Origin of the sequence: Streptomyces griseoflavus, from assembly GCF_014649995.1 — a bacterium.
GTDB classification, from domain to species: domain Bacteria; phylum Actinomycetota; class Actinomycetes; order Streptomycetales; family Streptomycetaceae; genus Streptomyces; species Streptomyces griseoflavus.
In genome coordinates, this window is the sequence record NZ_BMUC01000006.1 from 54,646 (window position 1) to 103,525 (window position 48,880).

Annotated in this window: 41 protein-coding genes, 2 pseudogenes and 1 riboswitch; of the genes and pseudogenes, 23 read left to right on the forward strand and 20 right to left on the reverse strand. The window is 73.1% G+C overall.

What is annotated here, in order from left to right; all coding sequences use genetic code 11:
* A partial coding sequence (locus IE172_RS34525) for an Rrf2 family transcriptional regulator (protein WP_229886067.1) occupies positions 1-288 on the forward strand: 288 nt, incomplete at its 5' end.
* Positions 289-654: 366 nt separating this feature from the next.
* Here the strand turns inward: IE172_RS34525 and IE172_RS14685 are convergent.
* Positions 655-1,467 carry a hypothetical protein gene (locus tag IE172_RS14685; RefSeq protein ID WP_190097666.1) on the reverse strand — a complete coding sequence of 271 codons (813 nt, stop codon included), beginning with the start codon at positions 1,465-1,467 and terminating at the stop codon, positions 655-657.
* Positions 1,468-2,150: 683 nt separating this feature from the next.
* Here IE172_RS14685 and IE172_RS14690 point away from each other — a divergent pair.
* On the forward strand, positions 2,151-2,315 hold the full coding sequence (locus IE172_RS14690) for a helix-turn-helix domain-containing protein (RefSeq protein WP_164367173.1): 165 nt from the start codon (positions 2,151-2,153) through the stop codon (positions 2,313-2,315).
* On the opposite strand, the pseudogene IE172_RS14695 reads toward IE172_RS14690, so the two are convergent.
* The 3 genes and pseudogenes from IE172_RS14695 to IE172_RS14705 all read right to left on the reverse strand — a co-directional run.
* A pseudogene (locus tag IE172_RS14695) lies at positions 2,282-2,419 on the reverse strand (transposase); the annotation flags it as partial. The gene IE172_RS14690 and the pseudogene IE172_RS14695 overlap by 34 nt on opposite strands.
* Before the next feature lie 449 nt (positions 2,420-2,868).
* Positions 2,869-3,144: a transposase gene (locus tag IE172_RS14700; RefSeq protein WP_403375030.1), complete on the reverse strand. Its 276-nt coding sequence runs from the start codon at positions 3,142-3,144 to the stop codon at positions 2,869-2,871.
* Positions 3,123-3,285 (reverse strand): annotated as a pseudogene (locus IE172_RS14705) (IS3-like element ISMyma3 family transposase); the annotation flags it as partial. The gene IE172_RS14700 and the pseudogene IE172_RS14705, both read right to left, overlap by 22 nt.
* Before the next feature lie 499 nt (positions 3,286-3,784).
* Between IE172_RS14705 and IE172_RS14710 the strand changes: the two are divergent.
* Entirely contained in the window at positions 3,785-8,968 is a 5,184-nt protein-coding gene (locus tag IE172_RS14710; RefSeq protein WP_190097667.1) for a DUF6531 domain-containing protein, read from the forward strand.
* Position 8,969: 1 nt separating this feature from the next.
* Positions 8,970-9,251 carry a hypothetical protein gene (locus tag IE172_RS14715; RefSeq protein WP_102637709.1) on the forward strand — a complete coding sequence of 94 codons (282 nt, stop codon included), beginning with the start codon at positions 8,970-8,972 and terminating at the stop codon, positions 9,249-9,251.
* A gap of 84 nt (positions 9,252-9,335) precedes the next feature.
* On the opposite strand, the gene IE172_RS35430 is transcribed toward IE172_RS14715, so the two are convergent.
* Together IE172_RS35430 and IE172_RS14725 are read right to left on the reverse strand one after the other, a co-directional pair.
* Positions 9,336-9,713, reverse strand: a complete 378-nt coding sequence (locus tag IE172_RS35430; protein ID WP_403374577.1) for a transposase — start codon at positions 9,711-9,713, stop codon at positions 9,336-9,338.
* A 923-nt stretch (positions 9,714-10,636) separates the two neighbouring features.
* On the reverse strand, positions 10,637-11,611 hold the full coding sequence (locus tag IE172_RS14725) for a helix-turn-helix transcriptional regulator (protein WP_190097668.1): 975 nt from the start codon (positions 11,609-11,611) through the stop codon (positions 10,637-10,639).
* Positions 11,612-11,772: 161 nt separating this feature from the next.
* On the opposite strand from IE172_RS14725, the gene IE172_RS14730 reads away from it, so the two are divergent.
* The 10 genes from IE172_RS14730 to IE172_RS14775 all read left to right on the forward strand — a co-directional run bounded on the left by IE172_RS14730 (position 11,773) and on the right by IE172_RS14775 (position 24,303).
* Positions 11,773-12,174: a RidA family protein gene (locus IE172_RS14730; protein ID WP_190097669.1), complete on the forward strand. Its 402-nt coding sequence runs from the start codon at positions 11,773-11,775 to the stop codon at positions 12,172-12,174.
* 249 nt (positions 12,175-12,423) lie between these two features.
* Positions 12,424-14,151, forward strand: coding sequence for a VanW family protein (locus IE172_RS14735; protein WP_190097670.1), 1,728 nt, complete (start codon positions 12,424-12,426; stop codon positions 14,149-14,151).
* Between the two features lie 116 nt (positions 14,152-14,267).
* Positions 14,268-15,080 carry a DeoR/GlpR family DNA-binding transcription regulator gene (locus IE172_RS14740; protein WP_190097671.1) on the forward strand — a complete coding sequence of 271 codons (813 nt, stop codon included), beginning with the start codon at positions 14,268-14,270 and terminating at the stop codon, positions 15,078-15,080.
* Positions 15,081-15,380: 300 nt separating this feature from the next.
* A complete protein-coding gene (locus tag IE172_RS14745) occupies positions 15,381-16,277 on the forward strand; it encodes an SDR family oxidoreductase (protein ID WP_190097672.1) in 897 nt (298 codons plus the stop codon).
* 151 nt (positions 16,278-16,428) lie between these two features.
* Positions 16,429-18,003 carry an SDR family oxidoreductase gene (locus IE172_RS14750; RefSeq protein WP_190097673.1) on the forward strand — a complete coding sequence of 525 codons (1,575 nt, stop codon included), beginning with the start codon at positions 16,429-16,431 and terminating at the stop codon, positions 18,001-18,003.
* Positions 18,004-18,041: 38 nt separating this feature from the next.
* Positions 18,042-19,415 (forward strand): cryptochrome/photolyase family protein, encoded by a 1,374-nt coding sequence (locus IE172_RS14755; protein WP_190097674.1) that lies wholly within the window; start codon positions 18,042-18,044, stop codon positions 19,413-19,415.
* Positions 19,416-19,597: 182 nt separating this feature from the next.
* On the forward strand, positions 19,598-20,740 hold the full coding sequence (locus IE172_RS14760; protein WP_190097675.1) for a polyprenyl synthetase family protein: 1,143 nt from the start codon (positions 19,598-19,600) through the stop codon (positions 20,738-20,740).
* Complete coding sequence (gene crtI / locus IE172_RS14765) at positions 20,737-22,314, forward strand: phytoene desaturase family protein (protein WP_190097676.1); 1,578 nt, start codon at positions 20,737-20,739, stop codon at positions 22,312-22,314. Before IE172_RS14760 ends, crtI begins: the two co-directional genes overlap by 4 nt.
* A complete protein-coding gene (locus IE172_RS14770) occupies positions 22,301-23,296 on the forward strand; it encodes a phytoene/squalene synthase family protein (RefSeq protein ID WP_190097677.1) in 996 nt (331 codons plus the stop codon). Before crtI ends, IE172_RS14770 begins: the two co-directional genes overlap by 14 nt.
* The gene (locus IE172_RS14775) at positions 23,293-24,303 is read left to right on the forward strand and encodes a DUF5914 domain-containing protein (RefSeq protein ID WP_190097678.1); all 1,011 of its coding nucleotides are present in this window, start codon (positions 23,293-23,295) and stop codon (positions 24,301-24,303) included. Before IE172_RS14770 ends, IE172_RS14775 begins: the two co-directional genes overlap by 4 nt.
* A gap of 64 nt (positions 24,304-24,367) precedes the next feature.
* On the opposite strand, the gene IE172_RS14780 is transcribed toward IE172_RS14775, so the two are convergent.
* The 4 genes from IE172_RS14780 to IE172_RS14795 form a co-directional block, all read right to left on the reverse strand.
* A complete protein-coding gene (locus IE172_RS14780; protein ID WP_190097679.1) occupies positions 24,368-25,942 on the reverse strand; it encodes an FAD-dependent oxidoreductase in 1,575 nt (524 codons plus the stop codon).
* The gene (locus IE172_RS14785) at positions 25,939-27,123 is read right to left on the reverse strand and encodes a lycopene cyclase family protein (RefSeq protein WP_190097912.1); all 1,185 of its coding nucleotides are present in this window, start codon (positions 27,121-27,123) and stop codon (positions 25,939-25,941) included. The genes IE172_RS14780 and IE172_RS14785 overlap by 4 nt, the downstream gene beginning before the upstream one ends.
* 170 nt (positions 27,124-27,293) lie before the next feature.
* Entirely contained in the window at positions 27,294-28,553 is a 1,260-nt protein-coding gene (locus IE172_RS14790) for an NAD(P)/FAD-dependent oxidoreductase (RefSeq protein WP_190097680.1), read from the reverse strand.
* Between the two features lie 107 nt (positions 28,554-28,660).
* Positions 28,661-29,662 (reverse strand): MerR family transcriptional regulator, encoded by a 1,002-nt coding sequence (locus IE172_RS14795; protein WP_190097681.1) that lies wholly within the window; start codon positions 29,660-29,662, stop codon positions 28,661-28,663.
* A 94-nt stretch (positions 29,663-29,756) separates the two neighbouring features.
* On the opposite strand from IE172_RS14795, the gene IE172_RS14800 reads away from it, so the two are divergent.
* The 4 genes from IE172_RS14800 to IE172_RS14815 all read left to right on the forward strand — a co-directional run bounded on the left by IE172_RS14800 (position 29,757) and on the right by IE172_RS14815 (position 32,439).
* A complete protein-coding gene (locus tag IE172_RS14800; RefSeq protein WP_190097682.1) occupies positions 29,757-30,365 on the forward strand; it encodes an RNA polymerase sigma factor in 609 nt (202 codons plus the stop codon).
* Between the two features lie 107 nt (positions 30,366-30,472).
* Positions 30,473-31,312 carry a DUF4397 domain-containing protein gene (locus IE172_RS14805; RefSeq protein WP_190097683.1) on the forward strand — a complete coding sequence of 280 codons (840 nt, stop codon included), beginning with the start codon at positions 30,473-30,475 and terminating at the stop codon, positions 31,310-31,312.
* Positions 31,305-31,949 (forward strand): class F sortase, encoded by a 645-nt coding sequence (locus IE172_RS14810; RefSeq protein ID WP_229886073.1) that lies wholly within the window; start codon positions 31,305-31,307, stop codon positions 31,947-31,949. Before IE172_RS14805 ends, IE172_RS14810 begins: the two co-directional genes overlap by 8 nt.
* A gap of 70 nt (positions 31,950-32,019) precedes the next feature.
* A complete protein-coding gene (locus tag IE172_RS14815; RefSeq protein WP_190097684.1) occupies positions 32,020-32,439 on the forward strand; it encodes a hypothetical protein in 420 nt (139 codons plus the stop codon).
* Positions 32,440-32,471: 32 nt separating this feature from the next.
* Here IE172_RS14815 and IE172_RS14820 read toward each other — a convergent pair whose 3' ends face one another.
* Genes IE172_RS14820 through IE172_RS14830 form a run of 3 tightly spaced genes read right to left on the reverse strand, consistent with a single transcriptional unit; the run spans position 32,472 to position 35,404 of the window.
* Positions 32,472-33,491 (reverse strand): ABC transporter substrate-binding protein, encoded by a 1,020-nt coding sequence (locus IE172_RS14820; protein WP_190097685.1) that lies wholly within the window; start codon positions 33,489-33,491, stop codon positions 32,472-32,474.
* Positions 33,492-33,530: 39 nt separating this feature from the next.
* A complete protein-coding gene (locus tag IE172_RS14825) occupies positions 33,531-34,304 on the reverse strand; it encodes an ABC transporter ATP-binding protein (RefSeq protein WP_190097686.1) in 774 nt (257 codons plus the stop codon).
* Positions 34,304-35,404 (reverse strand): FecCD family ABC transporter permease, encoded by a 1,101-nt coding sequence (locus IE172_RS14830; protein WP_190097687.1) that lies wholly within the window; start codon positions 35,402-35,404, stop codon positions 34,304-34,306. Before IE172_RS14830 ends, IE172_RS14825 begins: the two co-directional genes overlap by 1 nt.
* Before the next feature lie 371 nt (positions 35,405-35,775).
* A riboswitch (cobalamin riboswitch) is annotated at positions 35,776-35,871 on the reverse strand.
* Positions 35,872-36,052: 181 nt separating this feature from the next.
* Between IE172_RS14830 and IE172_RS14835 the strand changes: the two genes are divergently transcribed.
* Positions 36,053-36,685 carry a precorrin-8X methylmutase gene (locus tag IE172_RS14835; RefSeq protein WP_190097688.1) on the forward strand — a complete coding sequence of 211 codons (633 nt, stop codon included), beginning with the start codon at positions 36,053-36,055 and terminating at the stop codon, positions 36,683-36,685.
* 105 nt (positions 36,686-36,790) lie between these two features.
* On the opposite strand, the gene IE172_RS14840 is transcribed toward IE172_RS14835, so the two are convergent.
* Positions 36,791-37,561: a cobalt-precorrin-6A reductase gene (locus tag IE172_RS14840; protein WP_190097689.1), complete on the reverse strand. Its 771-nt coding sequence runs from the start codon at positions 37,559-37,561 to the stop codon at positions 36,791-36,793.
* A 45-nt stretch (positions 37,562-37,606) separates the two neighbouring features.
* Here IE172_RS14840 and IE172_RS14845 point away from each other — a divergent pair, with 45 nt between their 5' ends.
* On the forward strand, positions 37,607-38,725 hold the full coding sequence (locus tag IE172_RS14845; protein ID WP_190097690.1) for a cobalt-precorrin-5B (C(1))-methyltransferase: 1,119 nt from the start codon (positions 37,607-37,609) through the stop codon (positions 38,723-38,725).
* A gap of 38 nt (positions 38,726-38,763) precedes the next feature.
* Here the strand turns inward: IE172_RS14845 and cbiE are convergent, their stop codons facing one another.
* Together cbiE and IE172_RS14855 are read right to left on the reverse strand one after the other, a co-directional pair.
* Positions 38,764-40,035, reverse strand: coding sequence for a precorrin-6y C5,15-methyltransferase (decarboxylating) subunit CbiE (gene cbiE / locus IE172_RS14850; RefSeq protein WP_190097691.1), 1,272 nt, complete (start codon positions 40,033-40,035; stop codon positions 38,764-38,766).
* A gap of 124 nt (positions 40,036-40,159) precedes the next feature.
* On the reverse strand, positions 40,160-42,037 hold the full coding sequence (locus tag IE172_RS14855) for an ABC transporter ATP-binding protein (protein WP_229886075.1): 1,878 nt from the start codon (positions 42,035-42,037) through the stop codon (positions 40,160-40,162).
* Positions 42,038-42,182: 145 nt separating this feature from the next.
* Between IE172_RS14855 and IE172_RS14860 the strand changes: the two genes are divergently transcribed.
* The gene (locus IE172_RS14860; protein WP_190097692.1) at positions 42,183-42,674 is read left to right on the forward strand and encodes a hypothetical protein; all 492 of its coding nucleotides are present in this window, start codon (positions 42,183-42,185) and stop codon (positions 42,672-42,674) included.
* A gap of 9 nt (positions 42,675-42,683) precedes the next feature.
* Here IE172_RS14860 and IE172_RS14865 read toward each other — a convergent pair whose 3' ends face one another.
* Genes IE172_RS14865 through IE172_RS14875 form a run of 3 tightly spaced genes read right to left on the reverse strand, consistent with a single transcriptional unit; the run spans position 42,684 to position 45,966 of the window.
* Positions 42,684-43,265 (reverse strand): hypothetical protein, encoded by a 582-nt coding sequence (locus IE172_RS14865; RefSeq protein WP_190097693.1) that lies wholly within the window; start codon positions 43,263-43,265, stop codon positions 42,684-42,686.
* 3 nt (positions 43,266-43,268) lie between these two features.
* On the reverse strand, positions 43,269-45,500 hold the full coding sequence (locus tag IE172_RS14870) for a DUF6571 family protein (RefSeq protein ID WP_190097694.1): 2,232 nt from the start codon (positions 45,498-45,500) through the stop codon (positions 43,269-43,271).
* A gap of 13 nt (positions 45,501-45,513) precedes the next feature.
* Positions 45,514-45,966, reverse strand: a complete 453-nt coding sequence (locus IE172_RS14875; protein WP_190097695.1) for a hypothetical protein — start codon at positions 45,964-45,966, stop codon at positions 45,514-45,516.
* Positions 45,967-46,310: 344 nt separating this feature from the next.
* Between IE172_RS14875 and IE172_RS14880 the strand changes: the two genes are divergently transcribed.
* Both IE172_RS14880 and IE172_RS14885 read left to right on the forward strand, forming a co-directional pair.
* Positions 46,311-46,685, forward strand: a complete 375-nt coding sequence (locus IE172_RS14880) for a roadblock/LC7 domain-containing protein (protein ID WP_190097696.1) — start codon at positions 46,311-46,313, stop codon at positions 46,683-46,685.
* Between the two features lie 204 nt (positions 46,686-46,889).
* Entirely contained in the window at positions 46,890-47,255 is a 366-nt protein-coding gene (locus IE172_RS14885) for an ArsR/SmtB family transcription factor (protein WP_190097697.1), read from the forward strand.
* Positions 47,256-47,452: 197 nt separating this feature from the next.
* Here the strand turns inward: IE172_RS14885 and IE172_RS34530 are convergent.
* The coding region (locus IE172_RS34530) for an SWIM zinc finger family protein (RefSeq protein ID WP_229886077.1) at positions 47,453-48,880 on the reverse strand (1,428 nt) is incomplete at its 5' end.

A 48,880-nucleotide genomic window follows, 5' to 3' on the forward strand; every position in this document is an offset into this window, starting at 1 on the left:
AGGGCCGGGCTCGTGGAGTCCCGGCGGGGCGTGGGCGCGGGCTGGTCGCTGGCGCGCGAGCTGGAGTCGATGACCCTGCTCGACGTGTACGAGGCAGTGGAACCCGGCCCGCTGTTCGCGATGCACCGCACCACCCCGGACCAGGGATGCGTGGTGGGTCACGGCATCCAGCCGGCAATGCGGGGCATCTACCAGGACATCGAGGAGACCCTGAGACACGAACTGGCCCGCGTCACGCTCGAGAAGGTACTCAGGGACGTACTCGCGGCACCTCGCCAGCCTCTCTGATCAGATGGGCGACCCCGTGCGAACCGTAGGGTTCGGCGTGGGTTCTGCCCACCGGGGCGGAGTGACGTGAGCGTGGAGACAGAATCCCGCGCCGAACGCGTTGGATCCACCGCCGGAACAGACGGCGGGCGCAGGCCGAGTTCACCGCGGACCAGGCCGTACTCGTCCAGCGGCTCTACGCCGACGAGCGGGAGAAGACCGTCCAGCAGATCCCCGGCAGATCCGGCGTGCCCCGTTTCACGGTGCACGGGCGCCTCGACAAGCCCAGACCGTCCCCCGCCAGGCCCAGAAGGCTGCGACCGCCCACCCAGCCGGACAGCCGCACAGCCGGACAGACCATCAGCTGCCGCAATGATCGGCAGACCCTCAGGCCAGGACGTCGACGCGCCCCGAGCACGCCCGCTGAATGGCCTGCAGGTCCGCCCGCGCAGGGCCGGCTCTTCCGCCGTGGACAGCTGTCCGCACCTTCGCCTCGATCTCAGCCACCACCTCGTCGGTGAGGAACGGCAAGCCGATGCGGCGGTAGCCGGTGTCCACGGGCGTGGACAGGCCGAGCTTGACGGCGTCCCAAGCCCGCAGCGCCGCTTTCTGCTCGTCGGTGTGGCCGCCGCCCGCCTGCCGCCCGCCGCGCAGCCGCCGGATCCAGGGCTTCGCCGTGCTCGTCGTGCTGCGGCTGCGTGCCTGGTCGAGCTCGTCGAGGTCTCTCAGCAGGGTCTGTGTGTCGGCGTGGATCTGCGTGCACAGCTTCCGCGCCCGGGCGAATGTCTTGTGGGTGACCACCGCAGCGGTCACCACGAGCGTCAGGCCAGTGGAAATCAGAGGCACCGGGTGCGTGGCGACGAACCGTGCCCCCAGGAAAGCCACCACGGCGAAGATGCCGGTCACGTTCGCCAGCGCCCGGAAGACAGCCGCTCGCTGGATACGGCTCGCGAGCCGCTCCAGGACGTGGTCCTTCGGCTCGGCGATCCGAGACAGGATCGTCAGCGCGATGTAGATCAGTGCCAGCGAGAGCGCGGCCTGCCGGTAGTTGACCGGCTGCGCCGTGCCGTCGAAGACCTTGACCAGACTGACGATCGGGCCGGGGACCGCGAAGCTCCCGACGATGAACAGGATCGCGAAGATTTTGAGGATGCCCTCACGGAGATGGTTCGCCTTCAGGTAGCGGTTCAGGGCTGGCATCCCGGAAAGTGCCACCACCCATCCGCTGATGAAGAGGAACTTACCCAGCCCCCGCTGGCCGTCCCGGAAGAGCAGGTCGCCGTATGCTCGCGAACCCGAGGGGGAGCAGAGCGAGTTGCCCGTAGGTGCGCACGGTGCGGACCGTTGTCATGGGCCCACTGTGCGAGACCGCACCGGTCGGCCGTGCTGATTTTGAGGTAGGCCAGAGGGTTTCGGCGCCGTACGACGGTTGTTGGTTCGCTTACCTGCCCGCGCCGCGCTCGGATTGCGCCTGCCGTCAGCCGCTGCTCGGAGACATGCCTGCCCCGACCCGCCCGCGCGTGGGCTTTCGCAGGCCAGTGACCGGCTGGTGAGTGATCGGCCGACGATTTACTACCAACCCATTGACTGTTCCGAGCCGAACGGCGTTGATCGAACCTGAGGGATACCGTTGACACCGGTACAGCTCGTCACGACTGCCGATCAGGTAAGGGCTCTTTCCCGGATTGCTGCCCGCTGCACCGCATCGTCTTCACCCGGCTACGTCACGACCCACGCACCCTGGCGTACTACGAAAGCCGCACCCAGGAGGGCAAGACCCGACGTAAGATCATCCGATGCCTCAAGCGGTATGCGGCCCGCGAGGTCTTCAACCTAGTCAGACCAGTGTCCAGCACCCCCGCGTCATAGGGGCGTCCTGGAGCATGCCCACGAAGCAGCGGCCGTCCACCGTGTCGCTAGCCGCACGGCTGGGCACCGACTCCAAGACCGTGTGGAACTGGCTGCATGGAAAGTCGCGGCTGTCGGCGGGCGGCCCCACCAGCTCCTTCGAGAACAAGGCGGCGTTCGCCTGTCGGTCGCCGCCGTAGTTGAGCCGGCGCGTGCGCCGTCGGCCGGAGGAGTACTCGATGGGGCTGACTCCGCAAAGGGCAGCAAAGGATGCCTCGGTGTTCAGCCGCTCGGGACGTCGCCCGTCATGGCTGCGATCGCGAATTCAGCGTCCCTGAGAACAGCGCTGGAAGACAAACTGCATGACGAGCCGAACGCGTCACGCGGGCACGCACAGTCAACTTCACAGTGATGCCCCACCGAAGCGCTCCGGTGGGGCTTCGTCTCATGGCTCCAGGTGGAGGCCCGCCAAGGATGCTCCCCGGCGGGGCCTCGATCTACACCGGCGCTGTCACGCGTCTGTCACCAGCTACGCCGACGCCACCGGACCGCAAAGCCCTGACCTGCTACAACGCGCACACCATGGACTGGCATGGACGCCGATAGACGGTCTCTACAACCTGTGCCATGTGGTGCCCAGTGAGGGACCCAGGATCAGGACCGGGGCGTCTTCTGGCCCGTCGAAGCGGTATTGCAGGGTGTTCGGTGGTGTCTCACTCACGTCCCGCACCCTCTCACGTCTCACGGACGCCCCTAAAACGCAGGGGTGCGGGAAGCCGGTCTGACCAGGTTGAATACCTCGCGGGCTGCGTATCGCTCGAGGCGTCGGATGATCTCGCGTCGGGTCTTGCCCTCCTGGGTGCGACGTTCGTAGTACTTCTTGGTGCGCGGGTCGTGACGCAGGCGGGTGAAGACGATGCGGTGCAGGGCGGCGTTGGCCTGCCGGTCTCCGCCGTGGTTGAGCCGGCGCGTGCTCCGCCGGCCGGAGGAGTACTCGATGGGGCTGGTCCTGCGGACCCAGGTCCTCACCGTCTCCGCTGAACCGATCCCCAGCTTGGCCGCGACCGCCTTCATCGCGGCCCACTCGGTGGGGCAGTCCGGGCGGATCTCCGCAACCATGCGCACCGCGCGCTCGCGAAGCTCGGGAGGGTAAAGGGACGGACGTGCCATGACTCGATCCTCTCAGGGGAATCGAGCCTCCATCAGACGAGTAGTTCAAGCAGCCGGTTCTTTCGTTTTATGCCCGCTACCTTCTCTTATCTCTCCGTCAAAGGTCCGTTTACCCGCCTCACCTCGCACTTTGAATCACTTTCGCGCCATAGCGAGTGGCCAAGCGGAGCCCTTCGGTCACGCAGCCAGCGAACTCATGGCCAAGGCGATTGGGGACCTCGTCGGGTTTCGGCCCCGCTTCCCACGGCACGTTAGTTCGAGGGTTTGCCTGATCATGCATCACCGCGACGTCTCTTCACTCCTGACTCACAGGTGATGCACTGTGCGCACACAAGCGCGAAGACTTGTCACGGTCGCTCTGGCCCTGGCATTGCTGGCAATAGCGGGTGTCGCCCCCTCCTGGGCGTCCCCAGGGGGCCAGCCTCACTCCGCGGGCACCGCGGTCATCGCACAGGCGCAGGCCCGCACAGCTGCGGATCTGCCCAAGCCCCCCAGGCCGATGACGCTGGCCGAGCGCCGCAAGCAGCTCGACGAGGACCGGCACGAACGGTCCCCGATGCGCGACTACATGAACGCGCCGGAGCGGGCACCCAAGGGTAAGCCCCACAGTCGACCGGACACAGACCGCCTCGAACGCGGTCCCGCCGCCGAGTCGAAGGTGGCTGTGCAGCCCTTCGCAGCGGCGGCCGAGAACCCGACCTCAGTGTCGTCCTGGGCCACCGCGTACCCGGGCATGCTGTCGATCGGCGGGCAGGTGAAGCTGCCCAAGCGGGGGGACTCGTACACCGGCATGTGGCTGTACGTCCTGGACGAGGGCGGCTCCCCGGTCGTCCAGCAGGAGATCAAAAAGGCGGCGGACGACCCCAGCGGCGCCACCCCCGACACCGGGGCCTGGTGCTACGACTGGTGGTCGAGCAACTCCTACCCCACCGACCAGTGTTTCTGGTGGGCCGGCAGCGCGCTGGGCGGCATCCTCCAGGACGGTAAGAAGTACTACGCCTGGGTCTTCCTCAACAGCGCCGACGGGACGTCGAGCCCCGGCGGGACCACCTCGCCGCTGGTGGAGGCGTTCTACACTCCGGTGATCCCTGGAGCGCAGGCGGGCATCTGCACCTGCTACGCGCAGGCGCACCGAGCAGACCCGGTCAACACGGCCACCGGCATGTTCTTCGAACAGCTCACCGACGCCTCCCTGGTGAGCCCCGGTGTGCCTCTGGCCCTGGAGCGCACCTACCGCTCCGATGCGAGCGCCGTCGGCCTGCTGGGGCGCGGCTGGGCGACGCCGTTCGACGCGAAGCTGGCACTCGCGACAGGGAAGGTGACTTACCGGGCGGACGACGGGGCGTCGTTCGTCTTCACCCAGAACAGTGACGGCACCTACACCGCCCCGGCGGGTTCTGCGGCCAAGCTGGTCAAGGGCACGAGCACCTACACGATCACCACGTCAGACCACACCAAGCGGACGTTCAACAGCAGCGGCCAGCTCACTTCCGTGGTCGACAGAGTCGGCAAGGGGCTGAGCCTGACGTACGCGTCGGGCACGCTCGCCTCTGTCAGGGACGCCGCCGGGCGCACCACCACCTTCACGCCCCATGCCGACGGACTGCTGTCCAAGGTGGGCCTGCCGGACGGCACGTCCGTGTCGTACGGCTACACCGGCGGTCTGCTGACGTCGGTGACCGACCCGGCCGGCAGGACGTCGTCGTACGCCTACGACGCGAACAAGCGACTGTCCTCCTACACGGACCCGGCGGGCGGCAAGGTCACCAACGTCTACGACACCGCGGGCCGTATCAAGTCCCAGACCGACCAGAACGACAAGACCACCACGTTCACCTGGGACGGCAAGAGCGAGTCGCACACCACGGCGCCCGACGGCGGCGTGTGGACCGACGTGTACGCCGGCAACGTCCTGATGGAAACCATCGACCCGTACGGCAAGAGCATCGCCTACGACTACGACCGCCATCTGCGGCCCGTCGCCATCACCGACCAACGCGGCAACACCACGGAGATGACGTACGACAGCGCCGGGCGGATGCTCACCCGCAGCGCCCCCTCCGCGCTCGGTTACGTGGAGAGCTGGACCTACGACGCCGCGGGCAACATCACCAGTCACACCGACGGCCGCAAGAACAAGACGACGTACACCTACAACACATCGAACCAGCTGACGTCCACCACGGATCCGCTGGGCGGCAAGACCGGCTACACGTACACCCCGCTCGGCTCGCTGGAAACCGTGACGACGCCACGTGGCAAGGTCACCACCTACGGCTACGACACGGCCGGCAACCGGACCTCGGTCACCACGCCGCTGGGTGAGAAGACGACGTTCACCTACGACAAGGCCGGCCGGATCCTCACGAAGACGGACCCGCGCGGCAACGTCACCGGCGCCGACCCGGCCGACTTCACCACGACGTACACCTACGACGGCCGCGGCCTGCTCAGCTCGGCCACCGACCCGCTGGGCCGCACCACGACCTACCAGTACAACGGGGCCGAGCAACTGACGTCGGCCAAGAACCCGGCGGGCGACACCACCACGTTCACCTACGACGACGCCGGACACCTCACCCGGACCACCGACCCAGCCGGCAACTCCGTCACCCGCACCTATGACGCGAGCGGACGCCTGTCCTCCCAGACCGACGCGACCGGAGGCAAGACCACCTATACCTACGACAAAGTGGGACGCCTGCTGAGCAGCGTCTCGCCGCGCGGCAACGCCACCGGCGCCGACCCGGCCGCGCACACCACGAGTTACACCTACGACGCGGCCGGCAACACCATCAAGGTCACCGGCCCGACCGGCGCGTCCACCACCACGACCTACGACGCCATCAACCGGCCCCTCACGGTCACCGACCCGCTGGACCACACCACCAGCTACACCTACGACGCCAACGACAACGTCACCAAGATCACCGACGCCGCAGGCGAGACGGTCACCTCCGTCTACGACAAGAACAACCGGCTGACCAGCAGTACCAATCAGCTGGGCAAAATCACCACCAACGCCTACGACGCCGACGGCAACCTGCTCAGCCGCACCTCCCCGCTCGGCCACAAGTCGAGCTGGACCTACGACGGTGACGGGCGCCAGGCCACCGCGGTCGACCCGCGCGGCAACACCACCGGCGCAGACCCGGCCCAGTACACGACCACCTACGGCTACGACCCGGCCGGCAATCCCACCACGGTCACCGACCCACTCCGCGGCGTGACCACCACCGCCTACGACGCCGTGAACAACGTCGTCAAGCAGACGGACGCCGACAAGCGCGCCACCGCCTACGGCTACGACAAGCTGGACCGGCTGACCGAAGTCACCGCTCCGGACGGTGCAGTCACCACGTACGGATACGACACGGTGGGCAACGTCACCGAGCGTACCGACGCCAACGGGCACGTCACCACGTACGGCTACGACGCGGCCCGCCGCCCCACCTCGGTCACCGACCCGCTGAAGCGGGAGACCACCTACGCCTACGACGCCGCCGGCAACCTCACCAAGAAAATCACGCCCCGCGGATCCACCGGCTACACCTACGACCCGCGCGGCCTGCTCACCAAGGTCGACCACTCCGACTCCACTCCCGACGCGACGTTCGGCTACAACGACGCCGGGCAGCTGACCGCCCGCGCGAATTCGAAGATCTCCGAGGACTTCGTCTACGACGCGGTCGGAAACCTCACTAAGACGCGCGGCTTCGCCTACACCTACGACGCCGCCGGGCAGATGCTCACCCGCAAGTACTCCGACGGCAACACGACCACCTACACCTACGACAACGACGGCCGCACCGCCACGATGCTGGCCGACGGCAAGACCACCACCTACACCTGGGACCCGGCCGGCAACCTCACCAAGTCCGCACTGCCCAACACCGAGACCGAGGACCGCACATACGACCGGACCGGCCGCCTCACCGCCGTCACCTCCACCAAGGCCGGCACCACGGTCACCAAGACCGCGCACACCCTCTCCCCCGCGGGCCTGCCCACCCACGTCGACATCACCCGCGCCAACGTCGGCACGACCGGCTACGACCTCACCTACGACACCGCAGGCCGTCTCACCTCCGGCTGCTTCCCGCAGCCCTGGGTCGCCGGCTGCGCCGCGAGCCGCGCCACGTCCTACACCTACGACAAGGTCGGCAACCGCCTGACCTCCAGCCTCGGCACCACCTCCACCAGCTACGCCTACGACGCGGCCGACCAGCTCATCTCCACCACCACCGGCACCACGACCACCGCCTACGACTACGACGCCGAAGGCAACCAGACCAAGAAGGGCGCCGACACCTACACCTACGACCTGGCCGGACAGATCTCCGCCGCCACCGTCGGCGGCACCGCCTACACCTACGACCACGACGCCAGCGGCAACCAGGTAGCCACCCTCAAGGACGGCGCGGTCACCCATCGCACCCAGTGGGACCCCAACGCACCGCTGCCGATCCTGGCCACCGAGTACGACAGCGCCTGGACCATCAAGCAGTCCTTCCGCTACGACCCCCTCGGCCAGCCCACCTCCGTCAAGACCGGCACAGGTGCGCTCTTCTACTACCACCACGACACCCAGGGCTCCCCGGTCGACGTCACCAACAGCACCGGCACCCTCTACCAGCGCTGGGCCTACGACCCGTTCGGCACCCGCGTCCTGGGCACCACCACCGGCGGCGCCCCCGCCAGCCCGCCCTCCTACACCGGCGCCCGCTACGAAACCACCACAGGCAACCTCGACCTCCACGCCCGCCAGTACAACACCACCACCGGCCGCTTCACCCGACCCGACCCCGCCACCCGCACCCGGACCACGCCGTACATATCGCCCTACGCCTACGCCGACAACGTCCCCACCCTCCTGACCGACCCCAGCGGACTGACCCCCGACGACCCGAACAACGACCGCGTCGACAGCCTCGGCGAAGCAGCGGGCATCTTCGGTGACGCCTTCGTCGACGTCTTCAAGTCGCCCTTCGTCCTCGCCGGGGACCTGCACGACGCATTCACCGGCGAGAACGGCGGCGCCGGCGCCTTCGTCGACAAGTACCTCCCCGTCCGCCCCGCCTACCGCCTCTACCGCGCCGAATACATGCTCCGCCAGCAGGGCTGCGACGCCCTCGCCGATCTGTACGCCGAAACCGCCGAAGAACTGACCCAGCAGATCGCCCTCGTCGGAATCGGCGGACTGACGGGATGGCGCAGAGCCGTGGTCGAGCCGGGCGGGGGACGTTACTACGGGGAACCGAGTTCGACGCGGTTCGGACTCCCCTACTACACGCCGGAAACCCCGTCGTCCATGAGCCGCATCAACCCGGAGGGCGGCCGAAGGAACTGCGGACTGTGTGCGACCGCCGGCGACGACCTCATGGCCGGCCGGAATCCGAATGGGGTGTCCGGAGCAGACCGCCCGCTGACGCGGGCCGAGGTGTCAGCGATGACAGGGCTACCGTTCCGGAAGGTCGGCGGCCTCAACGTCATCGTGAGCGACATGCTGCGCTGGGGACCCGGTGCTCGGGCGATCATAGGAGCATGGCCGAGGAAGGGCGTGGGCCACTACTTCAATGTCGCGAACATCGATGGAAAGGTGGTCTTCCTCGACTTCCAGTCGGGCAAGGCCAATCCAGCGCACAAGAGATACCGCGACTACTACGTGATGAGGACCAACTGACATGCTCGACCCGGAAGAAGCCGAGCGCAGGGCCGCGGAGTTCCTCACGGAGGAAAGCAGAGCATGGGGGCTGTCCTCCAACGTGAGGATCATTCCCGAGTACTGCTTCACGGACAAGGGACGGTTCATCGCTCCCTACGACCATGTCGAGTACCTCGATCACGGACGTCAGGACATGCAACTCGGCGGGAACCTGCCCGTGGCCGTCGACCTGAATACCGGAGCGTGCTCCTTCGTCACCTGGGAGGAAGCGGATGACCTGATGGAGCGTGACCTGCTCTGAGTTCGAGCAAGCGGGTCAGCCCGGTGAAGTAGCGGATTTTCCGTGCCTTCTGGTCTCAACAGCCGAGTGAGCACCGCTGTAGGACTACTGGAAAGGCACGGCAGTCCGCATGCACGCAGTCCGGCCCGGGTGATCGCGACGCTGCCGCGTGCGAGCCCCGGCCGTCGACCATGAGGGAAGCCCTCTTCGATGTCTTGCCCTCCTGGGTGCGGCCTTCGCAGTACGTATGGGTGCGCGGGTCGTGGCGCAGGCGGGTAATGACGATGCGGTGCAGGGCGGCGTTGGCCGCCGGTCGCCGCCGTGGTTGAGCCGGCACGTACTACTTCGGCCGGAGGAGTATTCGATGGGGCCAACTCCGCAAAGGGCGGCAAAGGACGCCTCGGTGTTCAGCTGCTCGGGTCGTCGTCCGTCATGGCTGCGGTCGCACACTTCAGCGTCCCCGAAAACAGCGCTGGAAGACACACTGCATGACGAGCCGAACGCGTCACGCGTGCACGCGCAGTCAACTTCACAGTGATGCCCCCACCGGAGCGCTCCGGTGGGGCTTCATCTCATGGCTCCAGGCAGAGGCCCGCCAAGGATGCTCCCCGGCAGGGCCTCGATCTATCACCGGCCCTGTCACGGGTCTGTCGCCAACTACGCCGACGCCACCGGACCGCAAAGCCCTGACCTGTTACAACGCACACACCATGGACTGGCGTGGACACCCATGGACGGTCTCTACAACCTGTGCCATGTGGTGCCCAGTGAGGGACCCAGGATCAGGACCGGGGCGTCTTCTGGCCCGTCGAAGCGGTATTGCAGGGTGTTCGGTGGTGTCTCACTCACGTCCCGCACCCTCTCACGTCTCACGACGTGACACACGGCCGGGGAAACGGGCCGGCCCCCGCCCTTCGCGGCGCGGCACCTCCGGCGCCGGCGGAACCCCCGGTGATCCTGGTGCGGGTTCTCCGGCGCGTCCGCGCGGCTTCCCGGACACCGTGTTCCCCGGGGCCGCGCGCCCTCCGGATCCCGCGCGGCGGAAAGCCTTCCGGGATCTCCCCGTCCCCCACAGCGGAACTCCACACGGTGGACGAGCCGTGTCCTCTCCTCACCAGGGCTCGGTCTTCCGGAGACCTCGGCGCCTCGCCACGCCCCACGGCCCCGCGCCCTCGGTCGGCGGGACGTCGACGTCTCCGCGGCCGCCATGGTGCCGTGTTCCGCCGGTTCGTTCGAGGGGTAACCGCGTCCGCGAAGGGCGAAGCAGGCGCGTCGACCGCGGCACATGGCACGGAATCGTGGTGGACAAGGACGCAGGCGACCACCCCGGCGGAGGCGCGCCGCGCGACGCCGGCATCGAAGCCGTCTCCGAGACCGTCGGGCCTCGCGCGGGGCGGACGGAGTCCTCAGGGCGTCGTCCCGTAGCGGGTCGCGACCGCCGTCGCCCGGTCGCGCAGGGAGGTGCGCAGCCACCGCGGGGCCAGGACCTCCGCGTACGGGGCGTGCTCCCACAGGGCCCATTCGGCGTGCCGTGCGTCCTGGAACTCGACGTCCATGCGCAGTCGGCCGTCCGTGTCGGTCGTCTCGGCCCGGACGGCCAGGGCGGTGGCGACCAGGTGGTCCCGGCGCCCGGGGTCGACCCGTACCTCCACGGCGGTGGTGTCGCCGCCGGTGCGGAACCGCGTGCCGCGTTCGCGCCAGGCCCGGTCCAGGTCGACCGTGTCGGCGCGCTCGGCGGGTTCGTCGGTCTCCTCGGCCTCCAGGACCCGGCTCAGCCGGTAGGTGCGGTCCTCGGCACCCCGCCTGGCCAGCAGGTAGCCCTGGTCCCTGACGGTGACCAGGCCGATCGGGTCCACCGTGCGCCATGCGGGAGGCCGGTTCACGGCCGCGTAGCGGATGCGCAGTCTGTGCCCGGCGAACACCGCGCGCCGCACCTCGGCCGCGACGGAGTCGGGGACCTCCTCGGGGGCCACGCGGCGCGAGAGCAGATCGGTCTCCGGGTCGACGAGCAGGCGCTGGGCCGCTCCGGCGGCGGTGTCCCGCAGCCCTTCGGGCAGGGTGTCGACCACCTTCAGCACGGCCGAGGCGAGCGCCGATCCGAGACCGAACAGCTGCGCGCCACGCCGTGATCCGGCGACCAGGAGGGCGAGCGCCTCGTCGTGGTTCAGGCCGGTGAGCGCCGTCCGGAAGTCCGGCAGCAGCGCGAAGCCGCCGTGCCGGCCGCGCTCCGCGTAGACCGGGACCCCGGCCGCGGACAGCGCCTCCATGTCGCGCAGCACCGTCCGGGTGGACACCTCCAGCTCACGGGCGAGTGCCGGCGCGGTCATCCGGCCTCGCTGGCGCAGCAGGAGCACCAGGGAAACCAGGCGGTCGGCTCGCACGGGAAGAACCTAGCGGACATACATGACGGAGGTTGTCATGTTTTGTTGCGAGGCTCCCTCACACGACGTCAGACCGGCGTCTGTCACACGGCGTCAGACCGGCGTCCGTCGCGGCGACGGGCGTAGCGGTGTCCGTGAACCGAAGGACCGAAGGAGCAGGTATGGCGAGGGAACGTGGCGCGGTCAACCCGGTGCCGTGGTCGGTGGAGAGGGGCTTCAACCAGGGTGAGCTCGTCTCCGGCCACACGCGCACCCTGTACATCTCGGGCCAGACGGCGATGAGCGGGGACGGCAGGCCCGAGCACGACGGGGACATGGCGGCGCAGCTGGCGCTGAGCGTCGACAACGTCGAGGCGGTGCTCGCCGAGGCGGGCATGTCCCTGGCGAATCTGGTCCGGCTGAACGTCTACACGACCGATGTCGACCTGCTCTTCCGGCACTACGGAGTGCTCGCGGGCCGTCTGGGCGCCGCGGGTGTCGCGCCGGCCACGACCATGCTCGGTGTGACACGGCTGGCGATCCCCGGCCAGATGATCGAGCTCGAGGGCACAGCCGTCGGGTGACGCGTTCCCTCCCCTCCCCGGGGCGGCCCCGGTCCACAGGGCGGAGGCGCCGGTTCCGTGTCCGAACTCACGCCGGCACGGGCCCGCGCCTCGTCAGGGCGTCCGCGGCGCCGAGGTCCTTGATCCTTAAGGCACGGTGTGACCTCTGATGCGACCTTTGGCGTCTGGTGGTGCATTAGCCTGGCGACTGTTCCCGCACACCGTGCCGTGCCCTCGGGGTGCCCGTCACCCGGATCGTTCAGGAGACCCATGCGCCCCCGGATACCCGCCCTTGCCGGCATCGCGTCGCTCCCGCCCGTCGCCCTGGCGGGCGGTGCGCTGGTTGTCGGTGTCGGGGGTCTGTATCTCACCGGGCTGCTGCTCACCGGCGGTGAGATCGAGGCGGGGACGACGGTGCGGGGCGTGGACATCGGGGGCCTGAGCCGCGAGGAGGCCACCGCGAAGCTGGAGCGGCACCTGGCGGCGGCCGGCTCGCGGGAGATGGCCGTGCGGGTCGGCGAACGCCGGGGCGCGGTCGACCCGCGGGAGGCGGGGTACTCCTTCGACATCGAGGGGACCGTGGACCGGGCGACGTCCACCGGCGCCGATCCGATCGGCGTGATCGGAGGGCTGTTCCGCTCGGGCGGTGACATCGAGCCGGTGGTGCGGGTCGACGAGGACAAGGCGCGCGCCGCCCTGGAGAAGCTGGCGGGGACGCTCGACACGAAGGCCCGGGAGGGTGCCGTCTCCTTCTCCGACGGCCGTGTCGCACAGGTCGCCCCGCGCACGGGGCACGCGATGGACGTGGACGCCTCGGTCGACGCCCTGCGCGAACCCTTCCTGCGCCGCGCGGCGGACTCGGTCACGGAGCTGCCCGCCCGGGAGAGCACGCCGAAGGTCACGGCGGACGAGGTGCGGCGGGCGGTGCGCGCGTTCGCGGACCCGGCGATGTCGGCACCGGTCACCCTCACCGCGGGCGGCAAGCGGTTCACGCTCTCCCCGGCCGTGCTGGGCGAACACCTGACCATGCGCCCCGACAAGGCCGGCAGGCTCGCTCCGGAACTCGACAGCGAGGGCCTGCGGGCCGAGCCCGCGGTGACCGACGCGCTGAAGGACCTGCCCCGCACGCCCCGCAACGCCCGGCTGACGGCCCAGGGCGACCGGGCCGTCGTGGCCGCCGACGCACGGACCGGCGTGGAGGTCACCGACAAGGCCCTGGGCAAGGCCGTACTGCCCCTGCTCACCAAGTCGGGCACCGCCCGCACCGGAGAGGTCGACACCCGGGAGATCCAGCCGGAGGTCACCCGCGCGAACGCGGCGCGCCTCGGACTGACCGAGAAGATGTCCTCCTTCACCGTCAATTTCGAACCGGCCGCATACCGCACGACGAACGTCGGCCGGGCCGTGGACCTCATCGACGGCTCCGTCGTCATGCCCGGCGAGACCTGGAGCTTCAACCGGACCGTCGGCGAACGCACCGAGGCCAACGGCTTCGTCGACGGCATCATGATCTACGACGACCAGTACAAGAAGGCGCCCGGCGGCGGTGTCTCCGCCGTGGCCACGACCGTCTTCAACGCCATGTTCTTCGCGGGGGTCGAGCCGGTCGAGTACGGCGCCCACTCCTTCTACATCGAGCGCTACCCGGAGGGCCGCGAGGCGACGGTCGCCTGGGGCAGCCTCGACCTGCGGTTCGCCAACGATTCCGGCAAGGCCCTCTACATCGAGGCCGAGTCCACCGACACGTCGGTGACCGTCACCTTCCTCGGCACGAAGAAGTACGACGAGGTCACCTCGGTCAAGGGGCCGCGCACCGGGGTGCGGCAGCCGTCGCGGAAGGTGAGCACCGCCGAGGAGTGCGTGCCGCAGACCCCGCTCGAAGGGTTCGACGTCACCGTGGAGCGGGTCTTCCGCGACGGCGGCCGGGAAGTGGGCCGGGAGCCGTTCCGCACCCGGTACACCCCGCGCGACGAGGTCGTCTGCGAGAGCGGGAGCTGACCCCGGGGGCACCGCCTCACCTCCCGCTGCCCGGCCCGGCCGCCCCCGGCACCGCGCGCCGGCGCGTCCCTTACCGTGTCCGGAGCGCAGCACCGAGGTCCGAGGGAGTCCGACACATGTCCAAGCACGAGCGGTGGAGCGAGCTGCTGGAGCTGCTGGCCGGAGCGGGCCGGATCGACGTGGACGACGCGGCCACCGCCCTCGGGGTCTCCGCCGCGACCATCCGCCGTGACCTCGACGAGCTGGCCGGACAGCAGATGCTCGTGCGCACCCGGGGCGGAGCCGTCGCGCACGGTGTCTCCTACGAACTGCCCCTGCGCTACAAGTCCTCCCGCCACGCCTCGGAGAAGCAGCGCATCGCGACGGCCGTCGCGGAGATGCTCACCGACGGTGACGTGGTGGGCCTCAACGGCGGAACGACGACGACCGAGGTGGCACGGGCCCTGGCGCTGCGGGCGGGCGGCAGCCGCGACGGACGGGGGCGGCGGGACGCGGCCGAGACCTCGGCGCCCGTGTTCACGGTGGTCACCAACGCCCTCAACATCGCCGGTGAGCTGGCGGTGCGCCCACAGGTGAAGATCGTGGTCACCGGCGGGGTGGCCCGTCCACAGACGTACGAACTCGTCGGACCGCTCACCGCCGGCGTGCTCAACGAGGTCGTGCTCGACGTCGCCGTCCTGGGGGTCGACGGCGTCGATCCGGAGCTGGGGCTGATGACCCACCACGAGGACGAGGCCGGCATCAGCCGGCTGTTCGCCGAGCGGGCGCGCCGGGTGATCGTGGTCACCGACGCGTCGAAGATGGGGCGGCGCGCCTTCGCGCGGATCTGCGGCCTGGACCGCGTCGACGTCCTGGTGACCGACGCCGGGCTGCCGTCCGGCATGACGGCCCGGCTCACCGAGGCGGGGGTCAAGGTCCACACCGTCTGACCGGGCCGGGCCCGTCGCCGGGACCGCTCGGGGGCGTGCCGTGGGGTTTCGGCAGGGTCGGGGCCGGTCGCGGAGGACGGACCGGCGGTCGGTGCCGATGCCGGTCCGGCCCACCCGGACGGTCCCGCGGCGTGGGACCGGGGGGACCGCTCGCGCAGAGGTCCCGTCGGGCGGACGACCCGCATGCGCGGGCGTCCGCGCACGTTCCGGGCGGGGGGCGGAGCAGCCGCTGACATGCCCGCGGGCCCGAGCGCGTCTAGCGTGGGCCGGGGAGTGCGCCACCGCGGAAAGGAGCCGCCCATGCCGGTCGCCCGCAACCCCTTGCACGGCCGCGTCGCCGTGGTGACCGGAGCCGCGCGCGGCCTCGGAGCGGCCATGGCCCGGGTCCTGGTCGAACGGGGCGCGACGGTGGCGCTGCTGGGCCGCGAGGAGAGAACGCTGGCCGCGGTCAGGGACGCGTTGCCGGCCGGACGCTCGGTGTGCTGGGAGGTCGACGTCACCGACGACCGGGGCATGGGCCGGGCCGCGGCCGGCATACGCGCGCGGCTCGGACCCGCCTCGGTGGTGGTCGCCAACGCCGGACTGGCGGAGGGCGGCCCCTTCGCGGAGTCGGACCCGGCGGTCTGGCGGCGCGTGGTCGAGGTGAATCTCATCGGCAGCGCGGTCACCGCGCGGACATTCCTGCCCGACCTGTTCGAGACGCGCGGCTACTTCCTCCAGGTGGCGTCGCTGGCCTCCATCGGCGCGGCGCCGATGATGAGCGCCTACTGCGCGTCGAAGGCGGGGGTCGAGTCGTTCGCCCACGCGCTGCAGGCGGAGGTCGCCCACCGGCACGTGGGGGTGGGCATCGCCTACATCAACTGGACGGACACCGACATGGTGCGCGACGCCGACCGGCACCCCGTGCTGCGGGAGTTGCGCGGGCACATGCCGCCGCCGGCGCGCAGGATGTACCCCGCCTCGTACGTGGCGGGCAGGCTGGTGCACGCCGTCGAGCGACGCCGTCCCGCCGTCTACGTGCCGCGGTGGCTGCGCGCGACCCAGCTCGTGCGGGGCGCGATGCCGCCGGTCGTCACGTCGCTGTCGCGGCGCGAGCTGCCGCGTCTCGGCGCCGAGGAGCCGTTCGCCGCGACCGGGCTGCTCGGCGCCGGCGGCCGGGCCGACCAGGAGGCCGGCACCGACGCCCCGCGCGGCTGAACGGCCGCGCCGCCCGGTGCATCCGCGGCGGGCGCGGAGCGGGAAACGGAGGCGACCGCACCGTGCGGGGTGCCCGCGCCGACGGGCCCCGCCGTCCGAGTGACCGTCGCGCCGCGGCCCGGTGCCGTGGAACGAGCCGGAGGGAAAGACCGTGGGAACGAGCGGAGTGCGGGAGACGGAAGGGACGCTGTGTCTGGTGACCGGTGCGTCCGGGTACATCGGCGGCCGGTTGGTGCCGGAGCTGCTGGAGGCCGGTCACCGGGTGCGTTGTCTCGCCCGCTCCCCCGACCGGCTGCGCGATCACCCCTGGGCGGCGGACGCGGAGACCGTACGGGGTGACGTCACCGACGCGCGCTCGGTCGCCGAGGCCATGCGCGGCGTCGACGTCGCCTACTACCTCGTGCACGCGCTCGGCACCGGCGCCGGCTTCGAGGAGACCGACCGCCGTGCGGCGCGGATCTTCGCCCGGGAGGCGCACGCCGCGGGCGTCCGCAGGATCGTCTACCTGGGCGGTCTCACCCCGCGGGACGTCCCCGAAAGTGCCCTCTCCCCGCACCTGCGCTCCCGCGCCGAGGTCGGCCGCGTCTTCCTGGACTCCCCGGTGCCCGCGACCGTGCTGCGGGCCGCGGTCGTCATCGGTTCGGGATCGGCCTCCTTCGAGATGCTGCGCTACCTGACCGAGCGGCTGCCGGTCATGGTGACACCCAGTTGGGTGCACACCCGCACCCAGCCCATCGGGGTCCGCGACGTGTTGCGCTACCTGGCCGGCTCCGCCACCATGCCGGCCGACGTCGACCGGGCCTTCGACATCGGCGGGCCCGACGTCCTCACCTACGAGGGCATGATGCGCCGCTACGCCGCCGTGGCCGGCCTCAGGCGGCGGATCATCGTGCCGGTGCCGGTGCTCACTCCGCGGCTGTCCAGTCACTGGGTCGGCCTGGTGACCCCGGTGCCGGCCTCCCTCGCCCGCCCCCTGACGGAGTCCCTGCGCCACGAGGTCGTCTGCCACGAGCACGACATCGCCCGGTACGTCCCCGACCCGCCCGGACACCCCCTGCCGTTCGACCGGGCCCTGTCGCTGGCCCTGCGCAAGGTGCGGGACGCGGAGGTCGTCACCCGCTGGTCGTCGGCGTCCGTCCCCGGGGCTCCCAGCGACCCCCTCCCCACCGACCCGGACTGGGCCGGCGGCAGTCTCTACGAGGACGAGCGGGAACTCCCCGTCGACGCGTCCCCGCAGGCGTTGTGGAAGGTGATCGAGGGGATCGGCGGCGACAACGGCTGGTACTCCTTCCCGCTGGCCTGGGCGGTGCGCGGCTGGCTGGACCGCTTCGCGGGCGGTGTCGGCCTGCGCCGCGGACGGCGCGACGCGGAACGCCTGCGCGTGGGCGACTCGCTGGACTTCTGGCGCGTCGAGGAGATCGAACCGCTGCGCCTGCTGCGGCTGCGGGCGGAGATGCGGCTGCCGGGCCTGGCGTGGCTGGAGATGTACGTCGAGACGGACGACCGGGGCCGCACCCGCTACCGGCAGCGCGCCCTGTTCCACCCCCGGGGGCTGCTCGGCCACGCCTACTGGTGGTCCGTCTCCCCCTTCCACGCGGTCGTCTTCGGCGGCATGGCCCGCAACATCACCCGGGCCGCCGCCAGGGGCCTCACGGCGCGCGGGGGTGACCGGCGCGCCGGGCGCGTCCGCGAGGCGAGCGGCCGGCGAAGTGCCTCCCGCCGGTAGGCATCCCGCGCCCGCACCACCGCACCAGGAGTGACGCCATGACCGTCGCGGTCGTCCTGTTCACCTCGGACCTGCGTCTGCACGACCACCCGCCCCTGCGCGCCGCGTTGCGGGCGGCGGACCGGGTGGTGCCGTTGTTCGTGCTGGACCCCGGGATCCGGGCGGCCGGCTTCGACGTCCCCAACCGGCGGGCCTTCCTCGCCGACTGTCTGCGCGATCTCGACGCCTCGCTGCGCCGCCGCGGCGGCCGGCTCGTGGTGCGCTCGGGGCCGGTCGACCGGGAGGCCGCCGCGGTCGCCGCCGAGTGCGGGGCGAGCGAGGTGCACATGGCCGCGGGCGTCACGGCCTACGCACGGCACCGCGAGGAGCGGCTGCGCGGGCGACTCGGCGCCGGTGGCGTGGCCCTGCGGGTGCACGAGGCGGTGATCACCGCCGTCGCCCCCGGCGCGGTGACCCCCGCCGGGTCCGACCACTTCGCGGTGTTCACGCCCTACTTCCGCCGCTGGGACCGGGAGACGCTGCGGGAACCCCTTCCCGCGCCGCGCGCCGTGCCCGTTCCCGAAGGGGTGCGCGGCGGTCCGGTGCCCGCACGCGCCGACGTGTCCGGCACGTCCCCCGGCCTTCCGGACGGCGGGGAGACGGCGGGGCGGAACCGGTTCTCGCGGTGGCTGCGCGCGGGGCTGTCCTCGTACGGCGACCGGCACGACGACCTGGCCGGTGACGGGACCTCGCGGCTGTCGCCGTACCTCCACTTCGGGGCGCTGTCACCGGTGGAACTCGTGCACCGTGCCCGCCGGACGGGCGGGCCCGGCGCGGAGGCGTTCGTGCGCCAGCTGTGCTGGCGGGACTTCCACCACCAGGTGCTGGCGGCGCGGCCCGGGGCGTCCGGTACGGACTACCGCACGCGCCACGACCACTGGCGCGACGAGGAGGACGCCGCCGAGGACATCGCCGCGTGGCGGGAGGGGCGTACGGGGTATCCGATCGTCGACGCGGGCATGCGCCAGCTGCGTCACGAGGGCTGGATGCACAACCGGGCGCGGCTGCTGGTGGCGAGCTTCCTGACCAAGACGCTGTACGTGGACTGGCGGATCGGCGCCCGGCACTTCCTGGACCTGCTCGTGGACGGCGACATCGTCAACAACCAGCTCAACTGGCAGTGGGTCGCCGGCACCGGCACCGACACCCGTCCGCACCGCGTGCTCAATCCCCTCGTCCAGGCGAAGCGGTTCGACCCGGGCGGCGCCTACGTGCGCCGCTGGGTCCCCGAGCTGGGGGACGTGGGCGGCGCGGCGGTGCACGAGCCCTGGCGGCTCCCGGCGGAGCGGCGCGACGCGCTCGGCTACCCCGACCCGCTGATCGACCTCGCCGACGGGCTCGCCCGCTTCAAGCGGGCCCGCGGCCGCGACTGAGGAGCCCGCCACCCACCGGCCGACAGAACAGTGACATACCATCATCAAACGGGCGCCGATGGGCCGCTGAGGTGAGTCCGTCCGGGACGGCCGCCGTACCGGGCAGACATCAGCGCATCCGGAGCAGGGCACTCGGCGGAAGCACTGGTGTGCAGATAACTGACTGTGAGAAGGGGCCGCGCATGCTTGGACTGCCGCCGATCGTCGCCGTACCCGGTGAACCGGCCGACGACCCCCTCACCCCGGCCGACGCCGCCGGCGGTGCCGCCGCCGTCCTCGAACAGGTCCTGGAGACGCGGCTGCGTGACTCCCGTGCCGTCGACGCGGTCTTCGCCCGGGACCTGGCCGACCGCGTGGGCGCGCTGGTCTCGCGGGGCGGGAAGCGGCTGCGCACGGCCTTCGCGGTCTGCGGCTGGCGCGCGGCGGGCGGTACGGGCGACGCCACCGCGGTACTGCGCACCGGGGCGGCCCTCGAACTGCTCCAGGTGTGCGCCCTCGTGCACGACGACGTGATGGACGGGTCGCTGCGGCGCCGGGGAGGCCCGGCGCTCCACGTCGAACTGGCCCGCGGGCACTGGGCCGCGGGCATGCACGGCTCCGCGGAGGCGTTCGGGTCCTCCTCCGCGGTGCTCGCCGGTGACCTGGCCCTCGCGTGGGCGGACGACCTGCTGACGGAGACCGCGCTGGACTCCCCGCACGGCCGGCGTCTGCACGAGGAATGGCGGGCGATGCGCACCGAGATGGTCGCCGGGCAGTACCGGGACCTGCACGCCCAGGCCACCCGTTCGTCGCACGTCGACGAGGCGCTGGACATCGCCACCCTGAAGAGCGCCCTGTACACCGTCGCCCGTCCCCTCGCCCTCGGCGGGACGCTGGCCGGAGCGGACGAGGGGACCCTGGACGCGCTGCGGGCGGCCGGCCGGTGCGCCGGCCTGGCCTTCCAGCTCCGCGACGACCTCCTCGGCACCTTCGGCGACCCGGCGCTGACCGGCAAGCCCGCCGACGACGACCTGCGCTCGCGCAAGCTGACCTACCTCCTGGCCGTCGCCCTCCGGCTCGCCGACGCCGCCGGGGACCACCACGCCGCCGCCACGCTCGCCCCGGACGCGGACCCGGGCTCGCAGCGGGCGGTCGAACGGATGCGGGCGGCGCTGGAGCGCACCGGTGCCAGGGAGGTGGTGGAGGCGAAGATCGTGGAACTGACGGACCTGAGCGCGCGGCACTTCGAGCGCACGGGCGCCCCTCCCGCCGTCCGGCAGGAGTTCGCCGCGCTGGTCGCCCGCGCGTCGGACGTGGCTCCGCGCCGCGCCGAGGGGGTCGCGTGAAGCGGGTGCCGGGACCCACCGACCACGTGGTCGTGGTGGGTGCCGGTCTCTCCGGCCTGGCCTCGGCCCTGCACCTGCTGGGTGCGGGCCGGCGGGTCACGCTCGTGGAACGGGACGACGGTCCGGGCGGCCGGGCCGGCCGGGTGCGGCTGGGCGGCTACCAGGTGGACACCGGACCCACGGTGCTGACCATGCCGCACCTGGCCGACGAGGCGTTCGCGGCGGTCGGCGACAGTCTCTACCGCCGCGTCGAGCTGACGGCGCTGCACCCGGCCTACCGGGCGTCCTTCGCGGACGGCTCCTCCCTCGACGTGCACACCGACGGCGAGGCGATGGAGGCGGAGGTGCGGCGTTTCGCCGGTCCGGCGGAGGCGGCCGGCTACCGCGGTCTGCGGCAGTGGCTGGAGCGTCTGTACCGGGCGCAGATGGGCCGCTTCATCGACACGAACTTCGACTCGCCCTTCCAGCTGCTGCACCCGGACCTGGCCCGCCTGGCGGCGCTGGGCGGGTTCGGGCGGCTGGACGGCCGCATCGGCCGGTTCCTCTCCGACGACCGGCTGCGCCGCGTCTTCACCTTCCAGGCCCTGTACGCCGGGGTGGCCCCGGCCCAGGCGCTCGCGGCGTACGCGGTGATCGCGTACATGGACACCGTGGCCGGTGTCTGGTTCCCCAAGGGCGGCATGTACGCCCTCCCCCGGGCGATGGCCGACGCGGCGGCCGACGCCGGTGCCGACCTGCGCTTCGGCGCCGAGGTGAGCACCCTGGAGCGGTCGGCCGGCCGGGTGCGGGCCGTACGTCTGGCGTCCGGCGAGCGGATCCCGTGCGACGCGGTGGTGCTGACCTGTGAACTGCCCACCGCCTACCGGCTGCTGGGGCGCCGGCCGCGGCGTCCGGCACCGCTGCGCCACTCGCCGTCCGCGGTGATCCTGCACGCCGGTACCGACCGCACCTGGCCCGGGCTGGCGCACCACACGCTGTCCTTCGGCGCCTCCTGGGAGGGCACGTTCGACGAGCTGACCCGCTCGGGCGAGCTGATGAGCGACCCGTCGCTGCTGATCACCCGCCCGACCACGCACGATCCGGGACTGGCGCCGCCCGGCGGCCACCTCCACTACGTGCTCGCTCCCTGCCCGAACACCACGGTCGGACCCGACGCCGCGACGTGGCGGGACCTCGGCCCGCGCTACCGGGACCGTCTGGTCGGCGAACTGGAACGCCGGGGCCTGACCGGGTTCGGGGACAGCGTGCGCGAGGAGCTGCTGGTGACCCCGCTCGACTGGACGGCGCAGGGACACGCGGCCGGCAGTCCCTTCTCCGTAGCCCACACGTTCGCCCAGACCGGCCCCTTCCGGCCGCGCAACCTCGTGCGCGAGGTGGAGAACGTGGTCCTGGCGGGCTGCGGAACCACTCCGGGCGTCGGCGTGCCGACGGTCCTCATCAGCGGCAAGCTCGCCGCCGCCCGCGTCACCGGCGGCGCCGGCCGGCGCCCCGCCCGCGCGCGCACTCCCCTGACGGCCGTGCCCGCGCCCTCCACCACCACCCCTACTCCGGCAGGTGCCGATGACCCGTCGTGAACTGGACGCGGCCGGGATCACCGATCCCGCGCTGCGCGCCGCCTACACCCAGTGCCGGCGGCTCAACGCCCGCCACGGCCGGACCTACTTCCTGGCCACCCGTCTCCTGCCGCTCGAGGACCGCTCGGCCGTGCACGCCCTGTACGGTTTCGCCCGCTGGGCCGACGACATCGTGGACGACCTCGGCCGGCACCGGACGCCCGACGAACGCGACCGGCTGCTGCGCCGACTGGAGTCCGACCTCGCCGACGGGCTGCGCACCGGCGGCGGGGACGAGCCCGTGGTCCGGGCCGTGGCCGACACCGCCCGCCGGTACGGCATCGAGCACGAGCTGTTCGCCGACTTCATGTCCTCCATGCGTGCCGACCTGACCGTCACGGACTACCCCACCTACGCCGACCTGCGGGGCTACGTGCGCGGTTCGGCCGAGGTGATCGGCCTGCAGATGCTGCCGGTCCTGGGGACGGTTGTGCCCCGCGAGGAGGCGGCGCCGCACGCGGCGGCCCTCGGTGTGGCCTTCCAGCTCACCAACTTCCTGCGGGACGTGGGCGAGGACCTCGACCGCGGCCGCGTCTACCTGCCCGGAGACCTGCTCGCCGCGCACGGCGTGGACCGGCCGCTCCTGGAGTGGAGCCGGCGCACCGGGCGCCACGACCCGCGCATCCGCGCGGCCTTCGTCGCGGCGGACGCCATGACGAGGGAGGTGTACCGGGAGGCCGAGCCGGGCATCGCCATGCTCGACCCGCGGGTGCGTCCCTGCATCCGTACCGCGTTCACCCTGTACGGCGGCATCCTCGACGCGATCGCGGCGCAGGACTACACCGTGCTGCACCGCCGCGCGGTGGTCTCCCGCCGGCGGCGCGCGGCGACGGCCGCGGCCGGTGTGCTGCGCGTGGCCGCCGCCCGGTGGGGCGCGGGCGCCCCACGCCGGGCCTCCCCGGCCGGCGTTGCGGTGCTCGACCGGAAGGGGCCGGTGCGATGAGGGGACGGACGGGCGGGCCGCGCTGGACCCCGCCGCTGCGGCGCCGGCGTTCCGGCCCGGACTGGGCGACGCAGACGCCGACCTGGCGTCAGGCACGGCCGGCGCTCATCGCGGACGCCCTCAAGCGCGCCTGCGCCCGCCCTTCGGGCAACTGGTTCGTGGTCGGCGCGTCGCGGACCGTCCGCGCCGCGGGAGGCCCCTACGGCAGGACGGTCGGCGGTACGGAGGTCGTGCTGTGGCGCTCCGACACCGGTGAGCTGCGCGCGGGACCGGGCGTGTGCCCGCATCTCGGTGCTCCCCTGCGGGACAGCCGGGTGGTGTGCGGCACGCTGGTGTGCCACTGGCACGGACTGGCCCTGGACGGCTCGCCGTTCGCCGGGTGGCAGCCGTTCCCGGTGCACGACGACGGGGTGCTGGTCTGGGTGCGTCTGGACGAGGTGGGCGGCGAGGAGCCCACCGAGCGTCCCGTCGTCCCCCCGCGGCCCGCGGCGGGCAGCGGGGTGGACGCCGTGTACACCGGGGTGGGGCGGTGCGAGCCGCAGGACGTGGTGGCCAACCGGCTCGATCCGTGGCACGGCTCGTGGTTCCACCCCTATTCGTTCGTCGACCTGTCGGTGGCGCGCGAACCGGAGGGGGAGGAGGACGACGCCTTCGTCGTCGACGTCTCCTTCCGGGTGGCCGGGCGACTGGTGGTGCCGGTACGGGCCGAGTTCACCGCGCCGGAGCCGCGCACGGTCGTCATGCGCATCACCGACGGCGAGGGAGCGACGTCCGTGGTGGAGACCCACGCGACACCCCTGACCCGGGCGGGCGAGGAGCGGCCCAGGACGGCCGTGGTCGAGGCGGTCGTCGCCGCCTCCGACCGGCGCGGCTTCGCACTGGCCCGGGCCGCGGCACCGGCGCTGCGCCCCCTGATGCGCCGGACCGCCGGACGCCTGTGGCGCGACGACCTGGCCTACGCCGAACGCCGCTGGGCGCTGCGCAGCACCGGACGCTTCCCCGGCTGATCCGCGCGGCCCGGGCCGTGCTGCCCGGCGGCACCCGGTGGGGTGCCGCCGGGCGGCGGGCCGGTCAGCGGGCAGGGTGGTCGTCCGCGAGAGCCCCGAGCGCGCGGAGCACGGGTGAGCGGCCCGCCCGCGGCACGGTCCACAGCACCTGTCCCCGTACGCCCCGGTCACCGAGGAGGGCGTTGGCCGCGAGGAAGCCGGTGGTGGCGGCCCGTTCCATGAGGGCGACCGGCAGGTCGCAGCGGATCGCGTCACCGGCCAGGACCAGCCACGGGTGCGGAGTGCGTACGGAGGGGCGGCGGCGGTGCGAACCGACCGGGAAGAGCGGGCAGTCCGAGCGCCACTCGTGCCGTGCGTCGACCACCCGCGCGTCCCCGGTCTCCGGGTAGATCCGGCGCAGCCGGTCCAGGAGCGTGTCCTGCACCTGTTCGGGTTCCGCCGCGGGGTCCACGGCGTAGGCGTGCAGTTCCACCACCGAACCGCCATTGCGTGCCGCCCAGCGTGCGGCTTCGCCCTCGTAGCGCTCCAGGACGCTGATGTTGTCCAGGCCGTCGTAGCCGCTGGTGCCGAGGAAGCCGGGGCGGTCGGAGCGGACCGGACGGTCGAGCCAGAGCCGGGAGACGAGGAACGGCGGGGCGGTGCGCAGGGCCGCGACGTCCTCCCGCCAGGCGGAGGTGCCCAGACCGGGTGACGACTCGACGATCCGGCGCAGTCCGCCGGTGTCGGTGGCGAGCACCACGGCCTGGTGGCGGTCGGTGCCGGCGTCGGTGCGCACCTGCGCTCCCCCGCCGTCCAGCGGGGAGATCTCGTGGGTCGGCGTCCCGGTGCGGACGTCGGCGCCGAGGCGCTGGAGGTAGTCGCCGAGCGGCTCCCACAGTGCCTGCGGGAACGGCTCGTCCGGCACGTCGAAGAGCAGCCCCTCGGACGAGCCGAGGAAGTAGATGTGGAACATCAGCAGCAGTTCGGCGGCGGACAGTTCCCGCGGGTCGGCGAAGAAGCTGCGGGAGAACACCTCGAAGGCCAGGTGGTGCGCCGCTTCCGGGAAGCGCACGCGCTCCAGGAAGTCGGTGGCGGTGACGTCGTCGAAGCGCTCGTACACCTCCGGCACGCGCACGTCGAGGAGCGGGAGCGCCGCCCGGGCGTCCATGGCGGCCAGGTCGCGCCAGCCGAAGGTGGGGCTCAGGGCGACGAATCCGAGCGCGCTGAGCGGCGGGGTCCGCGGGACGCGGGCGAAGCTGTCGGTCAGACCGCCGCTGTGCCGCAGGGGGTAGTCGGGCAGCGGGGTGAGCCGGGCGAGGGCGGGGTCGGTACGGCGGAGCAGACCGCGCAGGTTGTAGTACTGCCGGAAGAAGGCGTGGAAGCCGCGGCTCATGGTGACCGGTGAACCGTCCGCGAGGCGGGTGGGGTGGCCGGCGAGCCGGCCGCCGAGGGAGTCCTCCCGTTCGTAGAGGGTGACGCGGGCGCCGCGTTCGGCCAGCAGGGTGGCCGCGGCCAGGCCGGCGATGCCGCCGCCGATCACGCCGACGGACGGTTCGTCCCCGCGCCGGAACCGGGGTGCGCCGGGCCGGGGCATCAGGATCTCGGCCTTGCGGTCGCGGCCCCGCCGCGGGGTACCGCCGGAGCGGGTGCGAGGGGTCATCGGTGGTTTTCTCCGTTTCGTGACAGGGGGTGGGTGCGGCGGGGCAGGAAGGGCAGTTCGAGCGCCGTGCGGAGCATGGGCAGCACGGGCGTGCGCAGTCCGATGCCCCATTCCTCCAGCGGTGAGGTGGCTCCGTCGAGGAAGCGCAGCAGGCGCTGCGGCGGGACGTGGCGGAACAGGCCGGTGAAGAAGTCCGGTCCGTCGATCCGTCCGGTGTCCAGGGCGCGCAGCAGTACCGCGTCCATCGCGAGGGCGCGCCACCCGTGGGGGGCGGGCACGGTTCCGTGCCCGTCGCGCAGGGCGGCCGCCACGGCCCTGCTCTGCCGCTGCACCGCGGCGAAGGTGTAGCCGGTGGCCGGACGCGTCGCGCCGCCCGCGGTCCCGATGCGGAAGACGGCCTTCCCCGTCCGGCGCGGGAAGCGGGCGTCGGTCATCGGGATGACGCCCTGCTCCGTCCGCTCCACGGTGAACGCGCCGAGGCCCAGGACGTCACGGCAGTAGTGGCCGAGCGCCGCCTCGTAGGCGTCGGCGGTCAGGGCGGCGCGGGAGAACTCGGTGTACTCCACGAGCGCCCGGTCCGGGGCCAGCGGCAGGACGTAGCCGAAGGCGAGCCCGTGCGCGGGCTGCGGCACCCGGAAGTCCATCAGGTCGGCGACCCGGGGATCGAACCGTTCGGTGTCGGTGCGCACGAACCAGCCGCGGAAGTGCTGGAGCAGCCGGGTGCGGGCCGGCGGCAGGGCGCGCGGCGGCCGCGAGTCGAACACGTGCCGGGCGCGCAGGTGCAGGGGCCGGCCCGTGGGAAGCGTGCACCGGACCACCGCGCCCCCGGGCCCGTCGTGCACCGAGTCCGCCGTCGCCCGCAGGAGCCGTCCGCCCGGGGAACGGTCCAGGAGTCCGTGGACGTGCTGTTCGAACGCGGTGGAGCGCACCATGCGGTAGGTGAACGGGGCCGGGTCGACGGTGACGTCCCGGCCGTCGGCGCCGTGGACGCGCAGCACGGGCCAGGACGCGCAGACGACGTCGTCGAGGTCTCCGCCGCCCCGGTCCCAGTAGCACCAGGTCCGCTCGGCCGGCCGGAGCGGTCCGTCCGGCGGCTCGACCACGGTGACGGTGAGCCCGTCCGTCCCGGTCAGCCGGTGGGCGAGGCTGAGGCCGGCCGCGCCACCACCGAGGACGACCACGTCGGAGGTGTCGGCCGGGGGGCGCGTCCCGGGGGCCGCTGGTCGGTGCTCATGGCCGCTCACTTCCACGCTTCACTCCGGGGACGGGGTCGACGGTTCTCTGGTGCACTTCGGGTCGTTCACTCATTCGGGCCGACGGCCCGTCATGGATGCGGTGGCCGGTGACCGGTTCAGCGGTGTGTCCCCGGCCGTCCCAGGTCGGCGAGGACCTCCCGTGCGGCGCGCGTGCCGGACGCCAGGGCGCCCTGCACCGATCCGGTCGCCCTGTGGTCCCCGCACACGTACCGGCCGGGGCCGAAGCGGGTCGTGCGGCTCAGCGGCCAGGGCGGGAGCATCGCCGGGAGCGCGCCCTCGACGGTGCGGGCGGCGACCTGGCTCCAGCCGCTCGTGCCCGTGCCGTACAGGTCGGCCAGCCGGCGGCGTACCGCGTCCGCGGTGCCGGGCCGGTCCTCGCCCAGGACCGAGGTGGAGACGAGCGCGGTGCCGGGCGGCGCGTAGGTGGGAGCGGCCTCGCTGAGCACGCAGGTGTTGAGGATCGCGCCGGTGCTGTCCGTCATCAGGGTCGGCTCCGCCAGCGGTGTGCGGTCGGTCGCGTGGTAGTAGGTGGTGACGGTGCGTCCGTCCGGGACGGGCAGGCCCGGCAGCAGGCGGGCGGCGGTCACCGCGTCCGTGGCGACCACCACGGTGCCGGCCGCCACCTCGCTGCCGTCCCCCAGGAGCACTCCCGCGTCGGTGACTTCGGCGACGGGCGTCTCCGGCCGCAGGACGCCGTCGGGCAGATCGTCGGCGAGCCGGGCCGGGACCGCCCCGATGCCGGCGGCGGGCAGGCACAGGGTGCCGCGGGCCATGCTCCGCCAGACCAGGTGGAAGAAGCGGGCGGAGGTCTCCAGACGGTCCTCGAGGAACACCCCGGACAGGAACGGCCGCAGCACGTGGGCGATCACCGCGTCCGACAGGAACGCGCGGGACAGGGCCTCGGAGGTCGAGCGGTCCGCGCGGTGTTTCAGCAGGTCCGCGGGGAGCACCGTGTCGCGGGCGGTGAGCGCCGCCAGCGCGGCCAGGTCACGGGCCGTCAGACCGTTGCCCGGCAGCAGCGCGCGTGCCGCGCCCGGGCTCCGGGTCGGGTCGGCGAGGCGCAGCGGTCCGCCCGGGGTGTGGGCGATGACGCCGGCGGTGAACGGCCGCAGCCGCAGGCTCCTGAGGTCCAGGCGTCGTTTCACCTGCGGATAGGAGGTGTTGAAGACCTGGAAGCCGCGGTCCAGCAGGAACCCGTCCTGCCGGTCGGTACGCATGCGGCCCCCCGGCCGGTCGGACCCCTCCAGCAGGGTCACCCGCAGTCCGGCGCGGCACAGGTCCAGCGCGCAGGCCAGGCCGGCCAGGCCCGCGCCGACCACGACGGCGTCCGGTGCCCCGCGGTGTTCGTCGGTCATGCTGCTCCTCCTTCGGCGGCGGACCGCGGCCGCGACCGCCGGCCCAGCGGACCACGTTCCCCGGGCCGATGCCAGGCACCACGACCGAGTGCCCGGACGACGGCGTCTCACCGGGCGACGACCGACTCCAGGGCGGCGACGGCCTCGGCGAGCCCCACCGGACGCGCCACGCCGGGCACCGCCCGCCCCGCCCAGCCCGGCCCGAGGGTGAGGACGGCCGGCTTGCGGCGGGCACCGCGCACCCCCCACTCCATGCCGGCCACGTGCTGGGCCAGCGGCCGGCTGGCGGTGGTGCGGGACTGGGCCCACAGCCCGACGGCGGCCGGCCCGGTCCTGCGCACCGCCGCGACGAGCGACTCGACCGGCAGGGCCCCGCCGAACATGCGCACCGGGATGCCCCGCTCCGTCAGTGCGGCGGACAGCACCTCCAGCGCGAGGGTGTGGCTCTCCCCCGGCACGCAGGCGAGCACCGTGGTGGCGCCCGGGCGGTCGGCGACCGTGTCGGGCGAGGTGCGGCGCAGCGCGCCGGAGACGTGCCAGGAGAGGAAGTGCTCGACCTCCACGTACCTCTCCCCCGACGTCTCCCACTTGCGGCCGACGGCCTGGAGGGTGGGCACGATCACCTCCGTCCAGGCGGCGACCAGTCCGTGTTCGGTGATCGCGGCGAGCAGCAGCCGGTCCAGTGCGGCGGCGTCCAGCCGCAGGGCGGCGCGGGCGATGCCCTTGCACTCCTGGCGCGCGTCACCGAGCCGTAGTCCGCTGCCCGCCCGGCTGCGGGCCGGCGCGCGTCGTGCCGGCGCGGCCCGCGGGCCGGCCGGGGCCGCTTCGGGCGGCTCCTCGCTGCGGGCCAGGCGTGCGGCCTCGGCCGGGGGGAGCCCGTCCGCCGTCAGCGCGCACATCCGCTCCAGCCGCGCCACGTCCGCCGCGGTCCAGCGCCGGTGCCGGCCTCCGGTGTGCTGGTCGGGCCCCAGTCCGTAGCGGCGGTCCCAGGTGCGGACCGTGGTGGGGGCCACGCCCAGGCGCCTCGCCACCTCCCCGGTGGTCAGCCCGCCGGCCGGCGGGACGCCCTCGCCGTCGCGGTGCCCGCCGCTCTGCGTCAGCTCGCTCATGACCCCATCGTACGACGCACAAACGACGCATGTTGTCTGCGTCGTTTGTGCGTCCAAGACTGGGACTCACGCGCTCGGCAGGAGGAGTCAGGCCATGAGCACCCATACGCGACCCACCACCGTCCTTGTCCCACCCGTGGAAGAGACCCGGTACGAGGAGGAACTGGCCCGGGGGCTCGTCGCCGCCGACGAGGAGGCGTTCGCGGCGATCTACCGGCGCTGGGGCTCACTCGTGCACACCATGGCCGCCCGGTCCCTCGGCGACGCCCACGAGGCGGACGACGTGACCCAGCAGGTCTTCATCGGCGCCTGGCGCGGGCGGCACGGCTTCCGTCCCGACCGGGGCCCGCTCGGCGCCTGGCTGGTCGGCATCACCCGCCGCAAGATCGTCGACGCGCTGGCCGCCAGGACGCGGCGCCTGTCCCTCGCCGACTCGGCCGCCCACGCCGCCGCCCCCGCCGGGCCGGCCGCGGGGGCACCGGACGACGTGCTGGACCGGGTGCTGGTCGTCCAGGCCCTGTCCCGGCTGCCGCACGCCCAGCGTGAGGTGCTGTGCATGGCGTTCTACGAGGACCTGACCCAGGTCCAGATCGCGGAGCGCACCGGCGTGCCCCTGGGGACGGTCAAGAGCCACGCCCGCCGCGGTCTGCACCGGCTGCGCCGGGTGATCGAGCAGGGCCGGGAGACCGGCGCGGGCGCGTGACCGATCCGGAGAATCCGTGCCCCGGGCGCATCCGCGGCACCTCACCAGCAGGAAACAGGACCGAGACTCCGCAGCGTGCGAAGACTCCTTCGAAAGGGATGATCCCCATGACCTCCCGGACCCCCCTCACCCTCGCCGCCTCGGCCGGTGCCTGCGCGCTCGCCCTCGGGGTGGCCGCGCCCGCCGTGGCGGCTCCCGACGCCGAACAGAAGACGGCCATGGTGTCGGTCTTCCACGGCATCCCCGGGATGACGGTCGACGTCTACGCCAACGGCAAGGCGCTGCTCAGCGACTTCAAGCCGGGCACGGTGACCGAGCCGCAGTCCCTCGACGCCGGCACCTACGACATCCAGATCTTCGAGGCGGGCCAGAACCCCGACGGCACCCCCGCCCTCGAGAAGGAGGTGAAGGTGCCCGAGGGCGGCAACGCCACGATCGCCGCCCACCTCTCCGCCGACGGCAAGCCCGAACTGACGGCCTTCTCCAACGACGTGTCCAAGGTCGACCCGGGCAAGTCGCGCCTGACGGTCCGCCATGTCGCCGCGGCACCGGCCGTGGACGTGCGGGCCGGCGGACAGCCCGTCTTCAGCGACCTGACCAACCCGAACGAGGACACCGCGGCGGTCGACGCGGGCACGGTCGAGGCCGACGTCGTCCTCGCCGGGACGAACACCGTGGCCATCGGGCCGGCCGACCTGAACCTCCAGGAGGGCACGAGCAACGTCGTCTACGCCTGGGGCAGCGCCAACGACAAGAACCTGGCCCTCGCCACCCAGAAGTTCAGCGGCATGGAGTCCACGCCCAACGGCGTGCACGCGGGCGGCAGCGGTGCCGCCGCCGCCTCGCCGAACTCCTCCGACGCGTGGCTGGCCTGGGCCGCCGCGACCGGAGCGGTCACGGTCACCGGTGTCCTGGTGGCCCGCCGCTACGCGGGCCGGCGTGCCTGACACCGTGCGGCGTCCGGCCGTGGCGGCTGCCGGGCTGGCGGCCGCCACGGCGGCCGTCCTCGGTGTCGTGCTGCTGCCGCCGGGGTCGGGAGCGGCCCCGGCGGACTTCGGCGCCGGACCTCCGGTGCACACGGCGGCGGTGGCCGGCACGCCCGGCGCGGCACGGCAGGACGCCGTCCCGGTCCGGGAGGCTCCGCCCGAGCGGGTCCGGGTGGCCGGCGTCGGCCTCGACGCCCGTGTCGAGGCCGTCGGTGTGGCCCCGGAGGGCGACATGACCGTCCCCGACGACCCCGCGGTGGTCGGCTGGTACCGCTACGGACCGGCGCCCGGCAGTCCCCAGGGGTCGGCCGTGCTCGTGGGGCACGTCGACACCGACACGGGCGACCTGGGCGAGTTCGCCGCGCTGCGCGACGTGGGGCGCGGCGAGACGGTCGAGGTGCGGCGGGCGGGGGCGGAGCCGGTGGTCTACCGCGTCGTCTCGCGCACCACCGTCCCGAAGGACGAGCTGCCGCCGTCCGTCTTCCGCCGGACGGGCGCCCCGGTCCTCACCCTGATCACCTGCGCCCCGCCGTTCGAGCCCGAGCGGGGCGGCTACACGGCGAACCTCGTCGTCACCGCGGAGCCGGTGGACGGCTGACGGCGTCGCTCCGCGAGTTGGACCAGCCCGTGCCCGCGGCGGTACGGGCCCCGAGACACCGGAGGTCGCAGTGGACCACGTGGATCCGGCGCACCTGGTGGAGCTGGCGCTCGGTCATGCGACCGGTGACGAGGACGTCGGCAACCTCCGGCACATCGCCTCGTGCCCGCGCTGCCGGGAGGAACTGCGGCGCACCACCCGTGTGGTGAGGTCGGCGCGCGGCGCCGAGGGCGCGGACCTTCCGGCCGCTCCCCCGGAGCACGTCTGGCAGCGGATCGTCGGGGAGCTGTCGCCCGGGACCGCCGCGCCCGCGACCGGCCGGAGCCGCCCCGGCCGGTCCGCGTGCGCGGTCCCCGCCGCCCGGGCACCCGGCGCCGGCCGGCGCGCGGTGTTCCTCGCGCTCGCCGTGGTCGTCGGTGCCGTCCTGCTCCGCAGGCTCCGGGCCGGGGCCGGCCGGGGACGCTGGGGGCGGCGCCGGCGGCCGTGGTGACGCCGTGCGTGCTGAGCGCCCCTTGCCCGGGCTCAGGAGCCGAACGCCCGCAGCCGGGCCGCGAGGGAGTCGACGGCCGCGGGGTTGCGGGGGCTCTCGACGAGATCGACGTAGTCGAGGACGACGATCCGGTCCTCGCGGACGGCCGAGACGTTGGCGAGCGGCTCGTAGGACCTGAGGAACGCGCGCTTCTGTTCCGCGCTGACGTCCCCGTAGTCGTTGATCACGATGACCTCGGGATCGCGGGCGACGACCGTCTCCCAGCCGACGGCGGTCCAGCTGTCCCGGAGGTCCTTCATGATGTGGTCGCCGCCGGCCCTGGTGATGATGTCGTGCGGTCCGGCGAAGGCGCCCGCGGTGAAGGGCTTGTCCTCCCCGCTGTCGTAGAGGAAGACCCTCGGCCGGTCGGCGCCCTTGGGTGCCTTCGCCTGTGCCGCGGCCACCCGCGCGCGGAACGAGGCGACGAGGGTCTCGGCCCTCTCCTCGACGTCGAACACCTTCCCGAGGTTGCGCAGGTCCGTGTAGAGCGCGTCGAGGGGTGCCATCACGCCGCGCGCCTTGCCCCGGCCGTTGCGGCACGACTCACTGAGCACGTACGAGTCGACGCCCAGGCGTCGCAGCGCGGCCGGCGTGAAGCCCTCGCCCTCGTCGAAGCCGTAGTTCCAGCCCGCGAAGACCAGGTCGGCGCGGGCGTCGAGCACCAGTTCCCTGGTGATCCGCTGCTTCGAGAGCCACGCGGTCTTCCGGTAGCCGTCCTTCCACGGCACCGCCGTGAGGTCGCCCTTGTCGTCGGGCATGACGTATCCGGCCATGTGGTCCTCCAGGCCGAGGGCGAACATGATCTCGGTGATGCCGACGTCGTTGGTGACCACGCGCCGCGGAGCCCGTTCGAAGGTCCTCTTCTCCCCGCAGTTCTCGACGGTGACCGGATAGTGGCCGCCGGACGCCCGCTCCCCGTCCCCCTTCCCCTCCGGCGGTACCCGCGCACCGCAGCCGGTGACGGCGAGGGCCAGGACGAGGGCGAGGGCGGCACGGCGTACGGGATGCGGCATGGTGGTGACTCCTTGGAGGTCGGGGCGGGAAGCGGCGGACTACGGGCGGGGGAGCCGGTCGAAGAGCAGTTGGACCGCGCCGGTCCCCGGGTGCACGACGCGGTGCGCCCGGACACCGAAGACCTCCGCCAGCAGACCGGGCGTGAGGACGTCGTGGGGGGCACCGGAGGCGACGATCCGCCCGCCGTCGAGGACGTGGAGGAGGTCGCAGTGGAGCGCGGCCAGGTTGAGGTCGTGCAGCGCGGTGAGCACGGTGGGCCCGCCGGCGCGGACGAGGGACAGGAGTTCCAGCTGCTGGGCGATGTCCAGGTGGTTGGTGGGCTCGTCCAGGACGAGGACCCGCGGCTGCTGGGCGAGCGCGCGGGCGATCAGCACCCGCTGCTTCTCACCGCCGGACAGGGTGAGGAAGCCGCGGCCGGCCAGATGGGCGGCGCCGACGCCCTCCAGTGCGGCGGCGCAGGCGCGCCGGTCCGCCTCGCTCTCCCTGGCCACCGCCCCCTGGTGCGGCAGCCTGCCCATGGCGACGACCTCCGCCACCGTGAAGTCGAACTCCGCGGCCACTTCCTGCGGGAGGGCCGCGACGCGGCGCGCGCTGTCGCGCGGGCTCATGGCGAGCAGGTCGTCGCCGTCCAGGCGGATCGCACCGGCCGTGGGACGCAGGGCTCGGTAGACGCAGCGCAACAGGGTCGACTTGCCGCTGCCGTTGGGTCCGACGACCCCCACGAACCGGCCGCTGCCCGCGCGCAGGGAGATGTCCCGCACCACGTGCGTGCCGGAGATCTCGACCGTGACCCTGTCGATGTCGACCCGCATCACGCGCCTCCGAAGGTGTAGGTACGGCGCCGCATGAGCAGCAGGAAGCAGGGCACGCCGATCGCTGCCGTCAGGACGCCCAGGGGCAGTTCGGCGGGGGCGAGCACCACGCGGGAGAGGATGTCGACCCAGATCAGCAGGACGGCGCCGGCCAGGGGCGCCACGGCCAGCAGCCTGCGGTGGTCCGCCCCGACCAGCATCCGGGCGGCGTGCGGGACCATCAGGCCGACGAATCCGATCGCCCCGCTCACCGCGACCACCGCCCCGGTGACGGCGGCGGCGCCGAGGAAGAGCTCCCGGCGGAGCCGGCCGGGGTCCACGCCGAGCGCGGCGGCGGTCTCGTCGCCCATGGCGAGGGCGTTCAGGCGCCGGGCCGACCAGCCGAGGTGGAGGAGCCCGCCGAGGACCGCGCAGCCGGCGATGGGGACGGAAGACCAGCTCGCGCCGCCCAGACTGCCGAGCAGCCACATCATCGCGGACCGGGCCGCCTCGCCGTGCTCGGCGGCGAACACCATGAACGTGGTCACGGCGGAGAAGCCGTAGTGGAGCGCGGTCCCGGTCAGCACGAGCCGCAGCGGCGTCAGACCCCGCGGGGTCCGTGCGATCGCGTACACCAGCGCCATGGCCGCGAGCGCGGAGAGGAACGCGGCCGTGGACAGCGCCCAGACGCCGAGCGCCGCGAAGGCCCCGAAGATGAGCACGGCGTTGGCTCCGACGGCCGCGCCGGAGGAGATGCCGAGGACGAACGGGTCCGCGAGGGCGTTGCGGACCATGGCCTGGACGGCGACGCCGACGGATGCCAGACCGGCGCCGACGACCGCCGCGAGCACGGCGCGCGGGAAGCGGAGTTCCCACACGATGGTGTAGGAGGAGACCTCGTCCGCCGTGATGGAGCCCCCGGTGGTCCCCGCCCAGAGGTGGCGCAGTGCCTCGCTCCACGGGATGCCGGAGGCGCCGATGCCCGCCCCGCAGACCAGGGAGACGGGGAGCGCGACGCACAGGCCGGCCACGAGCAGGGGCAACGGGACGCGCCGGGACGGTGGTTCGGTACCGGCCGGGGCGTGGTGGGGTACGGGTGTTCGGTCGTGGAGCGTGGCCACGGGCTGGTCGCCTTCGCGTCGGGCCGTGCGCCTGCGCGGTCGTGGGGGCGGCTCCGGGCGCGGTGCGCCGTGCGCAGCACCCTCTCGCAGTCCACGGCGATCGTCAGGAGCTTCGCCACCGTGGGTGATCGGGCTCGCGGATCCCTGCACCGGGATCCGCCCACCGTTGCGGGTCAGCGCCGGATTTCGACCGGACTTCCCCCACGAGGCGCTCGCAGCACTCGGCTGCGCCGGTCGTTCAGTCCCCGCCCTCCGCGGCCGGGCGCCCGCCGGGCGGGAGGCGGTGGTGCGGGGGACGCTCCCCGGTCGATGGCAGCATGCGGCGTCGGCCTTCCTCGGGGTGTCCGCGCCCCGGGCGGTCTGGACGGCGGGAGTTCCTGGCTCACCCGGCCCGAGGGGCCGGGTTCACAGTGGCGGGACCGCGCCGGATTCGCACCGGGCTTCCTCCCCTGTCGCCGTCACGGCGATGGCGGACCGGACGGTCCACCGAGAGCATAGTAAGGGGCGGCCGGAAAGGGCGCGGCATACATCCCCTGTGACGGTGGGTATGCTCGCCGCCGTGTCCACGGCTCCCGTCCCCGCCCGGACGCGCGGGGGACCGTGTGGCCCCCTGAGCCGTTCGACGACCGGGAGCAGTGAGAGAACACCGTGACCACGTACGCCTACGAGAAGGACGGCGCGGCCATCTACCGCGAGTCGTTCGCCACCATCCGCGCGGAGGCCGACCTCGCGGACCTGCCCGCCGACGTCGGTCGGGTCGCGGTCCGGATGATCCACGCCTGCGGCATGGTCGACCTCGTGCGCGACCTGTCCTTCTCCCCCGGTGTGGTCGCCCGCGCCCGCGAGGCGCTGCGCGCCGGGGCACCCGTGATCTGCGACGTGCGGATGGTGGCCAGCGGTGTGACCCGCAAGCGGCTGCCCGCCGGCAACGAGGTGCTGTGCACCCTCTCCGACCCGGCCGTGCCGGAGCTGGCGGCGAAGCTGGGCACCACCCGCAGCGCCGCGGCGGTGGAGCTGTGGCGCGACCGTCTCGACGGTGCCGTGGTCGCCGTCGGCAACGCGCCCACCGCGCTCTTCCGCCTCCTGGAGCTGATCGAGGAAGGCGCGCCCCGTCCGGCCGCCGTCATCGGCGTCCCCGTCGGTTTCGTCGGCGCCGCCGAGTCCAAGGACGCCCTGGCCGCGCATCCGTCCGGGCTGGAGCACCTGATCGTGCGGGGCCGCCGAGGCGGCAGCGCCATCGCCGCCGCCGCGCTGAACGCGATCGCGAGTGAGGAGGAGTGAACGGCGCGCCGTCCGGGGCCGGTCGCGGCCCCGGTGTCCCGTCCTGACCGTACGGTCCGTGGCGGGACGCCCCGCCGCTGCCCGGAGGGGTGGGCGGGCGGCGGGTCAGCGGCCGTCCGGGAGCGGACGCCCCGCGTGTGCTTCCCTGACCCACCGGAGCGCCTGCTCGGGTCCGGCCACCACGCGCACCCCCGCGGGCAGCGGGGGCCGGCGCACCACGACCACGGGCAGCCCCGCCTCGCGGGCGGCCGTCAGCTTCGGCGCGGTGGCCGACCCTCCGCTGTCCTTGGTGACGAGGACGTCGACGCGGTGCCGGCGCAGCACCTCCCGTTCCCCGTCGAGGGTGAACGGGCCGCGGTCGAGCAGCGTCTCCATGCGGGCCGGGCGGGGATCTTCCGGCGCGTCCACGGACCGTACGAGGAACCACAGGTCGCGCAGATCCGCGAAGGCGGCGAGGCCCGTCCTGCCGGTGGTCAGGAACACCCGCCGGCCCAGCCCGGGCAGCAGCGCGGCGGCCTCCTCCAGGGTGCGTGCCTCGTGCCAGCGGTCCCCCTCGACGGGCACCCAGCCGGGGCGCCGCAGCGCGAGCAGGGGAACATGGGCGGTGGCGGCGGCCGACGCCGCGTTGAGACCGATGGTGCGGGCGAAGGGGTGGGTGGCGTCGATGATCAGGTCCGCCCCGTGCGCGCGCAGCCAGCCGGCGAGCCCCTGCGCGCCCCCGAAGCCGCCCACGCGCACCTCGCCGGGCGGCAGCCGGGGCGCGGCCACCCGCCCGGCCAGCGAGTTGGTGACGCGCAGTCCCGGCAGGGCGTCGGCGGCCAGCAGTTCCGCGAGACGCCGGGCTTCCGTCGTCCCGCCCAGGATCAGCACGTGCACGGCGGATCCGTTCCCTTCATCCGGTTCCCTCCGAGTGAGCGAGGCATGAGCAGCGAGGCCACGGGCGGCCGCAGCGCCCAACTCAAGCACACCGGTCTGCGGCCCGGCTGGACCACGGGCGCCTGTGCGACCGCCGCGACGACGGCCGCGTACACCGCGCTGCTGACCGGCCGTTTCCCCGATCCGGTGACGGTCACGCTGCCCAAGGGGCAGACTCCGTCGTTCGCGCTCGCGGTGGAGGAGCTGACCGGCTCGTACGCCATGGCGGGCATCGTGAAGGACGCCGGCGACGATCCCGACGTCACGCACGGGGCGCTGGTCCGGGCGACGGTGCGGCGGCTGCCCGCCGGGGGCGGGGTCGTCTTCCGGGCGGGCCCCGGGGTGGGTACGGTGACCCGGCCCGGTCTGCCGCTGCCGGTGGGCGAACCGGCCGTCAATCCCGTACCGCGGCGGATGATGCGCGACCACGTGGCCCGTGTGGCCGAGCGGTACGGAGACACCGGGGACGTCGAGATCACCCTCGGCGTGGACCACGGCGAGGAGATCGCCCGCTCCACCTGGAACCCCCGGCTCGGCATCCTCGGCGGTCTGTCGATCCTCGGCACCACCGGCGTCGTCGTCCCCTACTCGTGTTCGGCGTGGATCGACTCGATCCGGCGCGGGGTCGACGTGGCGCGGGCGGCCGGGCGCACCCATGTCGCCGGGTGCACGGGGTCCACCTCGGAGCGGACGGTGGTCGCCGAGTACGGTCTGCCCGAGGACGCCCTGCTCGACATGGGGGACTTCGCCGGCGCCGTGCTGAAGTACGTCCGCCGTCACCCCGTGGACCGCCTGACCGTCTGCGGGGGATTCGCCAAGCTCTCCAAGCTCGCGGCCGGGCACCTCGATCTGCACTCGGCCCGCTCGCAGGTCGACCAGGGCTTCCTCGCCCGGCTCGCCCGGCGCGGCGGTGCGGACGAGGCGCTGGCCGCCCGGGTGGCGGACGCCGAGACCGGCCTCGCCGCGTTCCGGCTCTGCCGGGCGGCGGGCGTGCCGCTCGGCGACCTGGTCGCGACGGCGGCGCGCGACGAGGCCCTGGCGGTGCTGCGCGGGGCGCCCGTCGCGGTGGACGTGATCTGCGTCGACCGGGCGGGAGCGGTGGTGGGCCGCAGTGCGGTGGCCTGAACGGCGCGGTACCGGCGGCGGCGGGCCGGGCACCGTGATCAGGCCGGCTGCGCCGGACCGGCCGGTGCGGTGGGCTTCTCGGCGGCCCACTGGGTCACGGGCATCGCCTGCCGCCACCCGGTGAAGCCGCCCACGGGCACGGCGTGCGCCACGGCCAGCCGCACCAGTTCACCGCCGTACCGGCGGTGGGCGTCGGCCAGCACGGCCTCGGACTCCAGGGTCACGGTGTTGGCGACCAGCCGCCCGCCCGCGGGGAGCGCCTGCCAGCAGGCGTCCAGGAGTCCGGGTTCGGTGAGCCCGCCGCCGATGAACACGGCGTCCGGCCGGTCGAGTCCGGCGAGGGCACCGGGTGCGGTACCGGTCACCACGCGCAGCCCCGGTACGCCGAGCCGGCCGGCGTTGCGGGTGATGCGGGCCGCCCGGTCGGGGTCGCGTTCGACGGTGACCGCCCCGCAGGACGGGTGGGTGCGCATCCACTCGACGGCGACGGAACCGGAGCCCCCGCCGACGTCCCACAGCAGTTCGCCGGGGGCGGGGGCGAGCACGGCGAGGGTGGCGGCGCGGACGTGCCGCTTGGTGAGCTGTCCGTCGTGCTCGTACGCGGCGTCCGGCACTCCGGGCGCGGCGCCCACGCGCAGCGCGCCGGGTGCGCGCCGGCAGTCGACGGCGACGACGTTGAGCGGGTCGCCCGGCGCGTACGGCACCGGCCAGTCGTCGGCGCGGACCGCCTCGGCCGTCCGCTCCCGCGCGCCGCCGAGCTGTTCCAGGACCCGTATCCGGCTCGGTCCGAAGCCCCGGTCGCGCAGCAGGGCGGCGACGTCGGCGGGGGTGGTGGCGTCCGCGCTGAGCACCAGCAGGCGCCGGCCGTGGTGCAGGGCGGCGGCGAGACGGGCGGCGGGGCGGCCCACGAGCGTGACGACCTCGACGTCCTCCAGCGGCCAGCCGAGGCGGGCGCAGGCCAGGGAGACGGACGAGGGGTGCGGCAGGACGTGCACCGAGCCGGGGCCCAGGACCTCGGTGAGGGCGCGCCCGATCCCGTAGAACATCGGGTCCCCGCTGGCCAGCACGGCGATCCGGCGGCCGGCGTGCGCGGCGAGCAGATGGGGGACGGCGGGCCGCAGGGGCGAGGGCCAGGTCACCCGCTCGGCACCGCACGTCGGTGGCAGCAGCGCCAGTTGGCGCGGGCCGCCGATCACGACCTGCGCGTCGAGCAGTGCCGCCCGTGAGGCGTCCGGGACGCCCTCCCAGCCGTCGGCGCCGATCCCGACGACGGTGACGGCTGGGGTCGGGGCGGGTCGGGCGGCGTTCACGGCTCAGTACCTCGGGTTCGGAAGGACGTTCGGGAGGCACTGTACGGGGCCGTGGCGGCGGCGGTGCGGGTCGGGTACGCGCGTCGGGTGCGCGCCCGTCGAGGTTGTCCGGAAACCGCTTCGCTCATGTGGGGCCCGTGCTCGTACGGGCGTGCGGGAGGGGGTCCGCGGAGTCCGGCTCGGCCTCCCCGGGGCTTCCGGTCCCCTCGGTGCTCTCGCCGAGGAAGCCGCCCGACTGGTGCTTCCACAGCCGGGCGTAGGCGCCGTCCGCCGCGAGGAGTTCCGGGTGGCTGCCCTGCTCGACGACGCGTCCGCGGTCGAGGACGACGAGACGGTCCATGCCGGCGACGGTGCTCAGCCGGTGGGCGACCACGAGCGCCGTGCGTCCCTCCATCAGCCGCCACAGGGCGTCCTGGACGAGGAGTTCGCTCTCGGAGTCCAGGGCGCTGGTCGCCTCGTCGAGCAGCAGGACCGGGGCGTCGCGCAGGATGGCCCGGGCGAGGGCGACGCGCTGGCGCTGACCGCCCGACAGTTTGACCCCCCTCTCCCCCACCAGGGTGGCGAAGCCGTCGGGGAGCCGGCCGGCGAACTCCGTGACGTGCGCGGCCGCGGCCGCCGCGTGGACCTCCGCGTCGGTGGCGCCGGGCCGGGCGAAGGCGATGTTGTCCCGCAGGCTGCGGTGGAACATGGCGGGTTCCTGCGGGACGTAGGCGATCAGGGAGCGCAGGTCGCTCTGGCGCAGCCGGCTGATGTCCTGGCCACCGATCAGGATGCGTCCCGCGTCGATGTCCGACATCCGCAGCAGGAGCCGGGTGAGGGTGGTCTTGCCGCCGCCGGACCTGCCCACCAGACCGATCCGGGCGCCCGCGGGCACGTCCAGGTCGAGCCCTCGGAAGATCGGCTCCGCCCCCGCGTGGGCGAAGGTGACGCCCTCGAAGCGGACGCCGGTGTGGCGCGGTGCGAGCGGTTCGGGGTCCGCCGGGTCGAGCACGGTGGGCGGATCGAGCAGCAGCTCCGTGAACTGCGCGGCCTCGGTCATCGAGCTCTCCAGCCGCCGGTAGATCTGGTTGAACTCGAACATGATCTGGGTGGCGTTGGAGTAGTAGGTGAAGGCGACGACGATCTCCTCGACCCCCTGGCCCGGGCCGCCGAAGGCGACGGCGACCAGCAGGCCCAGCACGTTGGTCAGCACGGACATGGGGGCGATCAGGACGTCGACGCGCAGGTTGCCGTAGTCCCAGGACCTCAGCATCAGGCGCCGGGAGTCGGCGACGCGGTCGCGGTGTTCGTCCGCCTCCCGTCGCTCGGCCGCGAACGCCCGGATGGTCTCCATGTTCGTGAGGCTGTCGGCGACGTGCCCGGAGACGCGGGCGATCGCCGCCTCGCGCTCGTTGACGAGCCGCTGCCGGCGGCGGATCAGCGGGGTCGCGGCCACCACGGTCAGTGCGATCATCAGCAACAGGCCCGCGACGAGCATCGGTTCGTAGCTCCACAGCACCACGGCACCGAACGCCAGCGGCACGAGACTGCCCACGATCCGGTACGTCAGCGTGTCGACGAAGTCCTCGAACCGCTTGCCGAAGCCGAGGACCCGCTTGGTCAGGGAGCCGGCGAAGTTGTCGTGGAAGAACGCCGCGTCCTTGGCGAGGAGTTCGTCCATGCCGCTCACGTACAGGTGCTCCATGCCGAGGGCGTCCACACGGTTCAGGCAGTGCAGCCCGATCCGCCACAGCACCTCGGCGAGCAGCAGCACCGCACCGAAGGCCAGCACGTACGGCAGCGCCGAGTCGAGGGTGAGGCCCTCGTCGCCGGCGGCCTGGCCGGCCAGTTTGGCGATCAGCAGGGGGGCCACGTAGCGGATGCCGATGTTGCCCACGGCCGGCAGGAGCATCGCGGGCAGGGCGAGGGCGCGCAGGCGCAGCAGTTCACGGCCGTAACGTCGCAGCGCCAGGACGACCGCGCCCCTGCCCGGCGTCGGCCCGCGGGTGTCTGTTGTCCCCATCACACTCCCGGAGGTTCGGAGGCCGGAAGTCTCCCGTCCGTGGGGGTTTCCGGTCCACGCATTTACCGCGGACTGGCGAGAACCGGACAGGCTCGGGTTCGCGTACGCAACGGGAACGGATGTGCGGCATCGGTAGGGTGTCGCCATGGATCAACAGGACGGGGCGGAGCCGGTGTTCGTCCGCTCCCGGTGGGGGACGAACCGTTACGTCTACAACCCGGCCAGCCCGGTCGGCAGGGCCCTGATCGTGGGGTCCCTGCTCTTCGGCGGCATCGCCCTGTGGCTGCTGCACGACGACGCCTCGTGGAGCGAGGGGGAGTTGCGCGACGCGGTCCACGCCGCCGTGGCCGAGCTCGACGGGGGGCCCGTGGAGGTGGGCGGGTGGCGGGGCGACTACGCGCAGGTCATCACCGAGGCCGTCAGGAACAGCGGTGAGGGGCCCGAGCACGGCTCGCTGCGCGTCTCGGACCACCGCGAACGGGGCGACGGCGGGGGCGCGCCGACCGCCGACCGGTTCGAGGTGGGCAGCGACGACGTCGAGGACGTCTACTGCCTGAGCGTCTCCCCGCCCTGGCCCGGGACCTTCACCGTCGTCTCCGTCGACCTCACGGTGACGGTGGCCGCCGGCCGGTGCTGATCCGCGGGGTCAGGGGGCGCAGTCGTACCGCTCGGCCAGGCCGGCGGCGCTCTCCAGGAGGATGGTGCGGCTCGCGGCGGTCACCGACTCCGCGTCCCAGTCCTCGTGGACCGTCACCCGGGGGTAGACCGACAGCCTCAGTTCGCCGTACCGGCTGTCCGATCCGATCGCGCTCACGCAGTCGTCGGAGAGCCGCAGCACCGCCTGCCGGAGCGTGAGCCAGCCCTCGTGGCCGCCACCGATCGGCATGGCGTCCTTCGGGGCGTCGGTGGTCGCGTCGCCGGCGGCGGCCGTCAGGGCGTACTGGTCCTGACCGGTCCTTCCTCCGGGTTCCTCACGGGTGACGACGCAGACCGTGCCGAAGACCCGGTCGTCCTTCACCACCTCACCGCTGCCCGCGTCCCTGACGTCGGCGGCCGTGCGGCCCGACCCGCCGTCGTCGAGCAGGCCCGCGGTCTTCTCGGTGAGGGAACCCCAGCAGAGGTTCCGCTCCCGCGTGTCGTCCCCCTGGCCGGGCCACAGCGTGACCGCGGCGACGACGGCGGCCGCGGCCACGAGCACGCCGGGCAGGACGAGGCGTTTGCGGTCCATCGGCTACTGCCCCATCTTCATGTCGGCGTCCTCGATCCCGTTCTTGTACCACTGCTCCGCCGTCGGCTGGAGGCCGTCCTCGTACTCGCCGGGGCTCGCGTCGAGTTCGTCCTCCGTGATGCCCCTGGCGTCCGCCGACTCCCGCAGCATGGCGTACATCTGGTTCTCGCCGTTCTCGAAATGATTGATCATGTTGTTCCGGGTCTCGGCGTCGACCTCGGAGTTGAGGTTGTTCATGTACGCGGCCGTCCCGACGTCGACCGAGCGCTGGATCACGTCGCCGACGACGGGGATGCCCGTGAAGGGCGCGCCGACGACGTGGTAGTTCATCATCTTGTTCCAGGCGTTGGCGTCCTTCTCCGCCTGCCCGAGGTCGAAGATGACGTCACCGCGCACCCCGTCCAGATGGCCGAGGACCGAGGCCGACTGCTTGACCCAGGCGCGCAGTTCGGGGTCCTCCGTGCGGTAGGAGTCCGCCGGGAAGTGACTCAGTCCCTCGGCGATGACCACGGTCTGCGACTGGTGCATCACCCCGAACGCGTGGGGATCGTCGGCGACGCCGCGCATGACCCGGGTGAGGTCGCCCCGGTCGATGTCGAGGTTGTTGAAGTCGGTCGGGCCGTCCATGTTCTTGCCGAGGATCTGGTGCACGTCCGAGGCGTAGTCGCCGATCATGTAGCCCATGCTGGTGCGCATGGACACCGGCACGGGACTCTGGACCTTCTGGTCCTCCTTGCCGCTGTACTCCTCCACGACCCGCGAGAAGATCGCGCTCTGGGCGGCGTCGTGATGGGCGGGGACGGCGTTCAGGGGGCTGCCGGGCTCGCGTCCGGTGGCAGCGGCCTCCAGCGCGGACCCGAACTCGGCGCGGGCGGAGTTGCGCTGCGTGTCCTCCGGCATCTTGTCCTCGACGGCGCCACCGGGCCACTCGCGCTTCTCGAGGAAGTACGTGAGGTTGTCCGTGGTGTTCGGGTCGAAGTAGGCGGTGGCCGCGGACGGATTGCGGCTCATGGCGTTCAGCAGGCCCTTCATCGGGTCGTGCTGGGTGCCCTGCCAGTTCTTCATGTAGCCGTCGTAGGCGTCGTCGTTGTCCGTCTCCCAGGCACGGATGGTGTCGCCGACCTCGGTCAGGAAGGCCTCGCTGTAGCGCGGGTCGTCCTTGTCGCGTGCGTAGGGCGCCTTGTCGTCGGCCTTCCTCTCCGGGTCGCCGGCGTCCGCGGCCATCAGGTTGGTGAGGTCGCTCAGGCCGGCGGCTCCGCCCTCCAGCCGGCCCGGGTGGCGGGCGGGCAGACCGTTGCCGTCACGGGCCGTGGTGATGAGCTTGTCGGTCCAGGCCGAGGTGACGCCGCCGGGCGAGCCGATCGAGGAGTCCGGGCCGGTGGCGGTGGCGAGGGAGCCGGAGAGGGCCTTGTAGAGGCGGGCGTCGGTGGCGGAGACGTGGCCGTCGCGGCCGCCGCCCTCCAGACCGCCGGCGAGCAGGAGTACGGCCTCCTGCTGGTCGCGGCCCCGGTAGCTGAGGTTCGTCATCAGCTGCTCGGCGAACGCCGGCGAGTCCTGGCCGCCCTCGGCCAGTTCCAGCAGCCGTTCGCGCTCCTCGTCGTCGAGGTGCTCCCAGCGCGCGTACAGCTTGGCGGCCTCCCGGCCGTTCGCGGCCTGCCGCTTCTCCTCCTCGCGCAGCCGCTTGGCGTCGGCGACTCCGCCGAGGTCGGTGCTGCCGAAGTCGTTGGGGTGGTTCTTGATCAGGGCGCGCAGACCCCAGGCGCAGAGTTCGTCCGCTTCGGCGGCTCGCCTGAGGATGCCCTCCAGTTTGTCGCGCAGGGCGTCGAACTGCGCCTCGGTGGCCACCGGTTCGGTGCTGTCCTTGGACCGGCGGTCGGGATGCACCCGGTGGCTGATCACTCCGTCGGGGTAGATGGTGATGCCCGGCGGCGGGTTCTCGACGGCGGCCTTGAGGTCGTCCTGCGCGGTCTTGAGCAGGGTGTGGGCGTCCTTGAGGAGGTCGCGCACGGACTCGGCCTCGGTGACGGCGTCGCTGAACTCCTTGGCCGTCTTGACGACGAACTCCTTGGTGACGCTGGCGTTCTCGCCCTTCCAGGTGGCCTTGTCGGCCTTGCCCTTCATGGCCTTGGCGTCGGTCTGGAGCCGCTTCAGCTTGGTGATCATCTCGGTCCAGTCGGTGACCGCGGTGTCGAGGGGACCGAGCTTGGCGTTCAGGAGCTGCTCGAAGGTGGGCATGTCGGCCGGCTCCTCAGCGGAAGTACGTGTCGATCTGCGACGCGGACACAGCACCGTCGTCGCCCGGCACCAGGGGGCCGACAATGCGGAGCCGAGCCCCGATCCAGTCGTCGTCCGCCTTGCGGGACTTCTTGGTGTGGTCCAGATGGTTGGATATGTGCGCGCATGCCTGGAGCAGGGTCCTCACCTGCGTCTCCCAGGTCTTGTTCACCTCGGTCAGCGCCGCACCGGAGGCGAAGCCGTCGCCCTTCAGGCTCGTCCCGGCCGTCCCGCTCGCCGCGGCGGCGTGCTTGCCGCCGGAGTCGAGGCCGTTGAACAGGTCGAAGGCGGCGTGACCGATGTCACCGAGCTCGTCGTCCTCCACCACGTAGTCCGCGGTCCCCGGCTTCGCCGTCGCCCCGCCGCCGGCACCGTTCAGATGCATGGCGGTTGTCTTCGCCGAGGCCCACTCGTCGTCGAACGACACTGCCGACACCCCCGTGTACGTGAGAACTGCGCGGACCAAGTTATCCGCTTGATCAACGACATGCCACCGCGGGTCGATCACGCGTGCGGGGACGGACCGGCTCGGACGCGGGCACCGTTGGCGGCCGCACCGCGTACCCCGGCGGAGCACTCCGGCACCTTTTTGGTCCTGAACCGGTCACACGACGGCTCTTTGAGCGGGCGTTCGGTCATCGACGGCCATCCCCGGAAACCGGTGCCCCCGGGGGCGCGCCGCCTGCCTACGGTGCCACCGCGGCCAAGGGCGAGGGGTGCTGCCGCGTCCGGCCGACGCAACCCACGATTCGACTGAAGAGGGAGACGTCCATGGCAACCGTGGAAGTGTCGCTGAAGGACATCATGACCGCCATAGAAGGGGCCGTCGGGGCGGCCCTCGTCGACTACTCCAGCGGCATGGCGCTGGGGACGCTGGGCGGGGGGAAGGACCTCGACCTCACCGTCGCGGCGGCCGGCAACACCGACGTGATCCGCGCCAAGGTGCGCACGATGGAACTGCTCGGCCTGACCGGCCAGATCGAGGACATCCTCATCACGCTCGAAACCCAGTACCACCTGATCCGGCTGGTCACCGGACGCAGCGGCAACGGCCTGTTCCTGTACCTCGTCCTCGACAAGTCCCGGTCGAACCTGGCGATGGCCCGCCACCAGCTCAAGCGGATCGAAGAACAGCTGGAGGTGTGACCGATCCGACATCCCCGGCCGACGCATGCCCATGATGTGAAGACTTCTTCAAGTCACCACATCCACATGGTCCCAAGCCATGGATGTGCGCCGCGGTGAGCGAGAAGGATCGGTGGCGAAGGACGGCACATCGTGCGGCGGCGCGCCTTCGGTGCGCCGCCGCGCCTCGCAGAACATCCCCGATGCGGCAGGGAGCGCGCACTCATGCAAGTCCCCCTCTACCAGGCCAAGGCGGAGTTCTTCCGCATGCTGGGACACCCTGTCCGCATCAGGGTCCTGGAGCTGCTGCAGCACGGTCCCGTGCCGGTGCGGGACCTGCTCGCCGACATCGACATCGAGCCGTCCAGCCTCTCCCAGCAGCTGGCCGTGCTCAGGAGGTCCGGCATCGTCGTCTCGGTCCGGGAGGGCTCCACCGTGCGGTACGCCCTGGCCGGCGGTGACGTCGCCGAGCTGCTCCGCGCGGCGCGCCGCATCCTCACCGAACTGCTGGCCGGGCAGAGCGAGTTGCTGGCCGAACTCCGGGAGACCGACTCACCCGTGCCGTCGGCGCGCAGGAGCGGGCAACCCTGAGGACGCCTCCCGGTCCGGCCGCCCGAGGGCGGCGAACACCAGGGCCGCGGCCCCGGGATCATGTCCCGCGCGGATGGCACGGGCCCGTTCCCGGGCCGAAGCCGGCGGCGCCGCCCGCACCGGCGAGTCGACCGGCAGCGCCTCTTCGGGCCGGTGAGCCGTCCGAGCCGCGCGGCGGCGTCGCCGGGGGCCCGTCCTCACAGGTCGCCCGGTGTGTCCAGGCCGGTCAGGGCACCCACGGGGTCCGGGTCGGGGGTGCCGCGGGGCCACCAGTCGTCCTGGCCCGCTTCGGACTCGTACGCGTACCAGAGGTGGTCACGGCCGAGACGGAGCTGGACATGGCCGCGGGGGTGGGTGAGGCGGTTGCGCCAGGGGCGGAAGGCGGGCAGGTCGGCGGCGAGGAGGAGGGGACGGGCGCGGTCGAAGCGGCCGGCCGGCGGGTCCCAGGGCTCTTCGAGCACGGCGAGACCCGTGGGCCCGCCCTGGCGCCAGGCGGCGACCGCGCGGGCCAGGTCGGCGGGGGTCCGGCCGGCGGCCCGGGCCAGGGAGGAGTACAGCGCGCGGGTCGCGGCCGTCAGTCCGGAACCGGGGCGGGCCGCGGCGAGGCGCACCGCGTCGTGCCACAGGGTGAGCCCGCCGGCGGGGTCCCGGCCGGTGGTGAGCAGGGCGTGGGCGCGGGCGGCCGCGTCGGTGGCGAGCTGGTCCAGCGCGAGGGGGTCGGGACCGCCGGGGGACGCGGGGTAGACGGGCGGCTGCTCGGGGTGCGGCGGCGGGGGCAACGGGGCGGGCAGCGGCGGGAGTGCGCGGCCAACCGCCTCGGTGGCGCGGACGCCGGGCAGGGGCTCCGGTTCCCGTTCCTGGGCGGCGCGGGCCGCGCGGGCGGCGCTCAGCCTGGACAGCGCGTCGATGACGTCGCGTTCACCGCGTCCGCGCAGCAGGAGCAGCACGAACGGGTCCGCGTCGAGCAGCCGGGCGGTCTGGTAGCAGAGGGCCGCCGCGTGCTTGCAGGGGTGGCCGGCGTCGGGGCAGCTGCAGCGCGGGTCGAGGTCGCCGGGGCCGGGCAGCAGGGGGACCCCGCAGTCGGCGAGGGACTGGGGCATCTCGTTGTCGAGCAGTGCCGCGATGTGCCCGGGCCGCTCGGCGGCGGCGTCCAGGAACCGCTCCCAGTCGGCGTCCCGGAACGTCCGCAGCCGCACCTGAACCCGGTAGGGCCGGGGGCGGCTGCCCCGTACGTACGCGAGGACCAGCCCCGGCGTGACGGTGATGGCGTCGACGTGACCCTGCTCGGCGTATCCGCGTCCGCGGGCGAGCCGCGCGGCGTCCAGCGCGCCGTCCTCCAGCGCGGTGACCCACGCCCTGCCCCACCACGTCCCGGCGAAGCCCTCCTGGTCGGCGGTGCGCGGCGGGAACGCGGGGAAGGTACGGCGCAGGTCGCCGTCGCGGGCGGGGGCGGCCATGGAGCGGGGCGCGGCGTGCGGGGCGGTGGGCGTCTCCGGCGGCGAGGCGGGCGGGGCGGGCGGAGCCGGAGCGGAGGCCGGGCTCTCCCGGCGGGGGCGCGCTTCGGACACCGGCTCCGGCCGGGGTTCGGACACCGGTTCCGGCCGGGGTTCGGACACCGGTTCCGG

Excerpts from the sequence above, each read along its gene's own strand:
- IE172_RS14690 (WP_164367173.1), top strand. The coding sequence starts at position 2,151 with ATGCCCACGAAGCAGCGGCCGTCCACCGTGTCGCTAGCCGCACGGCTG.
- IE172_RS14845 (WP_190097690.1), top strand. The coding sequence starts at position 37,607 with ATGAGCAGCGAGGCCACGGGCGGCCGCAGCGCCCAACTCAAGCACACC.
- IE172_RS14685 (WP_190097666.1), bottom strand. The coding sequence starts at position 1,467 with ATGCCAGCCCTGAACCGCTACCTGAAGGCGAACCATCTCCGTGAGGGC.
- IE172_RS14780 (WP_190097679.1), bottom strand. The coding sequence starts at position 25,942 with ATGACCCCTCGCACCCGCTCCGGCGGTACCCCGCGGCGGGGCCGCGAC.
- IE172_RS14760 (WP_190097675.1), top strand. The coding sequence starts at position 19,598 with ATGCTTGGACTGCCGCCGATCGTCGCCGTACCCGGTGAACCGGCCGAC.
- IE172_RS14715 (WP_102637709.1), top strand. The coding sequence starts at position 8,970 with ATGCTCGACCCGGAAGAAGCCGAGCGCAGGGCCGCGGAGTTCCTCACG.
- IE172_RS14710 (WP_190097667.1), top strand. The coding sequence starts at position 3,785 with ATGACGCTGGCCGAGCGCCGCAAGCAGCTCGACGAGGACCGGCACGAA.
- IE172_RS14790 (WP_190097680.1), bottom strand. The coding sequence starts at position 28,553 with ATGACCGACGAACACCGCGGGGCACCGGACGCCGTCGTGGTCGGCGCG.
- IE172_RS14820 (WP_190097685.1), bottom strand. The coding sequence starts at position 33,491 with ATGCCGCATCCCGTACGCCGTGCCGCCCTCGCCCTCGTCCTGGCCCTC.
- IE172_RS14795 (WP_190097681.1), bottom strand. The coding sequence starts at position 29,662 with ATGAGCGAGCTGACGCAGAGCGGCGGGCACCGCGACGGCGAGGGCGTC.
- IE172_RS14870 (WP_190097694.1), bottom strand. The coding sequence starts at position 45,500 with ATGCCCACCTTCGAGCAGCTCCTGAACGCCAAGCTCGGTCCCCTCGAC.
- IE172_RS14775 (WP_190097678.1), top strand. The coding sequence starts at position 23,293 with ATGAGGGGACGGACGGGCGGGCCGCGCTGGACCCCGCCGCTGCGGCGC.
- IE172_RS14740 (WP_190097671.1), top strand. The coding sequence starts at position 14,268 with ATGTCCAAGCACGAGCGGTGGAGCGAGCTGCTGGAGCTGCTGGCCGGA.
- IE172_RS14855 (WP_229886075.1), bottom strand. The coding sequence starts at position 42,037 with ATGGGGACAACAGACACCCGCGGGCCGACGCCGGGCAGGGGCGCGGTC.
- IE172_RS14735 (WP_190097670.1), top strand. The coding sequence starts at position 12,424 with ATGCGCCCCCGGATACCCGCCCTTGCCGGCATCGCGTCGCTCCCGCCC.
- IE172_RS14730 (WP_190097669.1), top strand. The coding sequence starts at position 11,773 with ATGGCGAGGGAACGTGGCGCGGTCAACCCGGTGCCGTGGTCGGTGGAG.
- IE172_RS14755 (WP_190097674.1), top strand. The coding sequence starts at position 18,042 with ATGACCGTCGCGGTCGTCCTGTTCACCTCGGACCTGCGTCTGCACGAC.
- IE172_RS14860 (WP_190097692.1), top strand. The coding sequence starts at position 42,183 with ATGGATCAACAGGACGGGGCGGAGCCGGTGTTCGTCCGCTCCCGGTGG.
- IE172_RS14825 (WP_190097686.1), bottom strand. The coding sequence starts at position 34,304 with ATGCGGGTCGACATCGACAGGGTCACGGTCGAGATCTCCGGCACGCAC.
- IE172_RS14770 (WP_190097677.1), top strand. The coding sequence starts at position 22,301 with ATGACCCGTCGTGAACTGGACGCGGCCGGGATCACCGATCCCGCGCTG.
- IE172_RS14880 (WP_190097696.1), top strand. The coding sequence starts at position 46,311 with ATGGCAACCGTGGAAGTGTCGCTGAAGGACATCATGACCGCCATAGAA.
- IE172_RS14800 (WP_190097682.1), top strand. The coding sequence starts at position 29,757 with ATGAGCACCCATACGCGACCCACCACCGTCCTTGTCCCACCCGTGGAA.
- IE172_RS14805 (WP_190097683.1), top strand. The coding sequence starts at position 30,473 with ATGACCTCCCGGACCCCCCTCACCCTCGCCGCCTCGGCCGGTGCCTGC.
- IE172_RS14865 (WP_190097693.1), bottom strand. The coding sequence starts at position 43,265 with ATGGACCGCAAACGCCTCGTCCTGCCCGGCGTGCTCGTGGCCGCGGCC.
- IE172_RS14745 (WP_190097672.1), top strand. The coding sequence starts at position 15,381 with ATGCCGGTCGCCCGCAACCCCTTGCACGGCCGCGTCGCCGTGGTGACC.
- IE172_RS14885 (WP_190097697.1), top strand. The coding sequence starts at position 46,890 with ATGCAAGTCCCCCTCTACCAGGCCAAGGCGGAGTTCTTCCGCATGCTG.